The sequence below is a fragment of the Microvirga puerhi genome (assembly GCF_020089865.1).
GTDB classification, from domain to species: Bacteria; Pseudomonadota; Alphaproteobacteria; order Rhizobiales; family Beijerinckiaceae; genus Microvirga; species Microvirga puerhi.
Genome location: NZ_JAIRBM010000006.1, coordinates 169,791 through 224,706, shown reverse-complemented (window position 1 = coordinate 224,706; position 54,916 = coordinate 169,791). Strand labels below are relative to the sequence as shown.

Here is a 54,916-nt window from a genome sequence, read left to right as displayed (position 1 = left end):
ATGTCGAAATCCTCACCCAGTGCCGCAGCCGCCCGGCGAACGAGCCCGGCCAGCAGGTTGACCCCGAGCGACATGTTTCCGGACTGGATGATCCGTGCGTGGCGCGCCGCCGCTTCGAGCTTGGCGAAATCCGGGTCCTGCAGGCCGGTCGTGCCGACCACGTGGACGATGCGCGCTTGCGCGGCAAGCGTGGCGAAGGCGACCGTTGCCCCCGGGGTGGTGAAATCGAGAACGCCGTCGGCTTGGGCAAAAACCGGGAGAGGATCGTCCGTGATGTCCACATCGAGGAGGCCAATTCCGGCAATCAGGCCGGCATCGTGGCCGATGGCTTCCGAACCCGGCCTGGCGATGGCGCCGACCAGGCGACAGCCCTCCGCCTCGGCCACGGCCTCGACGAGCATGCGCCCCATGCGCCCGGCCGCGCCCACCACGACAAGTCGCATCTCGCTCATGCCAGTCTCTCCTTCGGTCGTCCTGGGTATAGCCGCATGGCCGAGCGGTGCAAAGCTCAGAGCCTGCGGATCATGAGGATGCGCCGCCGGGGATCGAAACCGCTTTTGATCTCTTGGTCATGAACGAGGCGAAGCGCTGCGGGCGCTTCATCGATCGGCAGAGCCGAAAAGCCGATCCGTTCGTAGAAGGGAGCATTGAAGGGGATCAACCGATCCGTCGTCAGCGAGACGGATGCGCAGCCGGAATCCCTCGCATGCGCCAGAGCCGTCTGCATCAGACAATGGCCCAAGCCGCGACGCTGATGGTTCTGATGGACGCTCATCTCCTTGATGAACAGCGACCCATCGATCTTTTCGGCGGCAAGAAAGCCAACGGGCCTGTCCGACCCGTCCACGGAAATCCAGAGCAGGCCTGTGTCATGACAGGCCCGCAAGGTGTCCGGAGCCATGACATCCGGAACGTCCGTCGGCTCTCCGAGGGCCGCGAAGTAGACGACGGCCGCAGATCGCTCCACGTCGGCAAGACGAGCGAGGTCGTCCTGCTGGCTCGGACGAACAGAATAGGTCGGATCGGTCATGCGGGCTGCGGCCCGTCATATCCCTCGATCACGATGATCTCGGCCATCGCATGGCCGTCGCGCTCCGCCTTGGCGGCCTTGTATTCGGGCGAATCCCAGCAGGCAAGGGCCGCCTCGTAGGACGGGAATTCGATCACCACGTTGCGCGCGCGGGCGTCGCCTTCGACCGCCTTGAACGCGCCGCCGCGCACGAGGAAGCGGGCACCAAACTTTGCGAAGGCCGCGGCATTGGCGCGGACGTAGTTCTGATAGGCGTCCGGGTTGGAGACATCGACGCGGCCGATCCAATACCCCTTGGCCATCATTCCGCTCCTTCGACGAGGACGAATTCTGCAATGCAGGCGCCCTCGCGCTTCGCCTTGGCCGCCTGGTATTCGGGCGAATGATAATAGCGGCGCGCCTGCTCCATCGAGTCGAATTCGATCACGACGTTGCGCGGGCGCGCCTCGCCTTCGAGCGCCTCATGGGCGCCCCCGCGCACGAGCGGGCGTCCACCGTATTGCTTGATCGCCGCAGTCGCACCCTTCGCATACTCGGCATAGGCCTCGGGATTCGTGACGGTGACGCGGGCAATGACATAGCCTTTGGGCATGGCGCGGCTTCCTTGATGTGAAGAGGGTAGGGGAACGCTGTTGGCGATTTGCCGTCAAGCGCGATGCGCGGCGCTCATTTCGGCGAGGATCGCCTGCGCGGCGGCGCGGGGATCCTCGGCCTTCACGATGGGACGCGCGACCACGAGATGGGTGGCTCCGGCGCGGATTGCGTCGGCGGGCGTGACGACGCGTTTCTGGTCGCCGATTTCGGCTCCGGCCGGACGGATGCCGGGAGTGACGATGAGGCGGTCGGGGCCGAGGATCGCGCGAACACGCGCCGCTTCCGGCGCGGCGCAGACGATTCCATCGACGCCGATGTCGCGCGCCTGGCCCGCGCGGCGCGCCACGAGATCGGCGGTGGAGACCGGGGCATAGCCCGCCTCGATCAGGTCACTGTCGTCGTAGGAGGTCAGGACGGTGACGGCGAGGATCTTCAGGGGCGAGCCGGCCTTGCCGGCAACCGCCGCCCGCATGGTCTGCGGATAGGCATGCACTGTCAGAAGCGTCGCGCCGAGGCGAGCGACCGAGCGCACGCCCTGCTCGACGGTGTTGGCGATGTCATGGAGCTTGAGGTCGAGAAAGACCTTCTTGCCATCCGCAATGAGTTCCCGCGCCAGCTCGAAGCCGCCCGCATAGGCGAGCTGGTATCCGATCTTGTAGAAGGTCCCGGCATCGCCGATCCGTTCGACGATTCCGCGCGCCTCTTCGACCGACGAAATATCGAGGCCGATGATCAATCTGTCACGCATGTCCTCGCCCGGCAGGGATTCGGTGCGAAGGGACATGGCGGCGCTCATGGATGGTTGACCTTGTTGTAGACCCAGACACGGGCCGGGGGGAGATTGCGCCAGATCCGGTTCGAGGCGCGGGTGCGGTAGGCTTTCGAGCGCGCCGGGATCGGCGGCACGACCGCATAGGTGAACTGGATGAAGGGCGCATCGGCATGCATCATGCCCTGCGCGGTTTCCAGGAGCTCCAAGCGCTGGTCCATGGGCTTCGTGAAGAGCGGCAGGCTCGACACGGTCGCGGCCGCCGGCTCCTTCAGGACGCCCGACAGGGTCTCGCCGAGGTCGTAGGCATCGCCCTGGACGATGGTCGCCTTGGGAAAGCGGCGCTTCAGAAGCTGGCAGAATTCCGGGTTGAACTCGATGAGGATGAGCCGGTCCTGGGCAACGCCCCGGCGAATCAGGGCATCGGTCACCGGGCCTGTGCCGGGGCCGAGTTCCAGGATCGGGCCGGGAACGCGGGGATCCACATAGGCCGCCATCGTCCGGGCGAGCGCCTTGCCGGATGGCGTGACCGCGCCGACCACCAGAGGTCGCTCCAGCCAAGATCTCAAGAAACGAGCTTCGTCTTCAAAGCGGTCTTTGCCGAGGGGCAGTTTTCGAGACCGAGGCCGTTGGAACGACTGGAGCACTGGGCAGACCCTTTGAGCCGCGGATCAGACAGGTTCTTTAGAACTCAATGAAAACGACCGTCAAGCTAAGTGGATCCACTCAGCCCGTCGAAGAACTCGCGCACGCGGGAGAAAAATCCAGTGCTCTCAGGGTGGTTTTCCTTGGAGCATTCCTGGTCGAACTCCATCAGGAGCTCGCGCTGGCGCTTGCTGAGTTTCTGCGGCGTTTCCACAACAACCTGAATGTAGAGATCGCCCACGTCCCGCGAACGCAGCACCGGCATGCCCTTGCCCTTGAGACGGAACTGCTTGCCGGACTGGGTGCCTTCGGGAACCTTCACCTGCGCATCGCCGCCACTGAGCGTCGGCACGTCGAACTCTCCGCCGAGGGCCGCCGTAACCATGGAGATCGGGACGCGGCAGAACAGATCCGCTCCATCGCGCTGATAGAAGGGATGCGCCTTGAGCGACAGGAAGATGTAGAGATCCCCGGGCGGACCGCCGCGCAGGCCGGCCTCGCCCTCGCCGGCGAGACGGATGCGCGTGCCGTCTTCGACGCCCGCGGGAATGTTGACCGAGAGCGTGCGCTCGCGCGTGACGCGGCCCGCGCCGCCGCAATTGGGGCAGGGATCGTCGATCACCTCGCCGCGGCCATGGCAGTTGGGGCAGGTCCGCTCGATGGAGAAAAAGCCCTGGGTGGCGCGCACGCGTCCGGCACCGCCGCAGGTCGGGCAGGGCTTGGGCTGTGAGCCGGCCTTCGCGCCGCTGCCGGTACAGACCTCGCAGGTGACGGAGGTGGGGATCTTCAGTTCGGCGGTCTTGCCATGGAAGGCCTCGTCCAAACCGATCTCGAGATTGTAGCGCATGTCGGCGCCGCGCTCGCGACCGCCGGTATTCCGACCGCGCCCACGCCCGCCCGCATCGCCGAAGAAATTCTCGAAGATGTCCGACATGAAGTCGGAGAAATCGCCGCCGAAGCCCGGACCGCCCCCGCCGCCATTGGCGAAGGCCGCATGACCGTACCGGTCGTAGGCCGCCCGCTTCTGGCCATCGGACAGGGTCTGATAGGCCTCGTTGATCTCTTTGAACTTGATCTCGGCTTCATGGTCTCCCGGGTTGCGGTCCGGGTGATATTTCATCGCGAGCTTCCGAAACGCGGATTTCATCTCCACTTCGGTACAGGTCCGCGAAACGCCGAGGACCTCGTAATAATCGCTCTTCGACATGTCAGGCGCCCCTCGGAGCGGTCAGCCGCTCCATCATGCTGCCGATTCGTTTCGTCCGGGTTTCCGGCTTCTTCGCCTCGTCGACCCACCGGACATATTCTCGTCGATGGGAGGGTAACAGGCGCTCGAAGACCCGGGCGGCCTCGCTGTGCCGGAGGAGGGCGTCACGGATATCGGTCGGCAGGTCGTTCATTCTTGCTTCAAGCCTTTCCAGCCCGTTCAAGAAAACGGCACCCGGCGATGAAACACCGGGTGCCGAATTCGTCAAACCGCGGCCATGGATCAGGCGCGCTTCTTCTTGTCGTCTTCGTCGACTTCCTGGAAGTCGGCGTCGATGACGTCATCCTTCTTCGGCTCCTCGGCGGAGGCATGCTCGCCGCCTTCACCGGCCGCCTGGGAGGCCTGGTACATGGCTTCGCCGAGCTTCATGGAAGCCTGCATCAGGTCCGTGGTGCGGGCCTTGATGGTCTCCACGTCCTCACCGCTGAGGGCCTGGCGCAGCGCGTCGATTGCCGTCTCGATGCCCTGCTTGTCGGACTCGGAGACCTTGTCGCCGTAATCCTTCAGCGACTTCTCCGTGGTGTGGATCAGGCTCTCGCCCTGGTTCCGCGTCTCGACGAGCTCGCGCCGCTTCTTGTCCTCGCTCGCATGGGCCTCGGCATCCTTCACCATCTTCTCGATGTCGGCTTCCGAGAGACCGCCCGAGGCCTGGATGCGGATCTGCTGCTCCTTGCTGGTGGCCTTGTCCTTCGCCGTCACATTGACGATGCCGTTGGCGTCGATGTCGAAGGTCACCTCGATCTGCGGCATGCCGCGCGGTGCCGGCGGAATGCCCATCAGGTCGAACTGGCCGAGCAGCTTGTTGTCCGCCGCCATTTCGCGCTCGCCCTGGAAGACCCGGATCGTCACGGCATTCTGGTTGTCCTCAGCCGTGGAGAAGACTTGGCTCTTCTTGGTCGGGATCGTCGTGTTGCGGTCGATCAGGCGGGTGAACACGCCGCCCAGCGTCTCGATGCCCAGCGACAGCGGGGTCACGTCGAGAAGCAGCACGTCCTTCACGTCGCCCTGCAACACGCCGGCCTGGACTGCGGCGCCGATGGCGACCACCTCGTCCGGGTTGACGCCCTTATGGGGTTCCTTGCCGAAGAATGCCTTCACGACCTCCTGGATCTTCGGCATGCGGGTCATGCCGCCGACCAGGACCACCTCGTCGATTTCACCGGCCGAGAGGCCGGCATCCTTGAGCGCCTTGCGGCAGGGCTCGATGGTCTTCTGCACCAGATCGTCGACGAGCGATTCGAACTTGGCGCGGGAGAGCTTCATCGCCAGGTGCTTCGGACCCGTCGCGTCGGCGGTGATGTAAGGCAGGTTGATTTCGGTCTGGGACGCCGAGGACAGCTCGATCTTCGCCTTCTCGGCAGCTTCCTTGAGACGCTGCAGGGCGAGTTTGTCCTTCGTCAGGTCGATACCCTGCTCCTTCTTGAACTCGGCGGAGAGGTATTCGACGAGGCGCATGTCGAAGTCTTCGCCGCCCAGGAAGGTGTCGCCGTTGGTGGATTTCACCTCGAAGACGCCGTCGCCGATCTCGAGGATCGACACGTCGAAAGTGCCGCCGCCGAGGTCATAGACCGCGATGGTGCCGTGCTGCTTCTTGTCGAGGCCATAGGCGAGGGCCGCGGCCGTCGGCTCGTTGATGATGCGCAGCACTTCGAGGCCCGCGATCTTGCCGGCATCCTTGGTTGCCTGGCGCTGGGCGTCGTTGAAGTAGGCGGGAACCGTGATCACGGCCTGCGTCACCGGCTGGCCGAGATGCGCCTCCGCAGTCTCCTTCATCTTCTGCAGAGTGAAGGCGGAGATCTGGGAGGGGGAATATTGCTTGCCGTCGGCTTCGACCCATGCGTCGCCGTTCGGACCCTTGATGATATGATACGGAACGAGGCCCATGTCCTTCTTGGTCATGGGGTCTTCGAAGGTGCGCCCGATCAGGCGCTTGATGGCGAAGAAGGTCCGCTCTGGGTTCGTGACCGCCTGGCGCTTGGCCGGCTGGCCGACGAGGCGTTCGCCTTCGTCCGTAAACGCCACGATGGACGGGGTCGTCCGGGCGCCTTCTGCGTTTTCGATAACTTTGGCCTGCGAGCCTTCCATCACGGCGACGCAGGAATTGGTGGTGCCGAGGTCGATACCAATGACCTTACCCATGGCGGGATCCCTCACTTTCAAGCAGACCGCCGGGCCCTAAAAGCAGCCCGGCCCATGGCTTATGGGTTGAACATGGACAGGATGCTTCCGTAGCCGGCTGCCCCCTGTGCTGGCGCTGATATAAGAAGGAGTTTGAAACGCCGCAAGACGACGATGAGCGGATGCGTTGCGCTCATCGTCGCCCGAAGGAGGTGTTGCAATCCTGCCATAAGCGGAGGCGGGGAGGGAATCGTGCTCCCTCGCCCTCGGCCCGCGGGGGGAATTGGCCCTTCAGCCGTTCAGGCCCAGGCCCTGGCCCGCTTCCCAGCCGAGGATTGCCTGCTTGCGAGTCAGACCCCAATGGTAGCCGGTGAGAGCGCCGGACTTGCCGAGCACCCGGTGGCAGGGGACGACGAAGGAAACGGGGTTGCGCCCGACTGCCGCCCCGACAGCGCGGCAGGCCTTCGGGTTGCCGATATGGCGGGCGATGTCGGAATAGGTGGTCGCGCCGTCCCGGGGGATGCGCAGCAGGGTCTGCCAGACCCGGACCTCGAAATCCGTGCCGATCAGGACGACCCGGAGCGGCTGCTCGGACCGCCATTGCGACGGGCTGAAGATCCGCCGGGCGAGCGGGGCCGTGGCGGCCTCGTCCTCGACATAGACGGCCTTGGGCCAGCGGCGCATCAGGTCCGCAAGGGCCGCCTGCCGATCGCCGTCGTCCACGAAGCCCAGCCCGGCGAGGCCCCGGTCGGTGGCGATCAGCACGGCTTCGCCGAAGGGGGAGGGGTGGAATCCATAGCGCATGGTCAGGCCATTGCAGCCTGCCTTGTAGTCGCCGGGCGTCATGGCCTCGTGGGTGACGAAGAGATCGTGCAGGCGCGCCGGTCCCGAAAGGCCAAGCTCATAGGTGGTGTCGAGCACGCTGGCCGAGGAGGCGAGCAGAGCCTTGGCATTGTCCAGCGTAATGGCCTGGAGAAACGCCTTTGGAGACAGCCCGGCCCAGCGGCGGAAGAGATGGTGCACATGGGTGGTGGAAAGACCCACATGCTCAGCGATCGCCTCCAGGGAAGGCTGGTCGCGCCAGCGCTCGGAAATGTAGGCGATGATCGAGCGGACGCGCTCGTAGTCCGAATGCGGCTCGGCCGGGATCTTCAAAGCCGCCGGCTCGATGGTGATGTCGCGCAATGTGTTCAGCATGGGCGTGATCCTTTGACCATGATCATAGCCCTCGCCATGGCAGGCGACACCCGTTTCCTGTGATGCATCTCTTCCTCTTCACCTCTCAAGTCAGACGGGAGCGAGGGTGCCGTCAATAGCCCCGCTTCACCTCTGACAGGGCCCGACTGAGGGCTTCGGCGAAGCTTTCGCGCTCTCCGGGGGACAGGTCGTGGGCGACGACCACGTGCTGGCCACGGGAGACGAGCGACAACTCCTGGAGTCCGAATTCGTCGTCATCCTGGCGGTCGAGCCGGGTCCAGAGCGGGTTGAACTGGAACTCCCGGACTTCTCCCCGGGCGCTGACCTTCTTGAGCAGCAATCGGATGGGCGTCAGGACAAGAACCTCGAAGGATTGTCCCTGCCGGTAATTGATTCGGAACGCCAGATAGAGGCCGAGGAAATCGAGGCCGAAGAACCCAGCGATGGGCCAGGATCCCGAGATGACGAAAGGCAGGCTTGCGATGATCGAGCAAAGGCAAAGGAGGATCATGACGATCCTGAACCCTTCCGGTCCAAGAGACCTATGGGGTCTGATCACGGCCTCGAAAACGGGCCTTTCGAGCCGCTCCGGATCGTCGAATGCAGCTTTGCTGGTATCCATAAGCCAATTATAACGCTGTCATGTCAGATCTGAAACGGTCTCCCCGCCGCATTTCCAAGCCCAAAGCCGCTCTCGTTCCGCCCCTTTCCGGAAAGGCGAAGGCCGCTCCGAAGGCGGCCGCCAAGGCGTCTTCGTCCCGGGCGCCGAAGCCCGTCGACCGGGCGACAGTGCTTGAAATCTTCCGCCGGTTCCGGGACCTCAATCCGGAGCCGAAGGGCGAGCTCGAACACACCAATCCCTACACGCTCCTGGTGGCCGTCGCGCTTTCGGCGCAATCGACCGACGTGGGCGTCAACAAGGCGACACGCAACCTCTTTCCCATGGCCGATACGCCCCGGAAGATGCTGGCGCTCGGCGAGGAGGGGCTGCGCGAACGCATCAAGTCGCTCAATTTCTTCAACACCAAGGCGAAGAACGTCATCGCCTTCTCGAAACGTCTGGTGGAGGAGTTCGGCAGCAAGGTTCCCAACTCCATCGATATCCTGGAGACGTTTCCGGGCGTCGGCCGCAAGACGGCGAGCGTGGTGGTCAACATCGCGTTCGGCAATCCCCGCATCGCCGTCGACACCCACATCTTCCGCGTCACCAACCGTATTCCGTTCGCGATCACCCGGACGCCGCTCGAGACGCAGGAAGTCCTCGAGGCCCTGGTGCCGGAGGAGTTCCGGCTCCATGCCCATCACTGGCTGATCCTGCACGGACGCTACATCTGCAAGGCACGCAGGCCCGAATGCTGGCGCTGTCCGATCAACGATCTCTGCCGCTATCCGGACAAGACGCCGGCGCCGTGAGGCTGATGCGCGAGAGCATCGAGCGCAAAAGTGGGAATCGGCTTTGCGTGAAAAGATGCTCAAAACCAAAAGCTTAAAGTATCGAACGTGAATACGAATTCACGTTCGATGCTCCGCTCTTTGAAGAGCGCATCGTTCGGAGCAGAAAACCGGGTCCACTTTTCCGCACGATGCGCTAGCGCCTGAGGCACTGGAGCGGGCGTGGCGTGCAGGCGATGCCCGGTGTCGAACAGGCGATCCCGGCCGGCTGGCGGCTGCAGACCATGCAGCTATCGGTCCATTCCCGGCAGGAGGCGCTGGGCTCCGTCGCCTGCGGACTCGACAGGCCAATCAGAATCGCCAGCACGACGGTCGCAAGGGCCGCGGTGATGGCGATGGTTGCTGCCAGCGCATCGCTGACTGAGGACATTCAATCGCCTCAGCCGAAGACGATCAGGCCTGCGAGGCCCGCCGCTCCGACGATGATCCGCCACCAGGCGAACGGCGCGAAGCCGTGGCGCGAGATGTAGTCGAGGAACGTCTTCACGACGAGGAGCGCCGACAGGAAGGCGGCAATGAATCCGACCACGATCAGCATGGCATCGTTCGCGGAAAGCACCTTGTAGTTCTTGAGGAGATCATAGGCGAAGGCGCCCGCCATGGTCGGCATGGCAAGATAGAAGGAGAACTCCGCCGCCGCGCGCTTGCTTGCGCCGAGCAGCATGGCGCCGACGATGGTCGCGCCCGAGCGGGACACACCGGGTACCATGGCAAGGCACTGCAGGAAACCGATCTTCAGGTACATGGGCAGCGGGAATTTCGTGGCATCCTTGTACTCGGCGGTGACCGGCATGGCATCGACAAGCAGCAGCACGAAGCCGCCTGCGATCAGCGTCATGCAGACGATCCACGGATTGAACAGAACGTCCTTGATGAAGCCGTGCAAAGCCGCGCCGATCACGGCCGCGGGCAGGAAGGCGATGAGCACGCCGATGACGAAGCGCCGCGCGTCCGGATCGTAGGGCAGTGCCTTGGCGATCGCCCAGAGCCGGCTGAAGTAGACCGCGAGGATCGCCAGGATCGCCCCGAGCTGGATCAGGACCTCGAAGGTCTTGCCGGTGGATTCGAAACCGAGAAAGTGGCCGGCGAGCAGGAGGTGGCCGGTCGAGGAGACGGGCAGGAATTCCGTCAGGCCTTCGATGAGGCCCAGGAAAAGCGCCTCGATGATTTGCGACATCGTTGGAAACCTTGAAAGCGGCGCCACATGGAGGCGGGCGCCTTAACCTGTCAAGCAAACCCTGCATGCTCGTCGCGTCACGCCTGCGCGAGGGGCATGAGATTCACCAAAATTCCTTACCAGCCCTTAACGGAAACCGGCCTTATTCTCGCCGCCTGTTTCGCGTCTGACAGGTTCATGGCCACCCTCCATTATCATCCCTTTTGCCCGCACTCGCGGTTTGTGCGCTTGATTCTGGCTGAATTGAGCCTCGAACCCGACATGGTCGAGGAAAAGCCGTGGGAACGGCGCATGCCGCTCCTGGAAATCAATCCGGCCGGCAATCTGCCTCTCCTCGTCGACAATAGCGGGCTTGCCGTACCCGGCTCCTCGGTGATTGCGGAATATCTGGACGAGACGCACGGAGAGAGCCTCGGCGATCGCCGCTTCCTCCCCCGGGACGTGGAGCAGCGGGTGGAGGTGCGCCGGCTTCTCGACTGGTTCCACGTCAAATTTCACGCTGAAGTCTCGGACTATCTTGCCACCGAAAAGATCTACAAACGGTTCACGCCCGCCGAACTGGGGGGCGGTCCGCCGGATATGGGCGCGATTCGCGCTGCGCGGACCAATGTGCGATACCATTTGAAATACATTGGATATCTGATTGCGACCCGAAACTGGCTGGCGGGCCAGCATCTCACCTATGCGGATCTGGCGGCAGCCGCTCATTTGTCGATTGTGGATTATCTCGGCGACGTGCCATGGGACGAGGACGAAACAGCGAAGCATTGGTACGCCAGGATCAAATCCCGGCCGTCCTTCCGCGCGCTCCTGGCGGATCGGGTGCTGGGCATGCCTCCGTGGGAGCATTACGACAACCTCGACTTCTAGAGGGAGAGGCGCTCAAGCGTGCCTTCACAGCGCGGGCGGAAACCCTCGGCTTCGATGTCGTCCGCATCGCTCGTCCCGATGGGATCCCGCTCGCGCCGGAGCGCCTGAAGGCCTGGCTGGCTGACGGGCACCACGGCTCCATGGAATGGATGGTCGAGACGGCGGAACGCCGGGCTGATCCACGGATCCTCTGGTCCGAGGTGAAAAGCGTCATCCTGCTCGGCCTCAATTACGGACCGGCCGGCGACCCCCTGGAGGCTCTGGCGCTCAAGGATCGCGGTTCGATCTCGGTCTATGCCCGCAACCGGGACTACCACGACGTCATCAAGGGCAAGCTCAAGGAGGCGGCCGGCCTTCTGGCGGCGAAGGGCGGGGCGGACGTCAAGGTGTTCGTGGACACCGCCCCGGTGATGGAAAAGCCCCTCGCTCAGGCTGCCGGTCTCGGCTGGCAGGGGAAACACACGGTCATCGTCTCGCGCGATTTCGGCAACTGGCTGTTCCTCGGTGCGATTTTCACCACAGTCGAATTGCCTGCCGACGCGCCGGAGCGCGACCATTGCGGCTCGTGCCGGCGCTGCCTCGACATCTGTCCGACCAAAGCCTTCCCAGCGCCGTACCAGCTCGATGCGCGGCGGTGCATCTCCTACCTCACCATCGAGCACAAGGGACATATTCCTGAAGACCTGCGGTCAGGAATCGGCAACCGGATCTTCGGCTGCGACGATTGCCTGGCGGTCTGCCCGTGGAACAAGTTCGCTCAGACGGCGCGGGAGACCCGGCTCGTCCAACGGGACGATCTCGCGGCCCTGCCTCTCGCAGAACTTGCCCGGCTCGACGATGCCGGTTTCCGGGCCCGCTTCGCTGGCACGCCGATCAAACGGACGGGGCGCGACCGCTTCATCCGCAACGTCCTGATCGCCATCGGCAATTCCGGCGAGCAGCGTCTTGCCGAGGAAGCGGTGCGCCTGCTCGACGATGCTTCCCCCCTCATCCGCGCGATGGCCATCTGGGCCCTGTCGCGCCTGCTCTCTGCCAGTGAGCTTGCGCAACACGCGGAGGAACGCCGGGATCGGGAGACGGACGCGGAGGTTCGCTGCGAATGGGAAAGGGCCCTTGCCGGGCAAGAGGCTGCCGCATGAGATTGTTCGTTTTCGGTCTCGGCTACACGGCACGCGCTTTCATCCGGAGCAGCCTTCCCTGGTCGCGGATCGCCGGAACGGTCCGGCAGAGCGACAAGGCGGATCGTCTCGCAAAGGAAGGAATCGTGGCCTTCCCCCTCGACGCGGCCGATTCGGGACAGCTGGCGGAGGAGATCCGGCGGGCCGATGCGCTCCTCGTCTCGGCGCCGCCCGCGATCGACGGCGACCCGCTTCTTGCCCGTTTCCGGGACGCTGTCGCAGGGGCTCCCCGCCTCGCATGGATCGGCTATCTGTCGACGACCGGCGTCTATGGCGACCGGGGAGGAGCCTGGACCGATGAAACCGCTCCGGCGCAGCCGCAAAGCCCGTCGTCACAGAGTCGCCGGGCTGCCGAGCAGGGTTGGCTTGCTTTGGGAGAGATGACGGGCAAGCCCTCCCACATCTTCCGCCTGTCGGGAATCTACGGTCCGGGGCGGAACGCGCTGTCCAACCTCGCCCGCGGCGCGGCACAGCGCATCGTGAAGCCGGGGCAGGTGTTCAACCGGATCCATGTGGACGACATCGCGTCCATCCTGGTTGCGTCGCTCGGATGCCCGCGCGCCGGGGCGATCTACAATGTCGGAGACGACGAGCCCGCGCCGCCGCAGGATGTCGTCACCTATGCGGCCGCCCTGGCCGGAATCGCTCCGCCGCCGGAAATCCCGTTCGACGAGGCGGATCTGAGCCCGATGGCCCGGAGCTTCTATGCGGAGAACAAGCGAATCGTGAACCGCCTCGTCAAAGACGAGCTTCGGATCAGGCTCCGGTATCCGACATATCGCGAGGGGCTCGAGGCTCTCTATGAGGCTGGGGAATTCGCTCAGGCGGCGTGACGGTTCGCCGCCGGCCCGAAATGGTCGATATAGCGCGGGTTGATCGCGGAGACCGGAAGGATCACGAGGACGTCGGTCGTGCCGAACTGACGATCGATCACCGCGCCACGACCGAAGCTGGCACCGAGACGCAGATAGCCCTTGATCATGGGCGGGAGCGCATGGAGCGCGGCCTTGGGATCCACCCCCTCCTTGGGCAGGAGATCCATGGCGGTGAAGCGCTCCGGAAGCGCGCTCGCCTGCCACTCGGCCGGTGCCGACGCATAATGGTGGAGAAAGCTGAGCGGAAGAGCGAGGTCGCGCGGGTCCGTGCCTTCCAGACTGGCGCAGCCGATCATCACGTCGATGCGGTGGTGGAGCACATAGGCCCAGATGCCGTGCCAGAGCAGCTCGACGGTGCGCTTGTTCCGGTAGGGCTTGAGCACGCAGGAACGGCCCAGCTCCAGAAACCGAAGATTCGGATGCGACCTGATGAGGGGGGCGATGTCGTATTCGCTGGCGGTGTAGAAGCCTGAATGCTTCTCAGCCACTTCCTGGCGCAGGAGCCGGTAGGTGCCCACCACTTTCGGCTTGGATTTCCGGAAAGGCTTGGCCTTCACGTTATGATCGAGCACCAGAAGATGATCGCAGAGGGCGTCGAAATCATCCACATCCCGCCGCGACAGGATGGCGGGACCGCTCGGGGCTGCCGACATTTCCTCGTAGAAGACCTTGAAACGCAGCTTCTGCGCCTGGCGAATCTCTTTCGTCGTCGTGGCGAGGCGCACTTCGAGCGGACCGATTCGCCCGAGAACGGGATCCAGCGTGCCATGGTCGCGCACGACCCTGCCGAGGCCCGGAACGAACTTGGCCATTCCCTTGAAGCCGAGATCCGCAGGCGGAATGGGCATCGGGGGAGCGAAACGGGACGCAGCCGTTTCGTTCGGGCGGAAAGGCGCCATCGAGACCTCGTTCGATTGAATTGGATTGGACGGTCCCGGGATAGGACCGGCCCCCTTGCGCTGTGACATAAAACTCATTTCGAACGATTTTGTGACAGGGAAGATCGAAGGTCCGGAGGGACTTATCAAGTCCCTTGCAACAATTCCGTCATGTTTCCCCAAGGCTCAATTCCCAAGCCTTATCCATTCTCAGGCGAGAGCGGCGGTAGGACGTTTGTCCGCAGAGGCCCGGTACGAGAGCGCTTCAGCGAGGTGAATGCGCCGGACATTCTCCTCCCCGTCCAGATCCGCCAGGGTGCGCGCCACCTTCAAAACCCGGTGGAAGCCGCGGGCCGAGAGACGCATGGCATTGGCCGCATCACGGATCAGCTTGGCGCCATCGGGATCGGGCTTGGCGATTTCATCCAGAAGCGCCGGCGGGCAGGCGGCGTTGGTCGAGACATCCTTGAGCCCTAGGGCTGTGTAGCGTCGCGCCTGGCGTTCCCGCGCATGGGCGACTCGGGTGGCCGCCTCGGCCGAGCCTTCCGTCGGAGGCGGCAGGATCAGATCCGCCGCCGTTACGGCGGGAACCTCGATTACCAGATCAATACGGTCGAGGAGCGGACCAGAGATTCTGGCCTGATACTGGGCTATGCAGCGCTCGTTCGGCTGACGACGACAGACGAAGCCCGGCTCGGTCGCCTGTCCGCAGCGGCAGGGGTTCATGGCTGCGACCAGCTGGAAGCGTGCCGGATAGGTGACGCGATGATTGGCGCGGGCGATCAGGATTTCGCCCGCCTCGAGGGGTTGCCGCAGCGAATCGAGCACCTGGGGCTGGAATTCCGGCAACTCGTCGAGGAAGAGGACACCATGATGGGCCAAGGAGGCCTCTCCCGGCCTTGCGTTCAGGCCGCCGCCGACGAGCGCCGCCATGGAGGCCGAGTGATGCGGTGCCCGAAAGGGCCGGCGATTCGTGAGCGCCCCGTCTGCCAGGAGACCCGCGACCGACTGGATCATCGAGAGCTCCAGCAGCTCCCTCGGCGCCAGTGGCGGCAGGATCGACGGCAGGCGCTGGGCCAGCATGGACTTGCCCGCCCCGGGCGGGCCGCACATCAAGAGGTTGTGCGCGCCGGCCGCGGCGATCTCGAGGGTCCGTTTGGCGCTCTCCTGCCCCTTGATGTCCCGCAGGTCCGGCATGGTGCCGACGATCGGCATCACCGCCGGTTTCGGGCGGGACATGACCTGGCTGCCCTTGAAATGGTTGGCGAGCTGAATGAGCGAGCCGGGGGCCAGGATCTCGAGATCGCTGCTGGCCCAGGCGGCCTCCGCGCCGCAGGCTTCCGGGCAGATCAGGCCCTGCTGTCGTTCGTAGGCCGCCATGGCGGCCGGCAGGACGCCGGCAACGGAAGTGATCGAGCCGTCGAGGGCGAGCTCGCCCAGGACCGTGAATCCGTTCAGCGCATCCGGCGGAATGGCCCCGATCGCCGCCATGACGCCGAGGGCGATGGGAAGATCGTAATGGCTACCCTCCTTCGGAAGGTCGGCCGGCGCGAGGTTCACGGTGATCCGCTTGGCGGGCAGAGCGAGGCCCGAGGCGATGAGCGCTGAGCGAACGCGCTCGCGCGACTCGGCCACCGCCTTGTCGGGCAAGCCGACGATCATGAAGGCGACGTTGCCGGCGGCGATCTGCACCTGCACGTCGACGGCGCGCGCCTCGATTCCCTCGAAGGCGACCGTGGAAACGCGCATGACCATCAGGCTTGAAACTCCATGATGCCGCAAGCTTAGCCGAAGCCCGTCGGATGCGATAGAGTTACATTTATTGCACGCGTAAATTGTCATAATGGATTAGGACGGAACCCGGCCCCGGTTTCAGCGTTGAGTCGCATCTGGGGGCAGGCGGCGTGAAGGCGCGTGTCCACGAAAGACGGGAGTGTAGTGCGCCATGGCGTGGGGCAAATCGATCATGCGGCGATTAGCATGCGGCCTTTCCTGAGATGTCGCATTGTGTTTCGGCCGTTGCGACCATACTGAGGCGACATTCCATCCCTGACACAGGAAACGGAGAAGCGGCAGGCTCCTGTCTTCGGCGCGCTCCGGTAGCCTGGTCTTCCCTTACGACAGTTTTCTTTGTTGCTCCGTGCGGGAGCAGCCGCCCTATGGCGGATGCCGTTCCATCCGCGCATGGCGAGGAGACGCAGTTTGAGCACCGGTAAGTCGTTGCGTATCTTGATCGTCGAGGACGAAATCCTCATTGCTCTGGAGTTGGAAAGCCTGCTGCAGGACGCCGGGCACGATGTGGTCGGCATTGCGTCTTCTTCTGCGGAAGCTTTGAAGCTCGGGCGAAATCTCAATCCCGATCTCGCCTTCGTCGATATCCACCTGTCCGACGGGCCGACCGGGGTCGAAGTGGCGCGTCAATTCAGCGCCCAGCTCGACGTCCCCGTGCTCTTCATGACCGCCAATACCAAGCGCATCCCGGAGGATCGTGCCGGGGCCTGCGGCGTCATCGCCAAGCCCTATACCGAACGCGGCGTTCGCGAAGCTTTGAATTACGTGCTGGCCGAACAGCCTGGCGACGAGGCTCGCCGCACAGTCACCTTCGTTCCCTTCGGCGCGATCGGGCGGGGCGACAGGTCGTCCCTATCCTGATCCAGTCGACGCCTCAGAGCTGCGCCTTCAGGCGATACAGTGCATCAAGGGCCTCTCGCGGCGTCATCTGATCGGGGTCGATTCCCGTCAAAGCCTCCCGCAGGAGATCGGGAGACGCATTCTTTGCCGGCTCCGGACGGGCCGCCACTGCAAAGAGAGGCAGATCGTCGACGAGGGCCCGCTTGGGATGTTCCCGATCGGAGCGTTCGAGTTCACTCAAGATGGCTTTCGCGCGCTCGACGACCGCCGGCGGCAATCCGGCGAGGCGAGCGACTTGCAGCCCATAGGAGCGGTCCGCCGCCCCCGGCACGACCTCGTGCAGGAACACTACGTCCCCATGCCACTCCGTCACCTTTAGGGTGGCGTTGGCGATGCGCGGAAGCCGCTCGGCGAGGGCGGTCAGTTCGTGAAAATGGGTCGCGAAGAGCGCTCGGCAGCGATTGATCTCGTGCAAATGTTCGATGGCCGCCCAGGCGATGGACAGACCGTCGAAGGTCGCCGTGCCGCGCCCGATCTCGTCGAGGATCACCAGGGAGCGGGACGTTGCCTGATTGAGGATGGCTGCGGTCTCGACCATCTCGACCATGAAGGTCGAACGGCCTCGTGCCAGATCGTCCGCCGCTCCGACGCGGGAGAACAATCGGTCGACGACGCCGATATAGGCTTCGCGCGCGGGCACGAACGCGCCCATCTGCGCCAGCACCACGATCAGCGCGTTCTGGCGTAGATAAGTGGATTTACCGCCCATGTTCGGGCCGGTGATCAGAAGAATGTGGCCCGCGTCCCGGCCCGACAGGTCGGAATTGTTGGCGATGAATGCCTCTCCCTCCCGTTTCAGGGCCGCTTCGACCACCGGATGGCGTCCGCCGCTGACGCGGAAAGTCAGGCTTCTGTCCACTGTCGGCCGGGTCCAGTCGAGACGCGCCGCGAGGTCCGCAAGGGCGGCAGTGACGTCGACAACTGCCAGTGCCTCCGCAGCGGAGGCGATATCCGCCGAAACGTTCACGAGTTCCTGCGCCATGGCCTCGAAGAGGCCGAGCTCGATCCGCAGAGCGCGGTCAGCCGCCGAGGCGATCTTGGATTCGAGCTCGCCCAGTTCCACGGTCGAGAAGCGCATGGCGCCTGCCATGGTCTGGCGATGGACGAAGGTTTCCTTCCACGGCTCCTTCAGCAGGTCCTCGCCCACGTTCTGCGGCACTTCGACGAAGTAGCCGATCATGTGGTTGTGCTTCACCCGCAAGGTCCGGCAGCCGGTCTCAGTGGCGTAGCGAGCCTGCAGGGCCGCGATGAAGCGACGGGAATCCTGCTGGAGCTCCCGCAGCTCGTCGAGATTCGCGTCGTAGCCCTGGCGAACGAAGCCGCCATCGCGCTTGAGAAGCGGCAGCTCATCGGCCAGAGCGGCTGTGAGTTTGTCGGCGAGCGCCGTGTCGAGGGAGCGCAATTGCTCGGATGCCTGATCCAGCTCCTTCGGCAATCCCGCGGCGATGGCGAGTTCGAGCCCGAGATCCCGCGCCGCCAAAAGGCCATCCCGCACGCAGGCGAGATCGCGCGGACCGCCGCGGCCAAGGCCCAGGCGTGAGAGGGCACGGGCGAAGTCGGGCGAGCGCTTGAGAATGCGCCGCACCCGCTCCCGAAGCTCTCCGTTGTCCAGAAAAGCGGCTACCGAATCCTGCCGCTCCCGAATCCGGTCCGGGTCGGTGAGAGGGCCTGCCAGGCGCTCTCCCAGCAGGCGAGCGCCGCCCGGCGTCACGGTGCAGTCGATGGTCGCGAGCAGGCTTCCGGCACGCTCGCCGGAGAGGGTTCGGGTCAGCTCCAGATTGGTGCGCGTCGCCGCGTCGATCGCAAGGGCAGCCCCGGCATTGTCGCGGACGGGCGGATTGAGCACCGGCCGGCTGCCGATCTGCGTCTTCTCGATGTAGAAAAGCGCGCTCCCGGCCGCCGTGATCTCGGCACGGCCGAAGGAGCCGAAGGAATCGAGAGTGGCGACCCCGAAATATTCTTTCAGCCGCCGTTCCGCGGAAGCGGGGTCGAGCCCTTCGCGGGACAGGGGCGTGATGGAGGCCTTGGTCTCGCGCCAGAACGGCATCAGCTCCGGATCGTCATGGATGACGTCGGGCACCAGGATCTCGCGCGGTTCGAAACGGGCGATCTCTGCCGCAAGACCCGCACCATCTGTCTCGCTCAGGATGAAATGACCTGTGGAAATGTCGACCGCGGCGAGCCCGTACCCCCACGCCTGATCCGAGATGCGGCGCCGCGCGATGGCGAGGAAAAAGTTCGCCCGGCCCGGATCGAGAAGGCGCTCTTCCGTGATCGTGCCGGGGGTCACGAGCCGCACCACGTCGCGGCGCACGACGGATTTCGTGCCGCGCTTCTTGGCTTCGGCCGGATCTTCCGTCTGCTCGCAGACGGCGACCCGGTGTCCGAGGCCGATCAGGCGCTGCAGGTAGTCATCGGCCCGCTCTACCGGCACGCCGCACATGGGAATGTCCTGTCCCAGGTGCTTTCCGCGCTTGGTCAGCACGATGCCGAGCGCCTGGCTCGCGATCTCCGCGTCTTCGAAGAAGAGCTCGTAGAAATCTCCCATCCGGTAGAACAGGAGGCTGTCGGGATTGGCGGCCTTGATCTCGATGTACTGCGCCATCATGGGCGTCACGCGGCTGTCGGCTGCGGATTTCGCCATGGCGGGCGCATCGGATTCGGCGCTGTCGGAGGAGGGGGATCGAGCTTGAAGCGACATCGGCCCTTACTAGCAAAACCCGGACCGGCTTTCACCCGTGGCATAGGGTCGGGGGAGGGGGTGTGGACAAGTCTTGAGGGGAGGTGCGTCCTTGCCTTAAGGTCGCAGGCTCGCCTCCGGAAACGCTCATCATAAACAGACGCGAAACAGCAATGACCGATCAGCCGACGACCCGCCGCAGCCGCCCAACCTTCACCGACCAGGAGGCGCTTCAGTTCCACGCGCAGGGGCGACCGGGAAAACTGGAAATCGTACCGACCAAGCCGATGGCGACGCAGCGGGATCTCTCCCTGGCCTATTCGCCGGGCGTGGCGGTTCCGGTGAAAGCCATCGCCGAAAACCCGTCGCTGGCCTTCGACTATACGACGCGTTCGAACATGGTCGCGGTGATTTCGAACGGCACGGCCATTCTCGGCCTCGGCAATCTCGGGGCGCTGGCCTCGAAGCCGGTCATGGAAGGCAAGTCCGTCCTCTTCAAGCGCTTCGCCGACGTGGACTCCATCGACCTCGAGGTCGACACGGAGGATCCGGATGCGTTCATCAACTGCGTGCGCTATCTCGGCCCGTCCTTCGGCGGCATCAATCTCGAGGACATCAAGGCGCCAGAATGCTTCATCATCGAGGAGCGCCTGCGCGAACTCATGGACATTCCGGTCTTCCATGACGATCAGCACGGCACGGCCATCATCGCCGCGGCGGGCCTCATCAACGCCCTGCATCTGACCGATCGCGACATGGCCAAGACCAAGCTCGTGGTGAATGGCGCGGGTGCTGCCGGAATCGCCTGCACCGAGCTGCTCAAGGCCATGGGCTTCGCGCCGAAGAACGTCATTCTCTGCGACACCAAGGGCGTGATCTATCAGGGCCGCACCGAGGGCATGAACCAGTGGAAGTCGGCCCATGCGGTCGAGACCAAGGCGCGCACGCTGGCGGAGGCTCTCGACGGGGCGGATGCGGTGTTCGGCCTGTCGGCGAAGGGCGCCTTCTCGGACGACATGATCCGGTCCATGGCGCCGAACCCCATTATTTTCGCCATGGCCAACCCGGACCCCGAAATCACGCCGGAAGAGGTTTCACGCATCCGCGACGACGTGATCATCGCGACGGGCCGTTCGGACTATCCGAACCAGGTCAACAACGTGCTCGGATTTCCTTACATCTTCCGCGGCGCCCTCGATGTTCAGGCCACCACCATCAACATGGAAATGAAGGTTGCGGCCGCTCAGGCTCTCGCGGATCTCGCCCGTGAGGATGTGCCGGACGAGGTGGCGGCGGCGTATCAGGGCGCACGGCCGCGCTTCGGGCGCGAATACATCATTCCGGTTCCGTTCGATCCGCGCCTCATCCACACGATTCCGCAGGCGGTCGCTCGGGCAGCGATGGATACGGGCGTCGCGCGTCGTCCCATCGTCGATATGCGCGCCTATAAGGCGCAGCTCTCCGCCCGCCGTGATCCTGTGGCGGGAACCTTGAACGGCATCTTCGAGCGCGTGCGCCGTTTCCCCAAGCGCGTGGTCTTCGCCGAGGGCGAGGAGGAGCAGGTGATCAGGGCCGCGCTCTCCTTCGTCAACCAGGGTCTCGGCCGCGCGATCCTGGTGGGACGCGAGGATCGCATCCACGCCACGGCCGAGGCGGCGGGCATCGATCTCGAAGGACGCGAGGGTATCGAGATCCACAATGCACGGCTCTCACACCGCAACAGCACTTATGCGCAGTTCCTCTACGAGCGCCTGCAGCGCAAGGGCTTCCTGTTCCGCGACTGCCAGCGTCTCATCAACCAGGACCGCAATCACTTCGCGGCCTCCATGGTGGCGCTCGGCGATGCGGATGCCATGGTGACGGGGGCGACCCGCAACTATTCGACAGCTCTCGCCGATGTTCGCCACGTGGTCGACGCGAAGCCCGGACATCGTGTGATCGGCGTGTCCCTCTGCCTCGCGCGCGGGCGCGCCGTCCTCGTCGCCGACACTGCGATCCACGAAATGCCGAGCGCCCAGGAGCTCGCCGAAATCGCCATCGAAGCAGCTGGCGTCGCCCGGCGCCTCGGCTACGAGCCGCGCGTCGCGCTACTGTCCTTCTCGACCTTCGGCCATCCGCGGGCCGAACGCGCGGAGAAGATCCAGGAAGCGGTGCGCATCCTTGACGGTATGCGGCTCGATTTCGAATACGACGGCGAGATGTCCGCCGACGTAGCGCTCAACCGCGATGTCACCGTGCAGTATCCGTTCTGCCGCCTCACCGGGCCGGCGAACGTGCTGGTGATGCCGGCTTTCCACTCCGCTTCGATCTCGACGAAGATGCTGCAGGAGCTCGGCGGCGCAATGGTGCTCGGGCCGATGGTGGTCGGGCTCGACAGAGCGATCCAGATCGTGTCCCTCGGCGCGACGGACACGGACATCGTCAACATGGCGGCGCTTGCCGCCTACAACATCGGCGGATGAGGTCCTTTCGCTGTCAGCGAAGACCCTGAATGATCAGAATGGCGCCGCCGCAGATGATGGCGGCGTCCAGGATCGCGTTGTGAACATGGATCGGAAGCGCCTCCGTGAGGCGCTTGGCGATGAAGGCGCCGGGCGTTGCGGACAGCCCGACCAGGAGCGCCATGATCCATGAAGACAGGGAAAGGACGCCGAAGGCCTGAAACGCGCCGGTCTTGGCGACGCCGAGAATCATGGAAATCACCGCATCCGTCGCGATGACCGCGCGGCCGTTCAGCCCCGACGCCATCAGGATCGACAAGAGGACGACACCCGATCCGGACGTGCCGCCGACCAGAAGCCCATAGCCGGCGCCGGCCGCGACGAAGCCGCCGCCCGACAACGTCGTCCGAAGCCGTTTCAGGGTGAGGCGGATGGGGACCATCATGATGAGGAACGATCCGATCAGGATGCTCGCTCCACGGCCGGACAAAAAGCTGTAGCCATATGCGCCGACGAAGCAGGTCGGCACCGCCGTTGCGGCCAGAATCACAGCGCGGCGACGGTCGATATCCTTCCAGAATGCGGCGACCCGGCTGCCGTTGGTCAGAAGGGCGGATACGCCGATGATCGGAACGACCGCCTCCGCTCCGACGATGGGTGCAAGGACGAGTGGCATCAGCAATCCCGTGCCGTATCCCGTCACGCCGCCGATTGTTCCTGCAGCCAGGGCGCAGAGCCCGACGAGCACGAACTGAAGTACCGTCACCTGTTCGAGCATGGAGACGTCTCAGACGTGACGGCCGCGAGACCTTCCAGGCTGCTCATCAGTTTGGTTCTCCTGTCGTGCATCGTGCGCGTATAGCCGCAGTCGAATGCCACTCCCTCCATGGAGCGTCTCGTTCGCCATGGCGTTCACCCGTAGTCAGGACGATCGCTTGAACCGGCAAGAGAAAGCTTTCGTCAATTTCGTCCCGCCGGACCAACGGCCAAGCTTCACGAAGCATTCAGGAAGAGGCGCTCAGTAGTCGAGAAACGGGGGGCTGAGTTCCATTTTTGAGAATGGTTCCGCATGCTTTGCCGGGATAGACTCGCACCAGAGAAACCAAGAAGGGGACCATTTTGACCGATCGAAATCCAACCACCGTCGTCTTCGATGTCGGAAACGTTCTGCTGCGCTGGGATCCGCGCAACCTTTACCGGTCCATCTTCACGGATGAGAACGAGATGGAATGGTTCCTGGCGACGGTGTGCACCGGCCCGTGGAATCTTGAACAGGATCGCGGGCGGGACTGGGACGAGGCGGTGGCGCTCCTGGTGAAGGATTTTCCCGATCACGAGACTTCGATCCGGGCCTTTCACGATCGTTGGGAAGAGACGGTTTCCGGCACGATCGAAGAGAATGTGGCCCTGCTCGAGCGCCTGCGGAATGCCGGCGTCCCGAATTACTGCATCACGAATTTCTCCGCTCCCAAGTTCACCCTGTCGAAGAAGCGCTTCCCGTTCCTCGACGGGTTCGACGGCACCATCGTGTCTGGGGACGAGCGGCTGCTGAAGCCGGAGCCGGCCATCTACAATCTCCTCCTCGACCGCTATGGGCTAACTGCTGCGGACTGCATTTTCATCGACGATTCCAAGGCCAATGTGGAAGGCGCCCGTGCGGTGGGCATGAAGGCCATCCACTTCCTGGAGCCGATGGATCTGGCGGCGGAACTCCGCCGTTACGGCATCGCAGCCTGAAGGATCTTGCTCTCTTGCGCCGCCTGAGCCATCAGGCGGCATGCGTTCCTTCGAGACGAAACTTCCTATCGACGAGGTGCTCGCCGACTTGACGGCGAGCCTTCAGGCACGCCCGAACGCGGTTCTCGTCGCGCCGCCGGGCGCGGGCAAGACCACGCGGGTGCCGCTCGCCCTCCTGGACGAGCCCTGGGTCGAGGGCCGCAAGCTCATCATCCTGGAGCCGCGCCGGCTCGCTGCCCGCGCGGCCGCCGACCGGATGGCGCAGACCCTCGGCGAAAAGGGGGGCGAGACGGTCGGCCTTCGCGTCCGCCTCGGCTCCAAGATCAGCCGCAGGACCCGGATCGAGGTGGTGACCGAGGGCGTCTTCGCCCGCATGATCCTGGACGATCCGAGTCTCGACGGGATCGCGGCCGTCCTTTTCGATGAGTTTCACGAGCGATCCCTCGATGCGGATCTCGGCCTTGCGCTCGCGCTCGATGCGCAGGCAGGCTTGCGGGAGGATCTTCGCCTCCTCGTCATGTCGGCCACCCTGGACGGAGCGCGGGTCGCGAGGCTGTTGTCCGATGCGCCTGTGATCCAATCCGAGGGGCGGGCCTATCCGGTCGAGACCCGCTATCTCGGGCGCGATCCGAACCGGCGCATCGAGGAGCAGGTGGCGGAAGCCGTCAACCGGGCCTTGAGAGCGGAGCCCGGCTCGATCCTGGTCTTTCTGCCGGGGCAGGGCGAGATCCGTCGCGTCGAAAGTTTCCTGCGTGAACGCGTGACCGATCCCGCAGTGGATATCGCGCCCCTCTACGGCGCCCTGGATCGCGCCGAGCAGGATCTCGCTGTCAGCCCGGCCAAACCGGGCCGCCGCAAAGTGGTGCTTGCAACCTCCATCGCCGAAACCTCCCTGACCATCGAAGGGGTGCGGGTGGTCGTCGATTCCGGCCTTGCCCGCGTGCCCGTCTATGAGCCCGGGATCGGCCTGACCCGGCTGGAGACCGTCCGTGTTTCGCGCGCCGCCGCCGATCAGCGGCGGGGCCGCGCCGGGCGAACCGAACCCGGGATCTGCTATCGGCTCTGGGAAGAGGCCGCGACCGGGGCGCTCGAGGCCTTCGCACGCCCAGAGATCCTCTCGGCGGACCTGGCGCCTCTCCTGCTCGATTGTGCCGCTTGGGGCGTCACCGATCCGACGACGCTGGCCTTTCTCGATCCGCCCCCGGCGCCAGCCCTGAAGGAAGCGAGGGTGCTGCTGCAGCAGCTTCATGCTTTGGATAGCGGCGGGCGCATCACCGACATCGGCCGCCGCCTGCGCGATCTCCCACTGCCGCCGCGCCTTGCTCGTATGGTGCTGAGAGGCGGAGAGATCGGACAGGGGCGGGATGCGGCCGATCTCGCGGCGGTGCTCGTCGAGCGGGGGCTCGGCGGCGACGGTGTGGACTTGACGGAGCGGGTGGAGCGCTTCCGCCGCGACCGCTCGCGCCGCGCCGACGACATGCGCCGCATGGCGGATGGCTGGGCGTGCAGCGTGACGACGCCGTCGACTTCCGGCGCCGGCCTTTCTGCGGGAGCACTCCTGACACTGGCCTATCCGGACCGGTTGGCGAAGGCCCGGGGCAAGCCGGGGGAATACCTCATGGCCAACGGCCGCGGCGCCAGCCTCGAACCGCATGACCGGCTCGCGAGAGAGCCCTACCTGGCTGTCGCGGAGATCGCGGGCGGGGCTGCGTCTGCGCGCATTCTCGCAGCGGCGCCGATCGGGATCGATGAAATCGATGACATGGTTGGGGATGATATCGAGAGCCGCGATGAAATCGTTTTCGACCGGCAGGCCCGGGCGCTCCGGGCCCGGGCCGCTCGGCGCTACGGCGCCCTCGTCCTGAACGAGCGGCCCCTGCCGGTTCCAGCGACGGAAGAGAGTGCGCGTGCACTGGCTACGGGGCTGGCATCGCTGGGATTGTCCGTTCTGCCCTGGTCCAAGGCGCTCGCCCAGTGGCGGGAACGAGTGATGTTCCTCCGAAAGGCCGAGGGCGAGGAATGGCCGGATCTGTCCGATGAGGCGCTGAGCGCCACGGTCGAGGAATGGCTGGCACCGTACCTCGTCGGCAAGAGCGGCCTTGCCGAGATCGGAGCCGATCTCCTGAGCGAGGCCCTACGGGGCCTGCTGCCCTGGAATCTGCAGCGGCGTCTTGATGCGGAGGCGCCGACCCATGTGGAGGTGCCGACCGGCTCCCAGATTCCGGTCGATTACGGCGGCGAGGAAGGGCCGGTGCTCGCGGTGCGCGTCCAGGAACTGTTCGGTCTCGACAAGCACCCAACCCTGGCGGGAGGGCGCGTGCCGCTGATCCTGCACCTGCTCTCGCCCGCTCAGCGTCCGATCCAGATCACGCGCGATCTTCCCGGCTTCTGGCGCGGGTCCTGGGCCGCAGTGCGTGCCGACATGCGCGGACAATACCCCAAGCATCCCTGGCCGGAGGATCCTGTCACGGCGGCGCCGACCCGCCGCGCCAAGCCGCGGGGCACGTGACGGGTATCAAGGATCGAAAGTGACGATCAGACGCTCGGCGGTGGCGCGGTTGAGCGCCATCGGAATGTTGTAGACGAGAGCGAGCCGCATCAGCGCTTTCACGTCCACGTCATGGGGATGGGGCGAGAGCGGATCGACGAAGAAGAACAGGGCGTCGATCTTGCCCTCGGCGATCATGGCGCCGATCTGCTGGTCGCCGCCGAGCGGGCCACTTTTGAGGCGCGTCACGGACAGTGAAGGACAGCGCTCCATGACTCGGCCGCCGGTGGTTCCGGTGGCGAACAGGATGAAGGGGCGAATGGCATTCTCGTGCATGGCGACGAAATCGGCCATGTCGTCCTTTTTGGCGTCGTGGGCCACGAGCGCCAAGGTCAGCTTTTGCATAAGTGTCCGATATCAGTTGTTCCAGCGATCGCGCCACTGCATCTCGCCGCTCAGGCAATTGGCCCGGGGCGGATTTTGAATGCGCTCGATGCGGGGGACTTCAGGGGTGAGATTGGCGACTTCGAGGAGGATCTTGGTCTTGATGGCGTTGACGAACTGCTCCCGCTCGCGAACCGGAACCATGAACGACCCCTGACCTCCAATGACGCAGTCCCTGTAATAGATGTCGAGGTCTGCGATGTCGAGATAGCCGGGCTTGCGCAGCATGATCGGCAGGCCGTTGATGGTGATGCCCTTCGCCAGGGCGTCGTCCCGTGCCTGTTCCACGGCGCGTCCCTGGTTGTTGGGCCCGTCCCCGGAAACGTCGATCACCTGCCGCGTGGGGGTTGCACCAAGCTCGTCGAACAGTTTGGCACTGAAGTCGAGGGCACTGGAGATGGAAGTGCGCTGGGCCCGGCTGAGCGGCGTGGATGAAATCCTTTCGGCGAAGGCCATGAGGCCCTCGGGGTTGTCCAGAACCGTCCAGGGAATGATCACCTTCTGATCCGACGTGCCCGCCCATTCCACGTAAGTGACGGCAATTCTGCCGAGAAGCCCGGCCTTGATCGCCTCGTGCACGAGGGGGGAGCGGAAGGCCTGCGCGAACCCTTCTCGCTGCAAAGCCTGTTCCTCGGTGTCCATGGAGAAGGAGATGTCGACGGCGATGACGAGGGCGAGATCCACCTCCGTCTGCGCCTGGGCCCTCAACGGGGAGATCAGCAATCCCAGAACCAGGACAAGTCCTGCGGCGAAACGCATGCAGCCGGAGCGAACCATCGGGCGATCTCCCTTTGAGGAGCCGGTCCGATGAAGTGTGCCACCTTCCTCGCTCGACGCAAGGTCAAGTTTTGCTTCGCTTCTTCTCCACGATGGCGAGGGCAGCGAGAAAGGCGCCATCCGCGTCGAGGGCCGTCGTGTCCAGGGTGATCGCATCGGGCGCCGCTTTGAGCGGTGCGGTCGCGCGGGTCATGTCCCGTTCGTCCCTGCGGCGGATATCCGCCAGGATCGACGTGTAGGCGACGTCCTCGCCGCGCCGGAGCAGTTCGAGGTGCCGGCGGCGAGCTCGTTCCTCAGGCGTCGCGGTGATGAACAGCTTCACGTCCGCATTGGGGCAAACGACGGTGCCGATGTCCCGCCCGTCGAGCACGGCTCCCGGTAGCTCGCTGCCGAACTGGCGCTGGAAGGCGAGGAGGGCATCCCGCACGGGCTGATAGGCCGAGATGACCGAGGCTGCTTCACCCATCGCGGCGCCCCTCAGATCGGGCCCATCGAGATGCGCGACGTCGAGGTTCTCCGCCGCTTGTGCTGCCGCCTCCCGGTCAGAGAGGGGGATGCCCTCGTTCAGGAGAACCGCTGCGACCGCCCGATAGAGCAGGCCGGTATCGAGATGGGCAAAGCCCAGGTGATCCGCCAGGCGCTTGCCGAGCGTCCCCTTGCCGGAAGCGGCAGGACCGTCGATCGCAATGAGCATGGTGCGCATCAGTCGAGAATCGTGGCGCCGAGTTCCCGCATGAGCGGGATGAAGGTCGGGAAGCTCGTGGCGATCATCGCGCCGTCATCGACCGTCATCGGTTCCGTCGTCGCAAGCCCCATGACCAGGAATGCCATCGCGATGCGATGGTCGAGATGCGTGGCGACCGGCTTGCCGCCGCCGCGGACCTTGCCGCCCGTGCCGTGGACGATGAGATCGTCGCCCGTGATTTCGTGCTGAACCCCCGCCTCGGCGAGGCCGGCGGCAACCGCCGCCAGACGATCCGATTCCTTCACGCGCAGCTCGTGGAGCCCCTGCATCCTGGTGGTCCCTTCGGCGAAGGAGGCCGCCACGGCCAGGATGGGATATTCGTCGATCATCGCCGGAGCGCGATCGGCCGGAACGGTCACGCCGGTGAGCCGGCTCGCACGCACCCGCAGATCGGCCACGGTCTCTCCGCCCTCGTCGCGCTCGTTCTGACGCTCGATGGAGGCGCCCATTTCCAGAAGGGTGGTGATCAGTCCGGTCCGCAGCGGATTCATCATCACGCCCTCGATCACGACATCCGAGCCGGGCGTGATCAGAGCGGCCACGATGGGGAAGGCTGCCGAGGAGGGATCGCTCGGCACGACGACCGTCGTGCCACGAAGCTCGGGCTGACCCTGGAGGGTGATGGCGCGTCCATGCTCCCCGTGCTGCACCGTTTCCACGGTCGCGCCAAAATGGCGCAGCATCCGCTCGGTATGGTCGCGGGTGGCTTCCTTCTCGATCACGGTCGTCCGGCCGGGAGAATTAAGGCCGGCCAGCAGGACGGCGGACTTGATCTGGGCCGAGGCGGCCGGTGTCTCGTAAGTGATCGGGATCGTCTCGCGGGGGCCGCGCAAGGTCAGGGGAACGCGTCCGCCTTCCGCCTCGCTGACCACGGTGACGCCCATCTTGACCAGAGGGTCGAGAATCCGGCGCATTGGCCGCTTGCGCAAGGAGGCGTCCCCGTCGAAGGTCGCCGTGATCGGATGGCTGCCAGCCACGCCCATCATCAGGCGCGAGCCCGTTCCCGCATTGCCGAAGTCGAGAATGCCGGCAGGTTCGACGAGGCCGCCGATTCCGGCGCCGCGGATCCGCCACCGTCCCGGTGCCTCGCGGGTGATGTCGGCGCCCAGGGCCTTGCAGGCTTCGGCGGTGCGCAGCACATCGTCCCCTTCGAGCAGGCCCTCGACCCGGGTTTCGCCGATGGCGAGGAGGCCGAAGATCATGGAACGGTGGGAGATCGACTTGTCGCCGGGAACGCGAAGGCGCCCTTTGAGGGCCGAGCCCGGCCGGCTCGTGACCGGTGATGCCAATCCATGCGCGTGCGCCATGTCCGCCCCTTTACGTCTGTGATCTCGGCGGCTCCTAACACGGGCATTCGGTGCCGTCATCCTGGGAGGCGCGTCGGTCTGGCCTTCTCCTGCAATTTCTTATTTGACAAGGGATGCCCCCGCGACTAACGGAGCCTTCCCAGCATTCAGATTGAGGCATGAACCCGTGGCCAAACCGGAACTCGGCTTGAAGCGCCAGTGCATGAGCTGCGGCGCGAAATTCTACGATCTCAACAGAGATCCCGCTGTCTGCCCGAAATGCGGTACCGTTTTTCAGGCAACTGCCCTGAGCCGCGTGGCGGCTCCCGCTATCGCCCGCTCCCCCGCCCCCGACGAGGACGAGACCGAGCTCGAATCGGCAGGCGCCGAAATGGTCTCCCTCGACGAAGTGGAGGCCGATGAGGCGGAGAAGGACATTCCGACCGACGACGATATCGACGTGGGCGACGAAGTGGCCGACGACGACACCTTCCTGGAAGACGAAGAGGAAGGCGACGACGACGTGTCGGACCTGATCGACAGCGATCTGGAGGACGATGAAGAGGCTTGAACCTCTGATCGGACCCGACTATAGAAGCGCCGCTGCTTTTCGCGGCAACCATTCCGCGGTGCCCCATCACCGCGGCCTGCGTGGGGCCATAGCTCAGTTGGGAGAGCGCTTGAATGGCATTCAAGAGGTCGGCGGTTCGATTCCGCCTGGCTCCACCAAAAGACTCTTCTGAAAATCCGAACTCTTGAGCCTCCCTTGAAGGCCAGCGCATCGCCTTCGCATGGCTTCTCTGCCTTGGTCTTAGGAAAGCCAGCTTTCATGCCCCAGCAGAGAGGTGGGCCAATGTCCGCTCGTCCGCCTTGCCGTCGCAATAGCGATCGAGGGCCCGCTGGAAAATGTCCTGGTCCTTGCCCGCGGCACGGTCGAACAATGTCATCGAGGAGCGGAACTTCATATCGTCCGGCGTCCCGAAAATCGCGCGTAGAGACCGATCTCCGATCTGGAGCACCTGCGCGGTACAGCGCACCAGCCGTTCGCCAAGAACCGGATGGCCGAGATAGGCGCGTGCCTCGTCCAGCGAGCCGATTCCGTAGAAGTCGGACATGGACGATGCTCCGAGCCCGCGCAGCTGTGGGAATATGTACCACATCCAATGGCTCTGCTTTCGGCCGGCCCTCAGCTCCTGAAGCACCGTCTCGAAGACGCTGGCCTGGGCGTCGATGAAGCGATCCAGATTGTAGGGATCTTCTGGCATCGTCCTGTCCTGCTGCGATAGAGACATCATGATCCGGCTTACCGGTGCAGCCGCGGCTCCCTTGGCCATTCCCTGCGAAGTGGAACGCACCCGCATATGTTTCGATCCGACATCAACATCGTGCTGGTTTGAGAGGCTGCTTTCCTACGTTCGCAATCATGTATCGATGACGAGGTCGAAGATGATCAAAGATGCTCGATCTTTTCACTTGTCGACGACTGCCAAGTTACTAACATCTTAACGCGTGGCTTGGCTGATGCTCCGGCTGGGCGACAGTGTTCCATGGGGCCGGGACGCTCGCGGATCATCACCAACCGGCCGCAGAGCCGGACATCCAGAGAGGACATGCCGCCATGCCGGCCACGATCCGTCGCCTTGTGCTCGGCCTCGTTGCGGCTGCCTTTGGGCTCCAGCAGATGGGTGGTCCATGATTTTTGCAAAGGTGGCGCGTCTTGCGGCTCTGGCCCTTCTCGGACTGCTTTTGACCGCATGCGCGTCCCGCCACGGCGTCCTCATTCCGGTCGATGATCCAGCCATGCAGGGCACTCCCGTGGAGATGCTCGTTGCGACCACGCGGGAGAAGGTTCCGCTTGAAGACAATCTCTTTTCCGGAGGACGTGGGAACCGTCTGGCATTTGCGGATATCGTGGTGTCGATTCCCAAGGATCCGACGCGGCGCGTCGGCGAGGTCCGGTGGCCATCCGTCAGTCCGGGAGATCCGGCGAGGGATTTCGTGACCCGGCGCGCGGCGGTGATCGACATGCCGACGGCGCTTCGGACGTTCCACCGTATGGTCGGCACGGTGCCGGGACGGCGCGTCCTGGTGTTCGTTCACGGCTACAACAATCGGTTCGAGGACGCAGTCTTCCGCTTTGCTCAGTTCGTACATGACGCGCAGGCGCCCGTCGTGCCGGTACTCTTCACATGGCCATCCCGCGGGAGTGCGCTGGCCTATGGCTATGATCGCGAAAGCACAACTTGGTCGCGCAATGCCCTCGAGGATCTGCTGACGGCTCTCGCTGCGGATCCCTCCGTGGGTGAGGTCGCGATCCTCGCCCATTCCATGGGGAATGTCGTGACGCTGGAGGCGCTGCGCCAGATGGGCATTCGCAACGGTCGCGTGCCGCCGAAGATCACGAATGTGATGCTGGCAGCGCCCGATGTGGATGTCGACATCGCCCGGGAATCGATCCTCGACATGGGACGAAACCGTCCCAAGATCACGCTGTTTGTCTCTCAGGACGATCGCGCCTTGGGGATCTCGCGCCGGATCTGGGGCGACTCCGCTCGGCTCGGTGCCATCAATCCCGACATGGAGCCCTATCGGAGCGAGTTGGAGCAGGCGCAAATCACGACCCTGAATCTGACGGGGCTGCGCACCGACGATCCGTTCAATCACGCCAAGTTCGCCCAGAGCCCGCAGGTCGTTCAGATCATCGGGAAGCAGTTGCAGGGCGGACAAGTATTGACGGATTCCCGTGTGGGACTGGGCGACGTCATCGTGCAGGTGACGACCGGCGCGGCCGCCACTGTGGGAAAAGCGGCCGGTCTTGCGTTGTCTGCGCCGGTCGCGGTGATCGACCCGTACACGCGTGGCAGCTTCGAGGAGCAGGTGAAGGATCTCGGCCGCACCGCTGCCGAAGGCGTGCCGACGCAATAGGGGGTGTTCACGGCCCTCCGGCTATAGCCGTATGCGCGCCAAGTCGGCGACGCCGAGAGCACCGGATATCGGTCCGAGCGTGGCCGCTTCGATTGTGGGACGCAGACGAGGATCGATGTGGGTGAGACACTCCGCCACTTCTTCCTGGAAGGCGGCGTTCCGACCTACGCCACCGCCGAGAAGAATGACTTCGGGGTCAACGAGGATCTGGAGATTGACGAGCGCGCCGGCAATGTCCGTCGCAGCCGAGGACACGATCTCACTTGCCCACGATTGGCCCGCATCCCGCGCATAGAAGATGTCTTTCGCGTCCAGTGGGTGACCGGCGCGTTGCGCGGCGCGTGCCATTCCAAAACCGGAGGCGCTGTCTTCGAGACGGTTTCCGCCAAACGCCTTCAAGGTCTGGCCCAGACTGCCCGCAAGGCTCCGCGAGCCGGTCAGGAGACGTCCGCCGGAGACGATGCCGCCGCCGATGCCCGACGATATGGTCAGGAAGATCAGATCCCGGCCTGCTCCGGCGCCGAACCGGTATTCGCCCCAGGCTGCAGCCTGTGCGTCGTTGCAGATGAACGCGGATACGCCGAACTGCGATTCCAACTTGTCCTGCAGCGGCAGTGAGCCTGGAATGGCAAGTGTCGCGGGGTTGAGAGCCGACCATCGCCCATTAGCGACGAGACCGGTCACGGCAGCACCGACGCAATCGTAGGATCCGCGCCACGGCTTTGCGAGACCTTCGAGAGTTTTGAACCAATCCTCCGTGCCGAGATCGCGCGGTGTCGCGATGACCTGTTGGTCGAGGACGACGGCGCCGTTCACCAGCGCGGCCAGGGTTTTTGTGCCACCGATATCGAATGCGAGGGTGGGACGGCCCTGAGAGGCCTTTCTCGCAAGCGCGTCGGCGAACCAGCTGGTGACATGTTCGGTCCACGTGATGGCCGATCCCACGCAAACCACTGTTGCGCCGCGAGCGATGGCCTCGGCGGCCAAGGAAGGCGTGTTGTATCGCCCTTCCGCGACGACGGCCTTGCCGAAAGCCCTGCATTCCCGAACCAGGGCGAGATCGGGCTCTTCCGGAACGGGCCCGCCCGTGTAGCCCGACATGGTGGTTCCGATGATGTCGAAGCCGAGCTGCGCGGCGTCTCGTGCCTCGTCGATGGTTGCAATGTCGGCCATGGCCAGACAGCCACGGGCATGGATTTCCCGAAGCAGCTCCGCGATGGAGACCGGGCGCGCTCTTCTCGTGGCGTCCACCGCCACGACGGTCGCTCCCGCCTCCGCGAGAGCACGCACATCCTCGACGAGGGGCGTGATCCTGACCGGGCTGTCCGCGAGGTCGCGCTTGACGATGCCGACAATCGGCAGATCGCAGGCCGCCACATTCACATATCCTTCAATGCGAAGCGCGTTGGCGCCGCCGTTGCGGGCGGCAAGCGCAAGTCGCACGATCGTCTCGCGGTCGTCCATCGGCCCACCGGTGACCGGCTGGCATGACACGATGAGACCGCGCGGAACACGATCCGCGCTTGCGGTCATGGATGAAACTCCGCTGCGACGGGAGTCTCGCGGCGTTCGGCGTTGGCCTGATAGGCGGCTTCGATACAGGCGATCATGTGACGGCCATAGGTTCCGCTGACCGGAGGCGGGGTGTCGTTGACGATGCTCGCTGTCATGGCCTCCCATTCGCGCTCCACGGCCCGATCCATCCAGTCCGGCTCGAAGGAACCGGGAACTTCCGTCCATTGTGCTCCCTGGCCCAGGAAGACGCCGCGATCGAAATCGATCCTGATCGTGCCTTTCTCGCAGACGAGATCCATCGCGAACGACATCGCGCCGTCGCGATATCCGACGCTGGCGACCTGACCGATCCGGCCGTTGGCGAAGCGCAGTCCGATGAGTGCTGAATCGTCAGCCTCCTGGTCATGGAAGTAACTGCCCATCATGGCGGTCACGCCGGTCACGGGCTGACCCATCAGCCAGATCAGGCGATCGAGGGCATGGATGCCCGCCGTCATGAGCATTCCGCCGCCCGATGCCCGGGCGAGGTGCCACGGGCGCCGGTTGCTCTCCATCCAGAGCTTGATCATCCAGCTCGATCCGAGGACGGGTTCCCCAATAACGCCGGAATCGACGATAGCTTTCGCCTTGAGGCAGGGGAGGGCGAAGTGCATGACATGCCCGATCATCAACTTGCCGCCGCCGGCTTCAGCCGCGTCCGCAATTGCGGTACAGGTCGAGAGGGTGGGGGCCATGGGCTTCTCGAGCAGGATGTGCTTTCCCGCCCGGGCCGCCCCGATGGCGATGTCCTCGTGCAGATGATGCGGCGTCGCAATCAGGACGGCGTCGACGGCCGGATCGTCGATCAGAGCCCGCCAATCGTCATAGCTCTTGCCTCCGTGTTCGGCCGCGAAGGCTGCGCCGGCATCCTTATCCGAGCGACAGGACGCGACCAATCGTACGCCGGCGACCTGCCGCATCGCTCGCGCATGTACGGCACCGAAATGTCCCGCCCCAATGATTCCGACACCAATCATGATTTCGCCTTTTCATATGCCTGGTCGATCAGCCGCATGGCGGCGTAGTAGTCCCCGATGCCGACGGATGGCCGCACGCCGCGACGGATCCGGTCAAGCGTATCAGCCATGAAGAGGCGATACCGCGTGGAGGGGTGTTCGGGCAGGAGGGAATAGGACTGCCCGTCGTCGAGCGTGGTGCATCGGGCGCTCTCACCATGGTCGATCAAGTAGGCGTTCGCCGTTGCGACACGCCATTCGAAATCGCCTCCTGGAGCCATCGACGCATAGGTGTATCCGGCCTCGACCGTGAACAAGGCGCCTGCCTCGTCCATCAGCGTCACCACGGCGTGATCTTCGACGGGTTCCCGATGGATGCGATTGCCCACGGACGATGCGACGATCCGAAGGGGCCCTCGAGCAAGGCTGAGCGCGGCGTCGATCCCGTGAATGCCCAGATTGCGCAGGGCGCCGCCACCGCCGACCAGGGGATCCAGAAGCCACCCTACGCCATCGTCGCGGTATCGTTGCGGCGGTCCGTTGACGATCCGAAAATGACCATGGGCGACGGTGCCGAGCCTTCCAGTCCCGTCCAGACCCGTCATGGCGCGGAAGATTGGCCCAAAGCGATTAGGCAGCGGAACCGCGACGAAAGCGCCGCTCTCGGCGGCGGTCTCGACCAGCGGAGCGATGTCGCTCGTCCGGGGCGCGGCAGGCTTTTCCAGGATCATCGGGATCTTCGCCCGGATCACCTCCTGGGCGACGGTCGGCACGGTTCGGGGATCCCCCATCAGAACGATGAGGTCGGGCCGGGAATCCAAGACATCCTGAAGGGTAGAGCAGGCCTTCAGGCCTTCGGCTTGAGCAAACCGGCCCGCTGCCGCTGCATCCTGATCCCAGGTCCCTATGACCTCGGCGCCCTCATGACGGGCGGCATCCAGATGCATCGCGGCATGCCAGTGGCTCGTCCCCAGAAGGCTAATTCTCATGGGCAAGTTCCGTTACGTTATCTGCTTCTTGCAGGATATCCTACAAGCTGATATGCTACAAGTCGTTCAGCCAAGTTCGCTGTCCGGCTGAGGCGAGAGGAGCGGGGACATGTCTGGGATTCAGGGCATCAAGCCCGTCAACAGGCCGCCGTCCCTGCACGTGACGGTGCAGGAAAGCCTGCGCAGCTACATCGAGAGCAATAAATTGAAGGCCGGAGATCCGCTGCCACCGGAATCGTTCCTGGCGCAGCAGCTCGGGGTCAGCCGCAACTCGGTGCGGGAGGCGATCAAGGCGCTTGAATCCGTCGGCGTTCTCGAAACCCGGCGCGGGATCGGCGTCTTCGTCAAGGAATTCTCGTTCCAGCCGCTCCTCGACAATCTCGCCTATGGCCTTGGCGATACCCTGCGCGATGTCGAAGAGCTTCGGGAATTGCGCCGTGTCCTCGAAGTCGGCCTCATTCCCAAGACCATCGAGATGATCGGCGAGGAGGATCTCGCGGCTCTCCGCGAGGTGACGGAGCGCATGCGCCAGCGCGCGGAGCGTCACGAGAGTTTCGCGGAGGAGGACGAGCTGTTCCATCGCCTGCTTTTTCGCTGCCAGAACAATCGCATGCTCACCGGCCTGATCGAGGTGTTCTGGCGCGCGTTCTACAAGGCTTCCAACTTCGCCAATCTCGCCAATGCCGATCCCCTGGCGACATGGCGTGATCATCACGAGATCGTCGAGGCTGTCGCAGCCCGCGATGTCGAACGGGCCCGCAAGAGGCTCGACGAACATTATGAAGGCATTCTGCAAGTCATCGCCAACAACAAACAAGCGATCAAAACCTGACGGGAGGAACTCGATGCCACTGAAAATGATGACCCTCGCCCTTGCCGGTGTGGCGCTTGCCGGGGCGACCATGCTGACACCACCGGCCGCAGCCCAGGATCAAAAGACGATCACGGGCGGCTTCGATGTGGGGCCGGGCGGTTTCCAGGGAAATTTCAATCCTCTCGCCGCCACGGGAGGATTCACGTGGCTGAACGTCTACTTCGAGCCGCTTGTCAACTACAATGCGGATCTGACGGCCATCGAAGGCGCTATGGCAACGGAATATGCGGTCAATCCGGGCCAGACGGAATATACATTCAAGCTTGCCAAAGAGACGTGGCATGACGGCAAGCCGTTCACATCGAAGGATGTGAAATTCACGGTCGAGCTGGCCAAGAACGGCGAAACCGGCACCGTCTTCGCTGCACGTCTGGGCGCTGTTTCGTCCGTCGAGACGCCTGACGAGCGGACCGTTGTGATCAAGCTGTCCAAACCCGATTCCGGTTTCCTCGCGACGCTCACGAAGCTCATGATCCTGCCGGAGCACGCGCTTGCGAGCTTCACGCCGAAGGAACTCGCGACCAGCACCTGGTGGGCGACCAACCCGATCGGCACCGGTCCGTTCAAGTTCAAGCAATATGTCACCGATCAGTACGTGGAACTGGTCGCCGATGAGGACTATCGCCTCGGGCGTCCGAAAGCGGATCGGGTGATCAACCGCTACTTCAAGAACACGGCTGCCGCCGTGTCGGCGCTGCGAGCCGGGGAAATCCAGTTTACTTATGTCGAATCCGACGACGTTCCGGCATTCAAGGGCAAGAACGAATTCAAGGTGATCGAGGGACAGTCGTTCGTCGTCAACTACCTGGGATTCAATCAGCAGGTCCCGTTGTGGAAGGACGTCCGCGTCCGCCAGGCTGTGATGTATGCAATCGATCGCCAGGCGATCATCGACAGTCTCTACGGCGGTGCTGCGACGGCGGCCAATTGCGGCTATGTCGCGAAGCAGCTGGTTCCGGAGGGACTCAACGCATACAAGTTCGATCCGGCCAAGGCGAAGGCGCTTCTTGCGGAAGCTGGGTGGGACAAGGTCAACGGCACCAAGCCGATCACCTTGCTGACCTACTACAACACACCGCAGGCCGCCAATGTCATGGCAGCCGTCCAGGCGATGCTCGCTCAAGTGGGCATCAATGTCGTGCCGCGGGTGGTGGATACGCCGACCTATAACGGCATGATCTATGCGGCCAGTCCTGACTTCAATCAGTTCCCGCTCGTCTATGCCGGACTCCAGAACGGGCCGGATCCGTCCGGGTTGAATATCGGTCTCAACGCTGCGCAGAAGCCGCCTGCCGGCGCCAATTTCCTGCGCATCGAAATGCCGGAAGTAACCCAGGCCTTCGATGCCGCTCTTGCGGAGACGAACCAGCAGCAGCTGAGCGCGCGCTACCAGAATGTCTGCAAGGCCATGAATGCGAATCTCCCATGGGCCACGATGTGGGTTGCCAATCGCTATGGTGTGGCATCGACGAAGCTGAAGGATTTCGTCTGGGTGCCAGCGCCGGCGGGCGGCCCCTACAATGCCCATCCCGAAAAATGGGCACTTGAGAAGTAACAAGAATACGAACGCTACTGACCAACGCAAGGTGGCCGAAGACCGGCCACCTTCCATCTTCGAATGGCACTATGCTGACATATATTGCGCGGCGCCTAGCAATCGGACTCTTGATGCTCGTTGCTCTGAGCATGCTCGTGTTCGTCCTGCTGCGCCTGGCACCCGGCGATCCGATCGATGCCTATATCAATCCCAATGTTGCCATGTCCCAGGCGGAGATGGCTGCGTTGCGCGCTCGCCTGGGTTTCGATCAGCCGCTCCCCATTCAGTATCTGGCATGGTTGCGTGCGGCCGTGACGGGTGATCTTGGCTATTCGATCCAGAAAAATGGCGTGAAGGTTCTCCCGCTCGTTCTGGAACGGGTCGGACCCACGGTCCTCCTCATGTTCCTCGCACTCGTCATTGCGATCGTCGGCGGCATTGCGGCCGGAATCATCAGCGCCGTGCAGCGCAATTCGGCGACGGATGTCGGCTGCTCCGTCGCAGCCTTCGTCGGCATTTCCAGTCCGCCCTTTCTCACGGCAATCCTCGGGCTCTATGTCTTCTCCGTCGTTCTGAGGTGGTCGCCGTCCGGCGGAATGCTGACGCCTGGAACGCCCTTTTCCTTGAGCGATCTGCTGTCCCATCTTGTCCTTCCCGCCTGCCTCCTGTCGATCGGGCACGCAGCCCTCATCATGCGCTACATGCGTGCCTCGCTGCTTGAGGTTCTTAATCAGGATTACGTCCGCACGGCGCGAGCGAAGGGCGTGAAGGAACTCTGGGTCATCATCAAGCATGCGACACGAAACGCCTTGCTGCCGGTAGTGACGCTGATCGGTTCTTCCATTGGCATGGCGGTTGGCGGCGCCATCTTCATGGAAAGCGTGTTCAACTGGCCCGGGATGGGCCTCCTATTGGTCAATGCTGTGGATACACGGGACTATCCCGTCATCATGGGCGCGACGCTGATCATCGGCGCGTGCGTCATCCTGGTGAATATCCTGACGGATGTCGCCTACGCGCTGGTCGACCCGCGCATTCGGGTGGCGTAACCATGAGCGTCGCGGGATCAATCTCCTCTTCTGCGCGAAAGGGCCCCATCGCCCGCGCTCTCGAACGCTTCACGATCAACCGGATCGCACTGGTCGGCCTCGTTATCCTGCTCTGCATCGTGACGGCGGTGCTGACTTATCCGCTCTGGTGGAGTTACACACCAAATCAGATCGATCTGCGAGCGCTCAACAAGGGACCGAGCAGCGCTCACTGGTTTGGGACCGACGGCGTCGGAAGAGATGTCCTTGCGCGCCTGATGCAAGGGGGGCGCGTCTCGCTGCTCGTGGCGGTGACCTCGGTTGCCATCTCAACCGTCATCGGCTTCCTCATAGGGGCGCTTTCATCCTTCGGTGGGCGCGTCGTCGATGGGGCCGTCATGCGTTTCGTCGATCTTGCCATGACCTTGCCGCCGGTCATCTTCCTGCTGGTGCTGGCGTCTATTGCGGGCACAGGCATTCTCCCGACGATCCTCGTGATCTCGCTTCTCTCCTGGCCGGTGCTGTCCCGCATGGTCCGCGCGCGCCTGCTGGAGCTGCGCGAGCGTGACTTCGTGGTCGCTGCGCGCGGGATGGGGGCAGGACTCGGCCATCTGCTGTTCCGGCATGGCCTGCCGAACTGCATTGATATTCTGGTGGTTTATGCGACGCTCCAGATCGCCAATGCGATCCTGCTGGAAGCAGGCCTATCCTTCCTGGGGCTCGGCATCGCGCCGCCAGAGGCAAGCTGGGGCAACATGCTCAATGCAGCCCGCTCGACCGTCGTTCTCGAACAATATGTCTGGCAGTGGATGTTCCCGGGAGCTGCCCTGGTTCTAACCGTGCTGGCCATCAACTTTGTCGGAGACGGTCTGCGTGACGCCTTCGACCCTCGTTCCGACCTTCACTAGCTGAAAGAAAAGGCTTCCCATGACTACCTTCCACGGCGTCGTTCCCCCGGTCGTCACTCCGCTGACGGAAACGTTCGAGGTCGACTACGAGTCCTATTCACGCGTGCTGGAACACTTGATCGCCGGCGGCGTGCACGGCCTCTTCGTGCTGGGCTCCACGAGCGAAGTGATCTTTCACGACGAGGCTACCCGGCGCCGGATTCTTGAGCATACGGTCAAGGTCGTGAATGGCCGGCTGCCTGTGCTGGCGGGTGTGATCGACCCCACGACCGACCGGGTCATTGGACACGCGAAGACCGCGCAGTCGATCGGTGTCGATGCCGTTGTCGTCACTGCTCCGTTCTACACGCGAACCAGCCAGCCGGAGGTGATCGATCATTTTCGCTATGTCCGCGAAGCGCTTGATGTCCCCGTAATCGCTTATGACATTCCGGTCTGCGTTCATACGAAGCTCGAGCGCAAGACGACAGTGGCTCTTGCACAGGAAGGCACGATCGCAGGCCTCAAGGATTCAAGTGGCGATGACGGCAATTTCCGTTATTGCCTGCTGGATCTCGGCGACAGGCGCGACTTCTTCCTCATGACAGGCTCGGAGATCGTGGTGGACAATGCCCTACAGATGGGCGCGCATGGCGTCGTCCCAGGCTTGGCCAATGTCGATCCCGCCGGTTATGTGCGCCTCTGGAACCACGCGCGGGCAGGGGATTGGGTTGCCGCCCGCAAGGAGCAGGAGCGTCTGTGCCGGCTCTTCGAGATGGTGTGGGTATCCCTGCCGCGCACCAGCGCCGGTTCGGCCGGTGTCGGTGCGTTCAAGACCGCCATGCGGCGCCTCGGCGTTATCGCGTCCAACACGATGGCGCGCCCGCAACGGACCCTCAACGCGGACGAGGCTGCGACGATCGAGACCATCGTTCGCTCCGTCGGATTGCTGAACTGAAGTCATGAAGCGGCGTCCGATCCTCGATGTCTCTGACCTGAAAACTGTCTTCCGCATCGGAGGACGGCAGGTCGCTGCCGTGCAGGATCTGAACCTGACTGTCGCTCCCGGCGAGACGGTAGCGCTCGTCGGGGAATCCGGATCCGGAAAGTCCGTCACGAGCCTTTCCATCATGGGGCTTCTGCCGAGGAAAGTCGGCAAGGTGGTGGCGGGGCGGATCCTGTTTCGCGGCAAGTCGGGGGAGGAGCGGGACCTCGCCACGATGGATAGCGAGGCGTTGCGGAGCATCAGGGGCAATGACGTCGCCATGGTGTTTCAGGAGCCGATGACGAGCCTCAATCCCGTCTACACGGTGGGCGAACAGATCGCGGAGCCGATCCGCATCCACCTTGGCCGCAGTCACAAGGACGCGGCCGAGTCCGCCGTCGGACTTTTGGCCGCTGTCGGAATCCCGGATCCGGGGCGTCGGGCCCGGCAGTATCCGCATGAGCTTTCGGGGGGCATGCGCCAGCGTGTCATGATCGCGATGGCCCTTGCCTGCGATCCCGTGCTGCTCATTGCCGACGAGCCGACAACCGCGCTCGACGTCACGATTCAGGCGCAGATTCTCGATCTCCTGAGAAAGCTTCAGGAAGAGCGAGGAATGGGGATTCTCTTCGTGACTCACAATCTCGGCGTGGTCGCCGAGATCGCTCATCGCGTCGCGGTCATGTATGCCGGACGCGTGGTCGAAACCGGTGCCGTGACAGATGTCTTCAGGCATCCCCGGCATCCTTACACCATGGGTCTTATGCGGTCGGTGCCGAAGCTCGGCGAGGCGACCATGCTCAAACGCCAGGGCATCCCTCTGCCGACGATCGCAGGGTCGGTTCCCAGCTTGCTTGCGCTTCCGGACGGCTGCTCGTTCGCACCGCGATGTCCCTACGCTCTCGATCAATGCCGCGCCGGCGTCCCGGCGCTGGCGGAGACGGGCGGGAGACATAAGAGCCGCTGCATCCGATGGGAGGAGATTTGAGAATGAGGGAGCCGTTGCTCTCGGTCCGCGGCCTGACCAAGCATTTCACGTCCTCCGGCTTCTCCCATGGGCCGGTCGTGCGTGCGCTCGACGACATCTCCTTCGAGGTGCCGCGAGGCAAAGTCGTTGGCCTAGTCGGTGAATCGGGCAGCGGCAAGACCACGATCGGACGATCCGTTCTTCGCCTCATCGAACCGACAGCCGGCCAGATCGTCTTTGACGGCGTCGACCTGACGAAGCTTTCCGCAAGCGAGATGCGTCGTCAGCGCAGAAGGCTTCAGTATATCTTTCAGGATCCCTTCGGAAGCCTGTCCCCCCGTATGACGATCGGCCAGATCCTCATGGAGGGTCTCGATATCCAACGTATCGGATCGCGTGCGGAGCGCGGCGCACGTGCGAAGAAGGCGCTGCAGGAAGTCGATCTCCCGGCCGACGCTTTCGTCCGATATCCGCATGAATTCTCGGGAGGCCAGCGTCAGCGGATTGGAATTGCGCGGGCGCTCGTCCTCGAGCCGGAACTGATCGTGGCCGATGAGCCCGTTTCGGCGCTCGACGTGTCGATCCAGGCCCAGATCGTCAACCTTCTCCGCAGCCTGCAATCCCGGCTCGGGCTGACCATGCTGTTCATCTCGCATGATCTGGCAGTTGTGGAATATATCTGCGATACGGTGATCGTGCTCTATCTCGGACGGATCATGGAAATCGCACCGAGCGAGGTGCTTTATTCCGATCCACGTCATCCTTACACGCGCGCCTTGCTGTCGGCGATTCCGTCACCTGAGATCGGGAAGGCGAGCGCACGGCAGATCCTCAAGGGTGACATCCCGAGCCCTGCCAATCCGCCCTCAGGCTGCGTTTTCCGAACACGCTGCCCACACGCCATCGATCAATGCGCCAAGACCGTGCCGCCGCTCGAGGAGGTTGCTCCGGGCCACGTGAAGGCGTGCATCCGCCACGACATATCGGGTTAGAAGATGCTCGTGTCGAGCCGGCAAACTTCCGCATAAAGAGTTTGGATCAGATCGTTTCCCATCCCGACGAAGACTCGGATCGGCATAGAGCATCCAGGATCCGCATGTTCTGAAGCGCGTCGTTCAAGCCATAGGCAAGCGGCTCTATGCCCCTGATCGCCCGGGCAAAAGCTTCTCCTTGCAGCTGATATTGGTCGACAGGAGGAAGTTCGATGACTTGGGCGGCTCCTCCAGCGGGCAGGCTGCCGTCATCGACGATGACACGTGTCGGCCGGTCAGGAGGAGCATTGAAGGGCACTTCGATCTCGATGCGCCCATCGGTTCCGAGGATCTGGACTCTCTGATACGGAACTGTCTGGGTGGACACGGTGAATATCAGTTGACGGCCTGCACCGAAATCCAGAAGGGCGCTCGTCATCCGATCGACTCCGAAGCCGGCGTCACGGTCTATGAGCGCAACTACCCTGAGCGGCTCCGTATCGAAAAAGTAGCGTCCGGCCACCACCGCGTAGCAGCCGATATCCAGAAGGCCCCCGCCGCCGATATCAGCTTTGTTGCGGATATTGCCCGGATCCGTGTTGAAGTATGAGAATGCGACCTGGATGGTCCGCATGTCTCCAATCTGACCCTCTTGAATCATCTGCCGAGCCGCAAGCCATTGCGGATGATGTCGAACCATGAAGGCCTCCGTGATCAGCACCTTGGCAGCGGCATCTTTCAGTAGCTTGGCCTCGTCCGCGGTGATCGCTATCGGCTTCTCACACAGCACATGTTTGCCGGCTCGAGCCGCGGCAAGAGTCAGGGGAACGTGGAGGTGGTTCGGAAGAGGATTATAGATTGCCTCGACATCCGGATCGGCCAGAACATCCTCATAGGACCCGTAGGCCTTCGCGATCCCAAGTTCGGATGCGACGTCTCGTGCCGTCTCCTCGGCGCGCGACCCTATCGCGACGACCTTGCAGATCGGGCTCTTCATGAGGCCCGGAATGACCTTGCCTCTTCCAATCTTCGCGGTGCTCAGAATACCCCAGCGTACTGGCTCCATACGACCCTCCCGAATTGTGATGTCTCTTGATATTCATGCCACACCAGACCGTCGTCGCGCATGCGGGGCTTTTCCCGTCGTGCCGCGGGCGAGCAGCGTGAGCGGAAGACGCGTACTCCAATCCGCCGATGTCATTTCACCGCGCATCAACTTGAGCAGAACGGCGCTCCCCCTTTGACCTAGGAGATGCAACGGCTGCTGAAATGTCGTGAGCGTCGGCTCGGTATAGTCCGCGAACTCGATTCCATCGAACCCCACGATCGAGACGTCATCGGGGACGCGCAGTCCCGCAGCTTGGACCGTTTTCAGAAAGCCGATCGCACTTTCGTCACAACTTGCGAAGATGCCTGTCGGCCGGTTCTTCGCGCGGAGGAAAGATTCTGCTGCAGCGACACCCGCTGAGAACACGAAGCGGCCCTCCCAACGCACGAAATTCTGCTTCCCGAGACCTGCATCTTCGAGCCCTTCGAGAAACCCCGCAAAACGTTCCGCCTCAATGACGTTTCCAATTGGTCCTGCGACATAGCCCAGGCGACGATGGCCGAGCTCTACGAGATGCTGCACGGCGGCACGCGAGGCCTCGCGATCCTGAACGACGACATTGGGAATCCGCGAATCTCCGATGGTGGCGCACATGGCGACCATCGGCAGTCCCGCATCTCCCATGTGGCGCTTATCGTCTCCTGGAACGCGACCCGTCATGAGGAGGATTCCATCGACTTGCCGTGACAAGGCAAGATCGACATAACGCGCCTCCCGCTCCAGGCAATTGTCGAGATTGCCGATGACCAAGCCGTAGCCTGACTGCGTCAGCTCGTCGTCGATGCCGCGCAGGATCTGCGCGAAGACCGGATTGGCGAGGTTCGGAACGACAACGAGCACCGTCATCGTGCGACGGGTGCGAAGGTTTCGTGCAACGCTGTTCGGTGTGTAGCCGCTGCGGTGCACTGCTTCCATGACGACCTCGTAGGTCTTTGCCGTCACGGCGCCGCGATTGGCTAGGACACGGCTGACCGTTGCCGTAGAGACGCCGGCAAGCCGAGCCACGTCCGCGATGCGTATCTCCTTTACTGAACGCCATCGCTTTCGGCTCATTCGTGTTACTCCCAGTCACCGCCTAAGATAGAATTCTCTGCCCGGCCAAGAAGCATCCAGCCAAGAAGCGACCGCCGTCAACTTGGTGCTTGACTTATTCTGAAGTCGATTTCAACCTACGTCAAAAGATGTAATCGATTACAAAGTCGATCAAAACGCTTCTGGGAGGAAGCCATGCGCCTGAAAACACGCGTTTCTGCGTATACCCTTGCTGTTGCCCTCGTCTGGAATTCCGGTGCGCTCGCGCAGCAGATGAAGGCTGAAGTCCTGCACTGGTGGACGTCGGCGGGCGAGTCCGCCGCCGTCAAGGTCTTCGCCGATCAGTTCACGAAGGCAGGCGGTACCTGGGTCGACAATGCGATCGCCGGAGGGGCGAATGCCCGTACAGCGGGTATCAATCGCATGGTGGGCGGCAATCCGCCGACCATGATGCAATTCAACACCGGCAAGCAGTTCGACGAACTCGTGAGCAACGACCTGCTGCGGGACGTGGAAAGTCAAGCCAAGGCCGGAAAATGGCGTGAAATCATGCCGAAGCCGATCGTCGATGCGACGGTCCGCAACGGCAAGTTCTATGCGGTTCCGGTCAATATCCACGGCCAGAACTGGCTGTTCTATAACACCAAGGTCTTTGCAGACGCTGGCGTGGAGCCGCCAAAGACCTTCCCCGAGCTGATCGAGGCGGGAGAGAAGCTCAAGGCAAAGGGCGTCATTCCATTGGCGCTCGGCGGGCAGCCGACCTGGGAACATAATTTGTTCCGCGCGGTGCTTGTCGGCCATGGTGGCGCCGACCTCTTCCGCAAGGTCTACGGCGCGCGGGATCAAGCTGCCGCCAAAAGCCCGAAGATGAAGGAAACGATCGAGCTCTTCGGCAAGATGCGTGGCCTCGTCGATCCCGGTAGCCCGGGACGTAACTGGAACGATGCGACGGCACTGGTCATCACGAACAAGGCCGCCATGCACTTCAACGGCGATTGGGCGAAGGGCGAGTTCATCGCTGCCGGCCAGACAGCAGGCAAGGAATACGGCTGCACGTTGGTCGGAGAGGGCGGCGGCAAGCTCGTGATCGGCGGCGACGTCTTCGTCTTCCCGGCAACGAAAGACAAGGCCATGCTCGCCACGCAGGACAAGCTGACGGAAGTTCTTCTCGATCCAACGACCCAGATCGAGTTCAACAAGAAGAAGGGCTCGATTCCTGCCCGTATGGATGTCGATGTGTCATCGATGGATATCTGCGCGCAGAAATCTCATGCCGTTCTCAGCGATCCTGCAAACCAGGTTGAGGCCATGGAGCTCCTCAGCACGCCGAACTTCTCCGGTGCCATGCAGGATGCGGTGACGCAGTACTGGAACAACCCGAATATGTCGACGGACGCTTTCATCGAGAAGATCACCGCTGCCATGCGTGACGCGAGCTGATCGCGATAAGCCGCCCATCGGGATCCGGCAGGCACAAGTTTCCTGCCGGATCCTTCTCTCCCGACAGGGGTATGTGCGATGGACACCGTCTCGATCCAGATTCCCTCGGCGAGGGCAGCGAGCACGCAAGGCCGGCGCCTCTTGAGGACAAGGCTTCCCGTTGCCCTGGCATTGTTGCCGACGGCACTGGTTGTCCTCGTGGTCTATATCGGCTGCATGGTCTGGACAGTCCGTTTGTCCTTCACCAGCTCGACGCTGCTGCCAAAACTCGATTGGGTCGGGCTTACCCAATACAGCCGGCTCTTCATGAACGACCGGTTCGTGACCTCGGCGGAGAACATCGTCATCTTTGGTGTCCTGTTCATCGCGGGCTGCCTCATTCTGGGCTTTCTGCTGGCCGTCTTCATCGATCAGAATGTTCGCGCAGAAGGCGCTTTCCGCACCGTATTCCTTTATCCCTATGCCATGTCGTTCGTAGTCACGGGTGTGGCGTGGCAATGGTTCCTGAATCCGGGTCTCGGCCTGCAGAAAGTCGTCCGTGATCTCGGTTTTCCGAACTTCACCTTCGACTGGATCGTCAGTCAGGACATGGCGATTTATACCATCGTCATCGCAGGCTTGTGGCACGGGTCGGGTCTCACGATGGCGATCCTGCTCGCGGGCCTGCGTGGTGTCGACGAAGATCTCTGGAAGGCGGCAAAAGTCGATGGCGTGCCGACCTGGCGTGTCTATACCTCCATCGTCCTCCCCTTGCTTCGCCCGATGATCGTGACGGCAACTGTGCTGCTCGCGACAAGCGTGGTGAAGCTTTACGATCTCGTGGTGGCGATGACCATGGGCGGTCCTGGTATCGCGACCGAAGTGCCAGCGAAGTTCGTGATGGATCACCTGTTCGAGCGCAACAACATCGCGCTGGGAACCGCTGCCGCGACGATCATGCTGATCTGTGTCGTCTCCATCCTCGCTCCCTGGGTTTATGCCCGTTACGTTCGCCCGCAAGGGAGGCACGCATGAGCACCGTAGTGCCTCAGGGTCGGCGTCCACGGCGCATCACAGCGGGTCGCATCGGTGTATACGCGTTCCTGATCACGGCGGCGCTGTTCTTCCTGCTGCCGCTCTGGATCATGCTGGTCACGTCGCTCAAGCCGATGGAGGAAATTCGGCTCGGCAATATCCTGGCCTGGCCTGCGAGCCTGACCGTTGACGCCTGGACCAAGGCCTGGTCGTCGGCCTGTACAGGGCTCGAATGCAATGGCATCAGCGTCGGCTTCTGGAATTCCGTGCGAATTCTGATCCCGTCAGTCATTCTGTCTATCGCTGCCGGGGCGGTGAACGGCTATGCGCTGTCATTCTGGCGGGTCAAGGGTGCAAACGTCCTGTTCGGCATCCTGCTCCTTGGAGCTTTCATTCCCTATCAGGTCTTTCTCTATCCGCTCGTGCGCATCTTCTCGATGACCGGGATCTACAACTCGCTGCCATGCATCGTCATCGTACACGTCATCTTCGGGCTTCCGACGATGACGTTGCTCTTCCGCAACTACTATGCGGGCCTGCCGCTTGAGCTCTTTAAGGCGGCTCGCATCGATGGCGGGGGATTCTGGACGATCTTCCTGCGGGTGATGCTGCCGATGTCGATTCCCATGCTGGTCGTCGCGACAATCCTGCAGACGACAGGCATTTGGAACGACTTCATTTTCGGCTTGACCTTCGCTGGGCGCGCGAACCTGCCGATGACGGTTCAGCTCAACAACATCGTTCACTCCACCCAGGGCGAGCGTGCCTACAACGTCGATATGGCTGCGACGATGCTCGCGGCGCTCGTTCCCCTCGTCGTTTATTTCGTCTCAGGACGCTGGTTCGTCCGCGGCATCGCCGCAGGTGCTGTGAAAGGGTGAGGCATGGGCTCCGTTTCCGTTCGCGACGTGTCGGTTGCATTCGAGGCGTTCAGAGTCTTCGATGGACTGAACCTTGATATCGAGGAGGGAGAGTTCATTGTCCTCCTCGGCCCGTCCGGATGTGGAAAGTCGACCCTCCTCAACGCCATCGCCGGGCTTCTCGATGTTGCTTCCGGGCAGATCTGGATCGGTGGGCGGAACGTTACATGGGAGGAGCCGAAGGATCGTGGCATCGCGATGGTGTTCCAATCCTACGCGCTCTATCCGCGCATGAGCGTGCGGGAGAACATGTCGTTCGGCCTGAAGATGGCCAAGACTCCCAGGCCGGAGATTGAAAAGCGCGTCAAACACGCGGCGGACCTCCTGCAGATCGCTCATCTCCTCGACCGCCGCCCCGACCAACTTTCCGGAGGTCAACGGCAGCGCGTCGCTATCGGCCGGGCATTGGTCCGCGACGCGGCGGTCTTTCTGTTCGACGAACCTCTGTCGAATCTCGATGCCAAGCTCCGGAATGAACTTCGCGTGGAAATCAAGAGGCTGCACGCGAGGCTCGGCAAGACGACCATGGTCTATGTCACGCACGACCAGATCGAGGCCATGACGCTGGCCGACAGGATCGTCGTATTAAAGGAACAGAAGGTGCAGCAGATCGGCACGCCGGGCGAGATCTATCATCGACCGGCCAATCTGTTCGTGGCTGGCTTCGTCGGATCTCCGCAGATGAACTTCATCCAGGGCCGCATCGGGATGAACAATGGTGTGCCGGAATTCGTGAAGGGGCAGCGACGCCTTTCACTCGCCAACTATCAGTTCGGCGGGAGGCCCCCCGTCGACCAGGATATCGTCCTCGGCATCCGACCCGAGCATCTTGAAATCGCGACGAACGGAACATGGTCCGACCTGATGATCGATATCGTGGAACCCATGGGCGCGGATACGGTGATCTGGTGCAGCGATCACGAGGGCTCCGTTCAAGTGCGCACCAACAGTAGCCGACGAGCCGTGCCCGGAGAGAGCCTGACGCTGTCCGTTGATGTGTCGCAGGTGTCACTCTTCTCTCCTGAGACCGGTGACAGACTTTGACCGTCAATTCGCTCCCTAATGCCCGGCCCAGAGCCGCCGCCTGCCATTCCCCATAGAGGACCGATATGAGCGTTACCGATATTCTTTCGATCCAGCTCTACACCTTGCGCATGATGGAAAGTCTCGACCGCATCCTCGATACTGTCGCGGATGCCGGATATCGCAATGTGGAGACGGTCGGGTCGCATCTCGACGACGCAGCTGGCGTGAAAGCGAAGCTGGCCGCACGAGGATTGAAGGCATCTTCAAGTCACGTCAGTCTCGCAGCGCTTCGCGACAAGCCTGAAGCCATTCTCCATGCCTGCAGGACGCTTGGTTTCAAGGACCTCTTCATGCCGGCGGTCCCGCCCGAGCAGCGGGATATGCCAGCGGAGGGTTGGCGCTCTCTCGGCCTCGAGCTCGGCCGCATCTCCGAACGGTTTCACGAACATGGCATCCGGCTCGGCTATCATAATCATCACTGGGAGCTGAAGCCCAAGGAGGGCGAGAAGACAGCGCTCGAGCTGATCTTTGAGGCTGCGGGAAGCAGCCCTCTGACCTGGCAAGTGGATGTCGCATGGCTGGCGCGTGGAGGAGCCGACCCGGAGCATTGGATTCACCGCTACCGCGATCGTGTGACCGCAGCGCATGTGAAGGACATCGCGCCCACCGGCCAGAATGAGGATCAGGACGGCTGGACGGATGTCGGAGCAGGCATCCTCGATTGGCGGGATCTGTGGCGCATTTGTCGCGACGCTGGCGCGGAGTGGATGGTCGTCGAGCACGACAAGCCCGCGGATCCGGCGCGAACCGCCCGCAACAGCTTCATCTTTTTGCAGAATATCGAGGATTGAACGTCATGAGCGCTCTCGGCGTCGGCATTATCGGCTGCGGCAATATTTCCGGCATCTATCTTCAGAATATTCCCGCTTATCGGGGTCTCGATCTGCGCGCCTGCGCGGATATGCGGCCGGAGGCGGCGCAGGCGCAGGCGAGTCGCTATGGGATCGAGGCACTCACCGTCGACGCGCTTCTGGCGCGCGAGGATATCGATCTCGTGGTCAATCTGACCATTCCCGGCGCCCATTTCGGCGTCTCGCTTGCAGCGCTCAGCGCCGGAAAGCATGTCTTCTCCGAGAAGCCCCTGGCCGTGGATTTCGAGCAGGGCCGTCGCCTTGTGGACGAGGCGGAGGCACGAGGCCTTCTTCTCGGCTGCGCACCCGATACATTCCTTGGAGGGGGAGGGCGTCTTGCTCGCAAGATTGTCGACGATGGAGCGATCGGGCGCATTCTATCCGGCACGGCCTTTCTCATGTCGCATGGCATGGAGCATTGGCACCCGGATCCGGAGTTCTTCTTCAAGACTGGCGGCGGGCCGATCCTGGACATGGCGCCATACTATCTGAGCGCGCTCGTGAACCTCGCCGGACCGGTCAAGCGAGTCTTCGCCATGTCGAGCATCGGATTTCCGGAGCGGATTGTAACGTCGGAATCGCCGCGTAAGGGCCACAGGATCGCGGTCGAAACGCCGACCCATGTGATGGCCCTGCTGGAATTCTTCTCTGGTGCGCAGGTGACGTTCTGCATGAGCTGGGACGTGTGGAAGCACGGCCACCCGGCAATTGAGCTTTACGGCACGGAGGGTTCACTGCGCGTGCCTGATCCGAACTTCTTCGGAGGCGTTGTGGAGATGACGGAGCGCGGAGGCGAGTGGCGCGGCGTCGATTCCGGTGACATGCCATTGGGAGCTCCCAATTGGCGCTCCCCAAACTGGGCCCCGGATGCACCGTCCCGTGCCAATTACCGTGCACTGGGATTGGCGGACCTCGCCAGCGCTGCCCTGCACGGGACACCACATCGGGCGACCGGGCGCCTTGCGCTGCATGTCCTTGAGGTGATGCACAGTATTCTCGAGGGAGCGGCTACAGGGCAACCGAAGGCGATCACGACGACTCTGGAGCGTCCGCCTGTTCTCGACGATGCGGATGCGGCCAAGCTCTGGAAAGGCCTGCCGCAGGCTGCCTCGGCGGCATAGAAGCGAAAAGTGTGTTCAAACATGAGCGAAGCCTTGATCGTCTGGGGCGGTTGGAACGGACACGAGCCGGAGCAATGCGCGGGGCTCATCGCCGAAATGCTGCGGGAGGACGGATTCTCTGTCGCGCTGGAGAATTCCACGCAGGCCTTTGCGGATCCTGCCATCGCCAGCCTTGATCTGATCGTCCCCATCTACACCATGGGGAAGATCGCAAAGGAGGAAGTAGAGAACCTCTCAAGGGCGGTGCGTGGTGGTGTCGGGCTCGCGGGCTATCACGGCGGCATGGGTGATGCCTTTCGAGAGGCGGTCGAGTATCAGTTCATGTGCGGAGGCCAATGGGTCGCCCACCCCGGCAACATCATCGACTATCGCGTCACCATCCGCTGCGCCGATGATCCGATCATGCAGGGAGTGAACGATTTCGATTACCGCTCCGAGCAATATTATATGCATGTGGACCCCTCGAACGAGGTCCTCGCAACCACTACGTTCTCCGGGACTCATGCGCCATGGATCGAAGGTGTCGTCATGCCGGTCGTCTGGAAGCGTCGCCATGGCCAAGGGCGCGTCTTCTACAGCTCCCTTGGCCACGTCGCGAAGGAGTTCGAGGTTCCACAGATGCGCACGATCCTGAAGCGCGGCATGCTGTGGGCTGCACGAAACGCCTCCTGATATCGGGGCGACGATAACTTCTCAGTGAGCCGTCCCATCAGGGCATGGGTTTGATGTTCTGGTTCATGCGAAACATGTTCTGCGGATCGTATTTCCTCTTGAGTTCCGCCAAGCGCTTGTAGTTGGCGCCATAGATCTTCTCGACGCGGTCGGTCTCATCTTCCGGCATGAAGTTGACATATGCGCTGCCCAGGGCGAACGGTTCCGCCGCCTTGAAGAGACGTCGTGCCCAATCGATGCACAGGTTGTCGTCCTTGTTCTCCCGCCAACGGGTATGCACATTCATGACGAAATGGGCAGCCCGCTGCGGATAGGCGGTTGCATCGTTGCTGATGCGGCTCATCGCACCACCAAGATGCGCCAGAAACACCTCGCATTCGGCACTCGGCAACGACCGGACAGCCTGGCTGATAATGTCCAGAACCTCGTCGCTCAGGGTCCCGAAATCATGGCTCTTCCAGTAATTGCGCGCTCCTGTGGTGAGGAGTGGATCGAAAGCCGATTGCCAGTCGACGAGCCGATGCGGACCGACGACATCCGCGATAGGATGGCCAAGGGAGCGAATAGGCTGGGCCACCTTTTCGCCCTCTGCCAAGTCGCCGACGTAACAGAGGGCAAAGATCATGATTTCCCGTCCGTGCCACTCCGCTGGGAGGAACGGAAGCGGCGGCGCCTTGCGCATCACCACCCAGCAACTCAGCTCCTCGGGTACATTCTTGACCGTGTCTCGATAGGCTCTGAGAAGCTCCGATGCATGTTCGAAGGGATGCACGACAAGTCCGGAGAGGATCTCTGGCCCCACGTCATGGAGATCGAATTCAAAGCTCGTGACGATGCCGAAATTTCCTCCGCCGCCACGAATGGCCCAGAATAGATCGGGATTCTCCTCGCGGCTGGCGCGCAGCATGCGGCCGTCCGCAACGACGACGTCCGCGGAGACAAGACTGTCGATCGTGAGACCGTATTTCCGCGTGAGCCAACCGAATCCACCTCCGAGAGTCAGGCCGGCAATACCGGTCGTAGAATTGATCCCTGTCGGAAGAGCGAGCCCGAACGCCTGGGTCTCCCGATCGACGTCGCCGAGCGTCGCGCCGGGGCCGATCAAGGCCCGCTTCGCCGTGGGGTCGACACGAACGAAGTTCATCGGCGACAGATCGATCATCAATCCGCCTTCACACACGGCGTTGCCTGCGATGTTATGGCCGCCGCCTCGAACGGCGACGACAAGGTTCCGCTCACGGGCGAAGTCGACTGCGTGCATGACGTCGGCGGCGCCATGACAGCGAATGATCATGCCAGGCGAACGGTCGATCATTCCGTTCCATATGCTCCGGGCGGCGTCGTAGCCGGCCTCTTCTCTTATGAGGGTACGGCCGCGCAGTCCACCCTGCAGCGCAAGTAGTGCGTCCGGTGGGATCGTTGCAGCTTGACCGTTGATCGTCGTAATCGAAAGCGATTCCATCTTGAGGCTCCTTTCGTGAGAAGCTGCGGCTATCGCCGCAACGTGTGCGAGGTGTGTTCCAGACCGTCCTGTTCGAGAAGAAGAGATCTGATATCATTCAGAACCAAATCGGGATCGAGAAAGTCGAGGCTATAGATATTTCTGATCTGACCCGATGGATCGATCAGAAAAGCCCTGAAGACATGGTGAAGCAGGGGGTCGGAGAGATCCGCACGTTTGGGCGCATCTACGACTTGGCCATAGGCAGAAAGGATCGGCGCAAGTGCCGAATGGTGCGGCGCTGTCACGAAATCCCAGTCCGGAGCACTTGTCGCCGTCGAGCGCCAGTTCGCCGCATATTCCGCCATAACCTGTGGCGTATCGTGGTCGGGATCGAAACTCACCGAAAGCAGGCGCATCCGTGGAACGACATGGTCGTCTCGCGATGCCAGATCCTGAAGAAGAGACATCTGAAGCGACGCGGTCGGGCATGCATCTCCGCAACGCGTATAGATGAAGGCGAGAACGGTTACCCGCCCGGCGAAGAAATGTCCCAGATCGTGCATGTTTCCACGCTCATCCAGAACGTCACCGCCCGAAGCTTTTCTAATCGGCGGAAGTTCATAGCTTCCGGGCACCGGCAGAGGAAACGCATAGTCGGCAGGGGAGTGACTCGGCAATTCAACAACAGCTGGCTTGCCATGGAGGTCGTGGGCCAGCACTTCCACGCGTCCTGAGCTGAGGACAACGCCGGTTTCCCAGAGGAACAGAATGAGGCGAGATACACGCATGATGACCTCTCCCTCGCCCTAGTCGGAATAAAGTTTTGTCGAGCCGAAGGCCATCATGTGAGGTCGGCCAAGTCCCTCGCGCGTGAAATCAATCGCGAACCGGGATGTCAGCTCTTTTCCGTTCCAGCCATAGGCACGCAGGAACTGCTCGCCGTCCTCTCCCGGCTTGTCCCAGCGCGAGAGAAGTGAGCTGGTGTAGTACAACCGCTTTCCGTCCCAGCTCTGGGAGACCATGTTGACCTGCTTTCCGATTTTCCTTTCGTAGATCTGCTTCGGATGATGTGGGTCCGAGACATCGAAGACGTGGGTCACTCCGTCAGCGAAGGTGTCGGCGAACAAGGTGCTGTCGTCCGCGCTCAAACTGATGTCGACGGGAACGGGAGCACTCGCCGGATCGCCGATATCCGCCACCGCCTCCGCTTTCCACG

At 63.1% G+C, this 54,916-nt stretch carries 54 protein-coding genes and 1 tRNA gene (2 of these 55 only partly in view); 25 read left to right on the top strand and 30 right to left on the bottom strand.

Annotation, left to right across the window (positions count from 1 at the left end):
• The 11 genes from dapB to K9B37_RS10510 all read right to left on the bottom strand — a co-directional run.
• Positions 1–443: the 5' portion of a 4-hydroxy-tetrahydrodipicolinate reductase gene (gene dapB, locus K9B37_RS10560; protein ID WP_224313090.1), read on the bottom strand. It extends 364 nt beyond the left edge of the window; only the first 443 of its 807 coding nucleotides appear in the window; the start codon lies at positions 441–443; its stop codon lies beyond the left edge, outside the window.
• A 65-nt stretch (positions 444–508) separates the two neighbouring features.
• Positions 509–1,030, bottom strand: a complete 522-nt coding sequence (locus K9B37_RS10555; protein WP_224313027.1) for a GNAT family N-acetyltransferase — start codon at positions 1,028–1,030, stop codon at positions 509–511.
• A complete protein-coding gene (locus K9B37_RS10550; protein WP_224313089.1) occupies positions 1,027–1,332 on the bottom strand; it encodes a DUF1330 domain-containing protein in 306 nt (101 codons plus the stop codon). The genes K9B37_RS10555 and K9B37_RS10550 overlap by 4 nt, the downstream gene beginning before the upstream one ends.
• Entirely contained in the window at positions 1,332–1,622 is a 291-nt protein-coding gene (locus K9B37_RS10545; protein WP_224313026.1) for a DUF1330 domain-containing protein, read from the bottom strand. The genes K9B37_RS10550 and K9B37_RS10545 overlap by 1 nt, the downstream gene beginning before the upstream one ends.
• Before the next feature lie 54 nt (positions 1,623–1,676).
• The gene (gene pyrF / locus K9B37_RS10540) at positions 1,677–2,408 is read right to left on the bottom strand and encodes an orotidine-5'-phosphate decarboxylase (protein WP_224313025.1); all 732 of its coding nucleotides are present in this window, start codon (positions 2,406–2,408) and stop codon (positions 1,677–1,679) included.
• A gap of 8 nt (positions 2,409–2,416) precedes the next feature.
• Positions 2,417–3,040 carry a class I SAM-dependent methyltransferase gene (locus K9B37_RS10535; protein ID WP_224313024.1) on the bottom strand — a complete coding sequence of 208 codons (624 nt, stop codon included), beginning with the start codon at positions 3,038–3,040 and terminating at the stop codon, positions 2,417–2,419.
• 65 nt (positions 3,041–3,105) lie between these two features.
• Positions 3,106–4,245, bottom strand: coding sequence for a molecular chaperone DnaJ (dnaJ, locus tag K9B37_RS10530; protein WP_224313023.1), 1,140 nt, complete (start codon positions 4,243–4,245; stop codon positions 3,106–3,108).
• A 1-nt stretch (position 4,246) separates the two neighbouring features.
• Positions 4,247–4,438 carry a YdeI/OmpD-associated family protein gene (locus K9B37_RS10525; protein ID WP_224313022.1) on the bottom strand — a complete coding sequence of 64 codons (192 nt, stop codon included), beginning with the start codon at positions 4,436–4,438 and terminating at the stop codon, positions 4,247–4,249.
• 89 nt (positions 4,439–4,527) lie between these two features.
• Complete coding sequence (dnaK, locus tag K9B37_RS10520) at positions 4,528–6,444, bottom strand: molecular chaperone DnaK (protein WP_224313021.1); 1,917 nt, start codon at positions 6,442–6,444, stop codon at positions 4,528–4,530.
• Positions 6,445–6,714: 270 nt separating this feature from the next.
• The gene (locus K9B37_RS10515) at positions 6,715–7,620 is read right to left on the bottom strand and encodes a methylated-DNA--[protein]-cysteine S-methyltransferase (RefSeq protein ID WP_224313020.1); all 906 of its coding nucleotides are present in this window, start codon (positions 7,618–7,620) and stop codon (positions 6,715–6,717) included.
• Positions 7,621–7,732: 112 nt separating this feature from the next.
• Entirely contained in the window at positions 7,733–8,242 is a 510-nt protein-coding gene (locus K9B37_RS10510; protein WP_224313019.1) for a DUF2244 domain-containing protein, read from the bottom strand.
• A gap of 20 nt (positions 8,243–8,262) precedes the next feature.
• Here K9B37_RS10510 and nth point away from each other — a divergent pair, with 20 nt between their 5' ends.
• Positions 8,263–9,033, top strand: coding sequence for an endonuclease III (gene nth / locus K9B37_RS10505; RefSeq protein ID WP_224313018.1), 771 nt, complete (start codon positions 8,263–8,265; stop codon positions 9,031–9,033).
• 175 nt (positions 9,034–9,208) lie between these two features.
• Here nth and K9B37_RS10500 read toward each other — a convergent pair whose 3' ends face one another.
• Positions 9,209–9,442 (bottom strand): hypothetical protein, encoded by a 234-nt coding sequence (locus tag K9B37_RS10500; protein WP_224313017.1) that lies wholly within the window; start codon positions 9,440–9,442, stop codon positions 9,209–9,211.
• 9 nt (positions 9,443–9,451) lie between these two features.
• Positions 9,452–10,249 (bottom strand): undecaprenyl-diphosphate phosphatase, encoded by a 798-nt coding sequence (locus tag K9B37_RS10495; RefSeq protein WP_224313016.1) that lies wholly within the window; start codon positions 10,247–10,249, stop codon positions 9,452–9,454.
• A 177-nt stretch (positions 10,250–10,426) separates the two neighbouring features.
• Between K9B37_RS10495 and K9B37_RS10490 the strand changes: the two genes are divergently transcribed.
• Genes K9B37_RS10490 through K9B37_RS10480 form a run of 3 tightly spaced genes read left to right on the top strand, consistent with a single transcriptional unit; the run spans position 10,427 to position 13,130 of the window.
• Positions 10,427–11,119, top strand: coding sequence for a glutathione S-transferase family protein (locus K9B37_RS10490; RefSeq protein WP_224313015.1), 693 nt, complete (start codon positions 10,427–10,429; stop codon positions 11,117–11,119).
• Complete coding sequence (gene queG, locus K9B37_RS10485) at positions 11,089–12,258, top strand: tRNA epoxyqueuosine(34) reductase QueG (RefSeq protein WP_224313014.1); 1,170 nt, start codon at positions 11,089–11,091, stop codon at positions 12,256–12,258. The genes K9B37_RS10490 and queG overlap by 31 nt, the downstream gene beginning before the upstream one ends.
• Positions 12,255–13,130 (top strand): SDR family oxidoreductase, encoded by an 876-nt coding sequence (locus K9B37_RS10480; protein ID WP_224313013.1) that lies wholly within the window; start codon positions 12,255–12,257, stop codon positions 13,128–13,130. Before queG ends, K9B37_RS10480 begins: the two co-directional genes overlap by 4 nt.
• On the opposite strand, the gene olsB is transcribed toward K9B37_RS10480, so the two are convergent.
• Both olsB and K9B37_RS10470 read right to left on the bottom strand, forming a co-directional pair.
• Entirely contained in the window at positions 13,118–13,984 is an 867-nt protein-coding gene (olsB, locus tag K9B37_RS10475; protein WP_224313088.1) for a l-ornithine N(alpha)-acyltransferase, read from the bottom strand. The genes K9B37_RS10480 and olsB overlap by 13 nt on opposite strands.
• A gap of 276 nt (positions 13,985–14,260) precedes the next feature.
• The gene (locus K9B37_RS10470) at positions 14,261–15,805 is read right to left on the bottom strand and encodes a YifB family Mg chelatase-like AAA ATPase (RefSeq protein ID WP_224313012.1); all 1,545 of its coding nucleotides are present in this window, start codon (positions 15,803–15,805) and stop codon (positions 14,261–14,263) included.
• Between the two features lie 447 nt (positions 15,806–16,252).
• Between K9B37_RS10470 and K9B37_RS10465 the strand changes: the two genes are divergently transcribed.
• Positions 16,253–16,702, top strand: coding sequence for a response regulator (locus K9B37_RS10465; protein ID WP_224313011.1), 450 nt, complete (start codon positions 16,253–16,255; stop codon positions 16,700–16,702).
• A gap of 13 nt (positions 16,703–16,715) precedes the next feature.
• Here K9B37_RS10465 and mutS read toward each other — a convergent pair whose 3' ends face one another.
• Positions 16,716–19,442: a DNA mismatch repair protein MutS gene (gene mutS / locus K9B37_RS10460; RefSeq protein ID WP_439651712.1), complete on the bottom strand. Its 2,727-nt coding sequence runs from the start codon at positions 19,440–19,442 to the stop codon at positions 16,716–16,718.
• Between the two features lie 152 nt (positions 19,443–19,594).
• On the opposite strand from mutS, the gene K9B37_RS10455 reads away from it, so the two are divergent.
• Complete coding sequence (locus tag K9B37_RS10455; RefSeq protein WP_224313010.1) at positions 19,595–21,883, top strand: NADP-dependent malic enzyme; 2,289 nt, start codon at positions 19,595–19,597, stop codon at positions 21,881–21,883.
• Between the two features lie 13 nt (positions 21,884–21,896).
• Here K9B37_RS10455 and K9B37_RS10450 read toward each other — a convergent pair whose 3' ends face one another.
• Positions 21,897–22,640: a sulfite exporter TauE/SafE family protein gene (locus K9B37_RS10450; protein ID WP_224313009.1), complete on the bottom strand. Its 744-nt coding sequence runs from the start codon at positions 22,638–22,640 to the stop codon at positions 21,897–21,899.
• A gap of 341 nt (positions 22,641–22,981) precedes the next feature.
• Between K9B37_RS10450 and K9B37_RS10445 the strand changes: the two genes are divergently transcribed.
• Both K9B37_RS10445 and hrpB read left to right on the top strand, forming a co-directional pair.
• On the top strand, positions 22,982–23,599 hold the full coding sequence (locus K9B37_RS10445; RefSeq protein WP_224313008.1) for an HAD family hydrolase: 618 nt from the start codon (positions 22,982–22,984) through the stop codon (positions 23,597–23,599).
• 40 nt (positions 23,600–23,639) lie between these two features.
• A complete protein-coding gene (gene hrpB, locus K9B37_RS10440) occupies positions 23,640–26,108 on the top strand; it encodes an ATP-dependent helicase HrpB (protein ID WP_224313007.1) in 2,469 nt (822 codons plus the stop codon).
• Between the two features lie 6 nt (positions 26,109–26,114).
• Here hrpB and K9B37_RS10435 read toward each other — a convergent pair whose 3' ends face one another.
• From K9B37_RS10435 to aroA, 4 genes are all read right to left on the bottom strand, one after another.
• Positions 26,115–26,492: a methylglyoxal synthase gene (locus K9B37_RS10435; protein ID WP_224313006.1), complete on the bottom strand. Its 378-nt coding sequence runs from the start codon at positions 26,490–26,492 to the stop codon at positions 26,115–26,117.
• Positions 26,493–26,504: 12 nt separating this feature from the next.
• Positions 26,505–27,308: a DUF1194 domain-containing protein gene (locus K9B37_RS10430; RefSeq protein WP_224313005.1), complete on the bottom strand. Its 804-nt coding sequence runs from the start codon at positions 27,306–27,308 to the stop codon at positions 26,505–26,507.
• 64 nt (positions 27,309–27,372) lie between these two features.
• Entirely contained in the window at positions 27,373–28,002 is a 630-nt protein-coding gene (gene cmk, locus K9B37_RS10425; protein ID WP_224313086.1) for a (d)CMP kinase, read from the bottom strand.
• Positions 28,003–28,010: 8 nt separating this feature from the next.
• Positions 28,011–29,360 carry a 3-phosphoshikimate 1-carboxyvinyltransferase gene (gene aroA, locus K9B37_RS10420; RefSeq protein ID WP_224313004.1) on the bottom strand — a complete coding sequence of 450 codons (1,350 nt, stop codon included), beginning with the start codon at positions 29,358–29,360 and terminating at the stop codon, positions 28,011–28,013.
• Positions 29,361–29,526: 166 nt separating this feature from the next.
• Between aroA and K9B37_RS10415 the strand changes: the two genes are divergently transcribed.
• Together K9B37_RS10415 and K9B37_RS10410 are read left to right on the top strand one after the other, a co-directional pair.
• The gene (locus K9B37_RS10415; RefSeq protein WP_224313003.1) at positions 29,527–29,910 is read left to right on the top strand and encodes a TIGR02300 family protein; all 384 of its coding nucleotides are present in this window, start codon (positions 29,527–29,529) and stop codon (positions 29,908–29,910) included.
• A gap of 82 nt (positions 29,911–29,992) precedes the next feature.
• Positions 29,993–30,068: transfer RNA gene (locus K9B37_RS10410), tRNA-Ala, on the top strand.
• Between the two features lie 98 nt (positions 30,069–30,166).
• Here K9B37_RS10410 and K9B37_RS10405 read toward each other — a convergent pair.
• Entirely contained in the window at positions 30,167–30,604 is a 438-nt protein-coding gene (locus K9B37_RS10405) for a DUF1810 domain-containing protein (protein WP_224313002.1), read from the bottom strand.
• Between the two features lie 427 nt (positions 30,605–31,031).
• Here K9B37_RS10405 and K9B37_RS10400 point away from each other — a divergent pair, with 427 nt between their 5' ends.
• Positions 31,032–32,264 carry an alpha/beta hydrolase gene (locus K9B37_RS10400; protein WP_224313001.1) on the top strand — a complete coding sequence of 411 codons (1,233 nt, stop codon included), beginning with the start codon at positions 31,032–31,034 and terminating at the stop codon, positions 32,262–32,264.
• Positions 32,265–32,285: 21 nt separating this feature from the next.
• On the opposite strand, the gene K9B37_RS10395 is transcribed toward K9B37_RS10400, so the two are convergent.
• The 3 genes from K9B37_RS10395 to K9B37_RS10385 are packed head-to-tail and all read right to left on the bottom strand — an operon-like array spanning position 32,286 to position 35,763.
• Positions 32,286–33,797: a putative N-acetylmannosamine-6-phosphate 2-epimerase gene (locus K9B37_RS10395; RefSeq protein WP_224313000.1), complete on the bottom strand. Its 1,512-nt coding sequence runs from the start codon at positions 33,795–33,797 to the stop codon at positions 32,286–32,288.
• A complete protein-coding gene (locus K9B37_RS10390; protein ID WP_224312999.1) occupies positions 33,794–34,795 on the bottom strand; it encodes a Gfo/Idh/MocA family protein in 1,002 nt (333 codons plus the stop codon). Before K9B37_RS10390 ends, K9B37_RS10395 begins: the two co-directional genes overlap by 4 nt.
• On the bottom strand, positions 34,792–35,763 hold the full coding sequence (locus K9B37_RS10385) for a Gfo/Idh/MocA family protein (RefSeq protein WP_224312998.1): 972 nt from the start codon (positions 35,761–35,763) through the stop codon (positions 34,792–34,794). The genes K9B37_RS10390 and K9B37_RS10385 overlap by 4 nt, the downstream gene beginning before the upstream one ends.
• Positions 35,764–35,872: 109 nt before the next feature.
• On the opposite strand from K9B37_RS10385, the gene K9B37_RS10380 reads away from it, so the two are divergent.
• From K9B37_RS10380 to K9B37_RS10350, 7 genes are all read left to right on the top strand, one after another.
• On the top strand, positions 35,873–36,595 hold the full coding sequence (locus tag K9B37_RS10380; protein ID WP_224312997.1) for a FadR/GntR family transcriptional regulator: 723 nt from the start codon (positions 35,873–35,875) through the stop codon (positions 36,593–36,595).
• Positions 36,596–36,608: 13 nt separating this feature from the next.
• Entirely contained in the window at positions 36,609–38,192 is a 1,584-nt protein-coding gene (locus K9B37_RS10375; protein ID WP_439651711.1) for an ABC transporter substrate-binding protein, read from the top strand.
• A 71-nt stretch (positions 38,193–38,263) separates the two neighbouring features.
• Positions 38,264–39,223: an ABC transporter permease gene (locus tag K9B37_RS10370; protein ID WP_224312996.1), complete on the top strand. Its 960-nt coding sequence runs from the start codon at positions 38,264–38,266 to the stop codon at positions 39,221–39,223.
• 2 nt (positions 39,224–39,225) lie between these two features.
• Positions 39,226–40,110 (top strand): ABC transporter permease, encoded by an 885-nt coding sequence (locus tag K9B37_RS10365; protein ID WP_224312995.1) that lies wholly within the window; start codon positions 39,226–39,228, stop codon positions 40,108–40,110.
• A 19-nt stretch (positions 40,111–40,129) separates the two neighbouring features.
• Positions 40,130–41,047, top strand: coding sequence for a dihydrodipicolinate synthase family protein (locus tag K9B37_RS10360; protein WP_224312994.1), 918 nt, complete (start codon positions 40,130–40,132; stop codon positions 41,045–41,047).
• A gap of 4 nt (positions 41,048–41,051) precedes the next feature.
• Positions 41,052–42,062, top strand: a complete 1,011-nt coding sequence (locus K9B37_RS10355) for an ABC transporter ATP-binding protein (protein ID WP_224312993.1) — start codon at positions 41,052–41,054, stop codon at positions 42,060–42,062.
• A gap of 2 nt (positions 42,063–42,064) precedes the next feature.
• The gene (locus K9B37_RS10350; RefSeq protein ID WP_224312992.1) at positions 42,065–43,033 is read left to right on the top strand and encodes an ABC transporter ATP-binding protein; all 969 of its coding nucleotides are present in this window, start codon (positions 42,065–42,067) and stop codon (positions 43,031–43,033) included.
• A 46-nt stretch (positions 43,034–43,079) separates the two neighbouring features.
• Here the strand turns inward: K9B37_RS10350 and K9B37_RS10345 are convergent, their stop codons facing one another.
• Together K9B37_RS10345 and K9B37_RS10340 are read right to left on the bottom strand one after the other, a co-directional pair.
• Positions 43,080–44,078, bottom strand: a complete 999-nt coding sequence (locus K9B37_RS10345) for a Gfo/Idh/MocA family protein (RefSeq protein WP_224312991.1) — start codon at positions 44,076–44,078, stop codon at positions 43,080–43,082.
• A 33-nt stretch (positions 44,079–44,111) separates the two neighbouring features.
• Positions 44,112–45,173, bottom strand: a complete 1,062-nt coding sequence (locus K9B37_RS10340) for a LacI family DNA-binding transcriptional regulator (RefSeq protein WP_224312990.1) — start codon at positions 45,171–45,173, stop codon at positions 44,112–44,114.
• A 174-nt stretch (positions 45,174–45,347) separates the two neighbouring features.
• Here K9B37_RS10340 and K9B37_RS10335 point away from each other — a divergent pair, with 174 nt between their 5' ends.
• The 7 genes from K9B37_RS10335 to K9B37_RS10305 all read left to right on the top strand — a co-directional run bounded on the left by K9B37_RS10335 (position 45,348) and on the right by K9B37_RS10305 (position 52,256).
• The gene (locus tag K9B37_RS10335; protein ID WP_224312989.1) at positions 45,348–46,592 is read left to right on the top strand and encodes an ABC transporter substrate-binding protein; all 1,245 of its coding nucleotides are present in this window, start codon (positions 45,348–45,350) and stop codon (positions 46,590–46,592) included.
• Between the two features lie 78 nt (positions 46,593–46,670).
• Positions 46,671–47,606 carry a carbohydrate ABC transporter permease gene (locus K9B37_RS10330; protein ID WP_224312988.1) on the top strand — a complete coding sequence of 312 codons (936 nt, stop codon included), beginning with the start codon at positions 46,671–46,673 and terminating at the stop codon, positions 47,604–47,606.
• Positions 47,603–48,487, top strand: a complete 885-nt coding sequence (locus K9B37_RS10325; protein ID WP_224312987.1) for a carbohydrate ABC transporter permease — start codon at positions 47,603–47,605, stop codon at positions 48,485–48,487. The genes K9B37_RS10330 and K9B37_RS10325 overlap by 4 nt, the downstream gene beginning before the upstream one ends.
• 3 nt (positions 48,488–48,490) lie before the next feature.
• Positions 48,491–49,570, top strand: coding sequence for an ABC transporter ATP-binding protein (locus tag K9B37_RS10320; protein WP_224312986.1), 1,080 nt, complete (start codon positions 48,491–48,493; stop codon positions 49,568–49,570).
• Positions 49,571–49,635: 65 nt separating this feature from the next.
• Positions 49,636–50,403, top strand: a complete 768-nt coding sequence (locus tag K9B37_RS10315) for a sugar phosphate isomerase/epimerase family protein (protein ID WP_224312985.1) — start codon at positions 49,636–49,638, stop codon at positions 50,401–50,403.
• 5 nt (positions 50,404–50,408) lie between these two features.
• A complete protein-coding gene (locus tag K9B37_RS10310) occupies positions 50,409–51,584 on the top strand; it encodes a Gfo/Idh/MocA family protein (RefSeq protein ID WP_224312984.1) in 1,176 nt (391 codons plus the stop codon).
• A 21-nt stretch (positions 51,585–51,605) separates the two neighbouring features.
• Entirely contained in the window at positions 51,606–52,256 is a 651-nt protein-coding gene (locus tag K9B37_RS10305) for a ThuA domain-containing protein (protein ID WP_224312983.1), read from the top strand.
• 37 nt (positions 52,257–52,293) lie between these two features.
• Here the strand turns inward: K9B37_RS10305 and K9B37_RS10300 are convergent, their stop codons facing one another.
• The 3 genes in view from K9B37_RS10300 to mtoX are tightly spaced (at most 29 nt apart) and all read right to left on the bottom strand, a layout consistent with a single transcriptional unit that may run on beyond the window.
• Positions 52,294–53,718: an FAD-binding oxidoreductase gene (locus K9B37_RS10300; RefSeq protein ID WP_224312982.1), complete on the bottom strand. Its 1,425-nt coding sequence runs from the start codon at positions 53,716–53,718 to the stop codon at positions 52,294–52,296.
• 29 nt (positions 53,719–53,747) lie between these two features.
• Positions 53,748–54,488 (bottom strand): SCO family protein, encoded by a 741-nt coding sequence (locus K9B37_RS10295; RefSeq protein ID WP_224312981.1) that lies wholly within the window; start codon positions 54,486–54,488, stop codon positions 53,748–53,750.
• Positions 54,489–54,506: 18 nt separating this feature from the next.
• Positions 54,507–54,916: the 3' portion of a methanethiol oxidase gene (gene mtoX / locus K9B37_RS10290; protein ID WP_305072150.1), read on the bottom strand. It continues 952 nt past the right edge of the window; 410 of the gene's 1,362 nt are visible here — the last part of the coding sequence; the start codon falls outside the window, past its right edge — the gene reads right to left on this strand; it ends in the stop codon at positions 54,507–54,509.

What these genes read in the sequence shown, in the direction of transcription:
- K9B37_RS10555 (WP_224313027.1), bottom strand. Translation starts at nt 1,030, where the DNA reads ATGACCGATCCGACCTATTCTGTTCGTCCGAGCCAGCAGGACGACCTC.
- K9B37_RS10550 (WP_224313089.1), bottom strand. Translation starts at nt 1,332, where the DNA reads ATGGCCAAGGGGTATTGGATCGGCCGCGTCGATGTCTCCAACCCGGAC.
- K9B37_RS10545 (WP_224313026.1), bottom strand. Translation starts at nt 1,622, where the DNA reads ATGCCCAAAGGCTATGTCATTGCCCGCGTCACCGTCACGAATCCCGAG.
- pyrF (WP_224313025.1), bottom strand. Translation starts at nt 2,408, where the DNA reads ATGTCCCTTCGCACCGAATCCCTGCCGGGCGAGGACATGCGTGACAGA.
- dnaJ (WP_224313023.1), bottom strand. Translation starts at nt 4,245, where the DNA reads ATGTCGAAGAGCGATTATTACGAGGTCCTCGGCGTTTCGCGGACCTGT.
- K9B37_RS10525 (WP_224313022.1), bottom strand. Translation starts at nt 4,438, where the DNA reads ATGAACGACCTGCCGACCGATATCCGTGACGCCCTCCTCCGGCACAGC.
- dnaK (WP_224313021.1), bottom strand. Translation starts at nt 6,444, where the DNA reads ATGGGTAAGGTCATTGGTATCGACCTCGGCACCACCAATTCCTGCGTC.
- K9B37_RS10515 (WP_224313020.1), bottom strand. Translation starts at nt 7,620, where the DNA reads ATGCTGAACACATTGCGCGACATCACCATCGAGCCGGCGGCTTTGAAG.
- K9B37_RS10510 (WP_224313019.1), bottom strand. Translation starts at nt 8,242, where the DNA reads ATGGATACCAGCAAAGCTGCATTCGACGATCCGGAGCGGCTCGAAAGG.
- nth (WP_224313018.1), top strand. Translation starts at nt 8,263, where the DNA reads ATGTCAGATCTGAAACGGTCTCCCCGCCGCATTTCCAAGCCCAAAGCC.
- K9B37_RS10500 (WP_224313017.1), bottom strand. Translation starts at nt 9,442, where the DNA reads ATGTCCTCAGTCAGCGATGCGCTGGCAGCAACCATCGCCATCACCGCG.
- K9B37_RS10495 (WP_224313016.1), bottom strand. Translation starts at nt 10,249, where the DNA reads ATGTCGCAAATCATCGAGGCGCTTTTCCTGGGCCTCATCGAAGGCCTG.
- K9B37_RS10490 (WP_224313015.1), top strand. Translation starts at nt 10,427, where the DNA reads ATGGCCACCCTCCATTATCATCCCTTTTGCCCGCACTCGCGGTTTGTG.
- K9B37_RS10480 (WP_224313013.1), top strand. Translation starts at nt 12,255, where the DNA reads ATGAGATTGTTCGTTTTCGGTCTCGGCTACACGGCACGCGCTTTCATC.
- olsB (WP_224313088.1), bottom strand. Translation starts at nt 13,984, where the DNA reads ATGGCCAAGTTCGTTCCGGGCCTCGGCAGGGTCGTGCGCGACCATGGC.
- K9B37_RS10470 (WP_224313012.1), bottom strand. Translation starts at nt 15,805, where the DNA reads ATGGTCATGCGCGTTTCCACGGTCGCCTTCGAGGGAATCGAGGCGCGC.
- mutS (WP_439651712.1), bottom strand. Translation starts at nt 19,442, where the DNA reads ATGTCGCTTCAAGCTCGATCCCCCTCCTCCGACAGCGCCGAATCCGAT.
- K9B37_RS10455 (WP_224313010.1), top strand. Translation starts at nt 19,595, where the DNA reads ATGACCGATCAGCCGACGACCCGCCGCAGCCGCCCAACCTTCACCGAC.
- K9B37_RS10450 (WP_224313009.1), bottom strand. Translation starts at nt 22,640, where the DNA reads ATGCTCGAACAGGTGACGGTACTTCAGTTCGTGCTCGTCGGGCTCTGC.
- hrpB (WP_224313007.1), top strand. Translation starts at nt 23,640, where the DNA reads ATGCGTTCCTTCGAGACGAAACTTCCTATCGACGAGGTGCTCGCCGAC.
- K9B37_RS10435 (WP_224313006.1), bottom strand. Translation starts at nt 26,492, where the DNA reads ATGCAAAAGCTGACCTTGGCGCTCGTGGCCCACGACGCCAAAAAGGAC.
- K9B37_RS10430 (WP_224313005.1), bottom strand. Translation starts at nt 27,308, where the DNA reads ATGGTTCGCTCCGGCTGCATGCGTTTCGCCGCAGGACTTGTCCTGGTT.
- cmk (WP_224313086.1), bottom strand. Translation starts at nt 28,002, where the DNA reads ATGCTCATTGCGATCGACGGTCCTGCCGCTTCCGGCAAGGGGACGCTC.
- aroA (WP_224313004.1), bottom strand. Translation starts at nt 29,360, where the DNA reads ATGGCGCACGCGCATGGATTGGCATCACCGGTCACGAGCCGGCCGGGC.
- K9B37_RS10405 (WP_224313002.1), bottom strand. Translation starts at nt 30,604, where the DNA reads ATGCCAGAAGATCCCTACAATCTGGATCGCTTCATCGACGCCCAGGCC.
- K9B37_RS10400 (WP_224313001.1), top strand. Translation starts at nt 31,032, where the DNA reads ATGATTTTTGCAAAGGTGGCGCGTCTTGCGGCTCTGGCCCTTCTCGGA.
- K9B37_RS10395 (WP_224313000.1), bottom strand. Translation starts at nt 33,797, where the DNA reads ATGACCGCAAGCGCGGATCGTGTTCCGCGCGGTCTCATCGTGTCATGC.
- K9B37_RS10390 (WP_224312999.1), bottom strand. Translation starts at nt 34,795, where the DNA reads ATGATTGGTGTCGGAATCATTGGGGCGGGACATTTCGGTGCCGTACAT.
- K9B37_RS10385 (WP_224312998.1), bottom strand. Translation starts at nt 35,763, where the DNA reads ATGAGAATTAGCCTTCTGGGGACGAGCCACTGGCATGCCGCGATGCAT.
- K9B37_RS10380 (WP_224312997.1), top strand. Translation starts at nt 35,873, where the DNA reads ATGTCTGGGATTCAGGGCATCAAGCCCGTCAACAGGCCGCCGTCCCTG.
- K9B37_RS10375 (WP_439651711.1), top strand. Translation starts at nt 36,609, where the DNA reads ATGCCACTGAAAATGATGACCCTCGCCCTTGCCGGTGTGGCGCTTGCC.
- K9B37_RS10370 (WP_224312996.1), top strand. Translation starts at nt 38,264, where the DNA reads ATGCTGACATATATTGCGCGGCGCCTAGCAATCGGACTCTTGATGCTC.
- K9B37_RS10365 (WP_224312995.1), top strand. Translation starts at nt 39,226, where the DNA reads ATGAGCGTCGCGGGATCAATCTCCTCTTCTGCGCGAAAGGGCCCCATC.
- K9B37_RS10360 (WP_224312994.1), top strand. Translation starts at nt 40,130, where the DNA reads ATGACTACCTTCCACGGCGTCGTTCCCCCGGTCGTCACTCCGCTGACG.
- K9B37_RS10355 (WP_224312993.1), top strand. Translation starts at nt 41,052, where the DNA reads ATGAAGCGGCGTCCGATCCTCGATGTCTCTGACCTGAAAACTGTCTTC.
- K9B37_RS10350 (WP_224312992.1), top strand. Translation starts at nt 42,065, where the DNA reads ATGAGGGAGCCGTTGCTCTCGGTCCGCGGCCTGACCAAGCATTTCACG.
- K9B37_RS10345 (WP_224312991.1), bottom strand. Translation starts at nt 44,078, where the DNA reads ATGGAGCCAGTACGCTGGGGTATTCTGAGCACCGCGAAGATTGGAAGA.
- K9B37_RS10340 (WP_224312990.1), bottom strand. Translation starts at nt 45,173, where the DNA reads ATGAGCCGAAAGCGATGGCGTTCAGTAAAGGAGATACGCATCGCGGAC.
- K9B37_RS10335 (WP_224312989.1), top strand. Translation starts at nt 45,348, where the DNA reads ATGCGCCTGAAAACACGCGTTTCTGCGTATACCCTTGCTGTTGCCCTC.
- K9B37_RS10330 (WP_224312988.1), top strand. Translation starts at nt 46,671, where the DNA reads ATGGACACCGTCTCGATCCAGATTCCCTCGGCGAGGGCAGCGAGCACG.
- K9B37_RS10325 (WP_224312987.1), top strand. Translation starts at nt 47,603, where the DNA reads ATGAGCACCGTAGTGCCTCAGGGTCGGCGTCCACGGCGCATCACAGCG.
- K9B37_RS10320 (WP_224312986.1), top strand. Translation starts at nt 48,491, where the DNA reads ATGGGCTCCGTTTCCGTTCGCGACGTGTCGGTTGCATTCGAGGCGTTC.
- K9B37_RS10315 (WP_224312985.1), top strand. Translation starts at nt 49,636, where the DNA reads ATGAGCGTTACCGATATTCTTTCGATCCAGCTCTACACCTTGCGCATG.
- K9B37_RS10310 (WP_224312984.1), top strand. Translation starts at nt 50,409, where the DNA reads ATGAGCGCTCTCGGCGTCGGCATTATCGGCTGCGGCAATATTTCCGGC.
- K9B37_RS10305 (WP_224312983.1), top strand. Translation starts at nt 51,606, where the DNA reads ATGAGCGAAGCCTTGATCGTCTGGGGCGGTTGGAACGGACACGAGCCG.
- K9B37_RS10300 (WP_224312982.1), bottom strand. Translation starts at nt 53,718, where the DNA reads ATGGAATCGCTTTCGATTACGACGATCAACGGTCAAGCTGCAACGATC.
- K9B37_RS10295 (WP_224312981.1), bottom strand. Translation starts at nt 54,488, where the DNA reads ATGCGTGTATCTCGCCTCATTCTGTTCCTCTGGGAAACCGGCGTTGTC.